We start from the raw sequence: 57671 nt of genomic DNA on the forward strand, positions 1-57671 counted from the left end.
GTGCGGGTTCCGCCGCGATCAGGGCCGCGCTCGGACCGCCGCTGGCGACTTCGTCGCGGACGCGGCGGCCGCTCGGACGCGAGCCGGGCCGCGAACGGACGATGCTAGGTCTCGCTTCGCTGGAAACCTGTGATCGGGCCGTGTGGTTGCGTCCGGCGGTTTCGCCAGCAACCACGTTTCAGCGGGTGACGCCGCCTGCTCGCGTTCCCGTAGCTGTGCGCGCGGCTTGCGTTGCCGCTGTTGCGCTGCCTACCGACATTGCCACGGTGTACCCCACCTGCTGACGTTGCCATGGTGCCGCGGCTTGCGTTGCCGCTGTTGCGCCGCCTGCCGACATTGCCACGGTGTACCCACCTGCGCGCGTTGCCATAGTGCCGCGCGGTACGCCATTACGCCTTGCGCCGCCTACTGACGGTGCCACGGTTGCGCCGTCCGCTTGGTTCGGCCGTGGTTGCGCTATCCCGATCAGGTTGTCGCCGTTGGTCCGCCTGGTTGTTTGCCGTAGTTGTGCCGTCCGATTGCGTCCCCAGGGTTGTTTACGTGTTCTGCTGCCGTGATTATGCCCTGCGTTCGGGGGCTGTCGGCGGGGTGGGCTGCTGGATGGTTTGTGGTGTAGGCCCTGTCGCGACGTCGTTTGCCCGGCCGAACCGGGACAGAAACCGGGTTGACGAAGCACTCCGCCGTGTTCACCATAAACAACATGCGTTCGATATGGCGAACACTCGGCCGGGACGAACTGGCCGGCATCGGAGCGGTGTGCCTCGCTGTCGGTGTCATCGGGATCTCTTATGGGGCGACCGCGGTCGCGGCGGGCTTCCCGGCCTGGCTGCCCGTCCTGCTCGGGTGCGTGGTGCTCGCGGGGAGCTCGGAGTTCCTCTTCCTCGGGATAGTCGCCGCGGGTGGCAGTCCGATCGCAGCGGTGCTGGCGGGACTGCTGGTGAACGCGCGGCATGTGCCGTACGGACTGTCGGTTCCGGACGCGGTCGGGACCGGGTGGCGCCGTTCGCTCGGCGTTCATCTGATGAACGACGAGTCCGTCGCGATGACCATCGCACAGCCCGACGCGCCACGCAGGCGGGCGGCCTACTGGATCACCGGCGCGGGTGTGCTGCTCGCCTGGCCCGGCGGCGCTGCCATCGGGGCGATACTCGGGTCCGTAGTCACCGACACCTCGGCGCTCGGCCTCGATGCGGTGTTCCCGGCAGTCCTGCTCGCGCTGGTGCTGCCCGCGCTGCGCGATCGGACCACGCTCGCAGCGGTCGGTGCGGGCAGCTCGATCGCGCTGTTGAGCGCTCCTTTTCTGCCCACGGGGCTGCCCGTCCTGCTCGCCTTGGCCGGAGTGCTCGTCGCGGCGCGGGAGAAGCCCGAACCCGCGACCGCGCTGGGAGCGGCGTGATGCTGGCGGCCGGAATCGTCGCACTCGCCGCGGGCACTTACGCGTATCGCTGGGCCGGGCCCGCGCTGCGCGACCGAGTGCGCCTTCCGGCGCGGGTGGTGCGTCTGCTGGAGATCGGCGCTGTCGTCTTGCTCACCGCCCTCGTGGCCGTGACCACCCTGCCGCTCGGCACCGCGGACCTCGGATACGCCATGCCCGCAGGGGTTCTCGTCGGCGGAGCGGTGGCGTGGTTCCGACGACCCATTCTGTTGGTCATTGTCGCGGCCGCCGCGACAACGGCACTCCTGCGCGTGCTCGGCGTCTCGTGAACGCCCCGAATCTGCGCCACAACCGGTTCCACCACTGAGGCGGCGCCGTCCCCTCCTGCCGACGGCGCCGCCCGACCTATCGATCGCACCCGTGCACGTTTGTGCTACTTCGGATTTCAGTCCGTGATCCGGCGACGTTCGTCGGATCCGCGCGGTCAGTGCGGCAGCAGCGGGATTGCTCCGCCCAGACGGCGAGCCACCGAACCGTAGCGAGCGTCGAGCCGCAGCCACGTCTTCGTCGCCCGGACGCGCACGATCTCGGACGGCGGGATGCGGCGGGGGTCGGCCTTCTCCCCCGAATGCGGGATGAAGTCCATCGCCGTGAGCGCGAAGACGACTCGCATCGGCACCTCCACCCGGGTGCCCGCGCCGGACACGGTCAGCACCGCCTGATCGAGCAGCGAGGCCGGTGGGCCATGGCCACTGCCGTGTTCCTTCGCCAGCTGCGCACCCTGCTCGGCGAGGTCGACGAGGGTGCGCGCGGGCACGTCATCGACGTGCGCGAACCCGTCCGTGGGCGGCAACGCGCCACGCCACGCGGAGTCCATCGAGTATCCGAGGTCGATCGGGCTGCCGCTCGCCGAACCGGCCAACACGAGATCGGCGCCGACCGTCACGTCGTCGACGCCGAGTTCGGCCACCACGGTGCGCATCGCCAACGCCTCGAAACCCGTCGCCACCCAGGCCGCGACGTACTTCTCCCCGCGGCGGCGCAGACGCACCACCGTCGCCGGGTCCAGCCGCACGGCCCTGGTCAGAAACGTCGCGAGATTCTCTCGCTCCGCCGGATCGGGCACATGCAGCACTCGTTGTTCCGTCATCACGGCCGCTCCGCCGTCGGTGTTCGACCAGCGCCGACGCTCACTCCATCCATTCGGACAGGTAATCACGCTCGGCATCGGTGAGCCTGCGCAACCGCTGCGCCCGCATGTCGAACGCCGCGATCTGCGTGGACGCGACCACGGCCGCGGGCGAATCGGGCTGCGCGCCCGCCGCCCGCACCTCGTAACCGATGGTGAAGTCGACCGCGCGCAACTGCTCGATCCACATGGCGATATCCAGCGGCGTGTCCTCGTGCCGCAGCTGACCGCGATACCGGACCCGCAGGTCGGCGAGGACGCAACCCTCGCGCAGCGGGGCGGTCGGGCGGCCGTCCTCGAACAGCCACGGAATCCGCGCCTCTTCCAGCAGCGTCACCATGCGGGCATGGTTGACGTGCTGGAACACGTCCATGTCCGACCACCTGACGTCCACCTTGGCGTGGAAACGCCTGGGCAGCACGAGACTGCCCGACGCTTTTCCGCTGCCGCTCACCGAACTCGTCAACGTGGTACCTCCGATTGAGCGCCCACCCCGCTCACCATGCTCCGCACTTGCCGCGCTGCAACCGACAACGTGGCGAGATCGTGGGTTCCGGACTCGAACAATTCCGACAGCGCCGCCCTGGCTCGGCCGAGGCGGGACTGATTCTTCGACTCCCAGTATGCAATCTTCTCGTCGGCCGTCTCCTCGGGGTCGCCGCCGGACAGCACATCGAGGGTCAGCGAGCGCAGCGATCCGTACATGTCGTCGCGCAACGCGAGCCGCGCCAGCGCATGCCAGCGATCACCGCGTTCGAGGTGGCTGACCGCCTGCAGCAACCAGTCGATCTTGAGGTGATCGTTGAGCGCGTAGTACAGCGACCCGACCTCGTCGCCGTCCCGGTCGGTGATGTCGGCGATGTCCACGATGTCCAGCAGCGGGAACAGGTGCAGCAGGCCGAAGACCTCGGTGGCCAGGTCGGTCGGCGCGCCACGGGCGATCAACTCGGCGGACCGGTCGGTGAGCGTGAACACGTGATGTCCGCGCAGCCACCCCGGGACCTTCGGGGCGAGAGCCCGCACGTCGGCGCGGTACCGGCTGATCTCCGAACCCACCGCGATCGGCTGCGGCCGGTTGCTCAGCAGCCAGCGGGACGCCCGGTCCAGGGTGCGCTTGGTCTCCAGTTCGAGCAGGTCACGCACCGCGGTGGGCGCGTCGCAGGCGCGAATACGCGCCCACCTCTCCTGCAGGTCGAAGATTCCGCTCGCCGCCGCGAAGGCGCGCACCGCGTCGGTGGTGGTGGCGCCGACCTCCTCGTTCAGCCGGTGCGCGTAGGTGATGCCGCCGTAGTCCACCATCTCGTTGGCGATCATCGTGGTGACGATCTCCCGCCGCAGCCGGTGTCGCTTGATCGCCGCGCCGAATCGGTCGCGCAGCGGCGTCGGGAAGTAATCCGGCAGCCGGGTGGCGAAGTACTGGCTGTCGGGCAGGTCGGAATCGAGCAGATCGGACTTGAGCGACAGCTTCACATGCGCCAGGAGATTGGCCAGCTCCGGCGAGGCCAGTCCGGAGCCTTCCTCCAGCCGGCGCTTCATCTCCTGATCCGAGGGCAGCGCCTCGAGTTCGCGATCGAGGCCCCGCCGCTCTTCGAGATCCTCGATCAGCCGCATCTGCACGCTCAGCATCTGCGTCGCCTCGGTGCGCGAGATTCCCATGAGGAAGTTCTGCGCCACGTTGTCCCGCAGGACCATCTGCGCGACCTCGTCGGTCATCGAGGCCAGCAGCGGATTGCGCTCGTCCGGCGACAGTTGACCGCCGGAGACGACGGCGTCGAGCAGGATCTTGATGTTGACCTCGTGGTCGGAGCAGTCCACGCCCGCCGAGTTGTCCAGCGCGTCGGTGTTCATCTTGCCGCCGTTGCGGCAGAACTCGATGCGGCCCAGCGCCGTCGCGCCCAGGTTGCCGCCCTCCCCGATCACCTTGACCCGCAGCTGGTTCCCGTTGACGCGAACCGGGTCGTTGGATTTGTCGCCCACGTCGGCGTTGGTTTCGGTGCTCGCCTTGACGTAGGTGCCGATACCGCCGTTCCACAGCAGATCGACCGGGGCCAGCAGGATCGCGCGGACCAGTTCCGGCGGCGACAGCGAGACGACGTCATCGCCCAGGCCGAGGGCCGCCCTGGCCTGTGGGCTGATCGGCACCGACTTCACCGTGCGGTCCCAGACACCGCCGCCGGGGCTGATCAGCGAGGTGTCGTAATCCGCCCACGACGACCTGGGCAACGCGAACATCCGCTGCCGCTCCCGATAGGAACGCGCCGCATCCGGATCCGGATCCAGGAAGATGTGGCGGTGGTCGAACGCGGCCACCAGGCGAATGTGCTCCGACAACAACATCCCGTTGCCGAACACGTCACCACTCATGTCACCGATACCGACGACGGTGAAATCCTGGGTCTGAGTGTCGATCTCCATCTCGCGGAAGTGCCGCTTCACACTCTCCCACGCGCCCTTGGCGGTGATCCCCATGGCCTTGTGGTCATAACCCGCCGAACCACCCGAAGCGAACGCGTCGCCCAACCAGAAGCCATAACTCTGCGCCACGTCGTTGGCGATATCCGAGAACGTCGCCGTGCCCTTGTCGGCGGCCACGACCAGGTAGGTGTCGTCACCATCGCGCCGCACGACCCGAGCAGGAGGCAGCACCTGCCCGCTGGCGCGGTCCACGTTGTCGGTGACGTCCAGCAGGCCGGAGATGAACGTGCGATAGCACGCGACGCCTTCCGCGCCCAACGCCTGCCGGTCGGCAACCGGATCGCCCGTGGCCGCGGGCGGTTGCTTGACCACGAACCCGCCTTTGGCGCCCACCGGCACGATCACGGCGTTCTTCACCGCCTGCGCTTTGACCAAGCCCAAGATCTCGGTGCGGAAGTCCTCCAACCGGTCCGACCACCGCAGTCCACCGCGGGCCACCGGTCCGAAGCGCAGATGCACGCCCTCCACCCGCGGCGAGTACACGAAGATCTCGAATTGCGGCTTCGGCTTCGGCAATTCGGCGATTTCCCGAGGTTCGACCTTCACCGAGACGTAGTCGCGCGGGTTTCCTTCCACGTCGGTCACGTAGTAGTTGGTGCGCAGCGTCGCCTTGATCAGACCGAGGATCGCGCGCAGGATGCGGTCCGCGTCCAGGCTGACCACCTCGTCGATCCGCCCGCGCACCTGGGCATCCAGTTCCTCCGCGCGCTCGGGAGAGACGGTGTCGGGATCGAAACGCGCCGCGAACAAGTCGACGAACAGGCGCGCGATATCCGGATAGGTGAGCAGCACCCGGCAGATATTGGCCTGGCTGTACGGAAAACCGGCCTGCTGCAGGTACTTCGCGTAGGTACGCAGGATCGAGACGGCCCGCCACGGCAGCCGGGCGCGCAGCACGAGTTCGTTGAGACCGTCCGCCTCCGCGCGCCCGTACCACATGGCCTCGAAGGCTTCCACGAACCGCTCGCGCAGCCCGCGCACCTCCGCCTCCAGCACATCGGCGCGCTTGGAGGACTCGAGCAGTTCCGCGTCCAGATCCCGATCGAGCGAGCTGCGCAGCAGCTCCGGGCGGGCCAGCAGGCCGAAGTCGTAGATCCACCGCTCACCGCCGGCTCCGCCGTCGGCGGCTGCCTCCAGCTCGAGCTGGTACGGCCGCTCGTCGACCACCTCGACGCCGAGGCTCTGCAACAGCGGAAGCACCTGGCTCAGGGAGATACCGCTGCCGCCGACATACAGCGTGAAGCGCCAGGAACCCGGCGCCGAGTCCGGCTTCCGATACAGATATTGATCGATCCGTCCGTCGCGCAGCCGCTCCAGCCGCACGATGTCCGCCAGCGCGCGGGCCGCGGCGAAATCCTGTTTGTAGCCCTCGGGGAAGGCTTCCGCGTACCGCTGGACCACGGCGGGATCGAGCACCGTCGACGTGCTCACCTCGTCGTTCAAGCGGTCGTCCCAGGTGCGGATGGCCTCGGCGAGCAAAGCCTGCAAACGCAGCCGGTTGGGCTCGGACGTGTCGGCGGCGGGCGTCGTGCGGCGCGGAACGCCGAGTTCGGCCTCCGGCATGCGCACCGTGAAATACACCCGCGCCAAGTCGCTTTCGCCCACCCGCGCGGAGTAGTCGATGGACACCCCGCCCAGTTCACGGACCAAGATGTCCTGCATCTCCAGTCGCGCCCTGGTGGTGTATCGGTCGCGAGGCAGATAGACCAGGCAGGCGACGTAGCGCCCGTAGGTGTCCGCGCGCAGGAACAGGCGCACCTGGCGGCGCAGGCTCACGCCGAGCACGGCGGTGGCGGTGCGGCGCAGCGTCTCGCCGTCGGCGGAGAACAGCTCGGTGCGCGGGAAGGACTGGATGACCTCGAGCATCGCCTGGCCGGAGAACGAATCCAGGTCGAATCCGCTCTCCTCGATCGCCGAGCGGACCCGGCGCTCGATCACGGGGATGTCCAGGACGTTCTCGTGCACGGCGGTGACGGTGAAGACACCGATGAACAGGTGTTCACCGACGACCGTCCCGTCGGCGTCGAAGTCGGCGACGCTGACGAAGTACGGGTACACCGCACGATGCACGGTGGCGGGGACCAGCCCCTGGGTCAGCGTCAGCAGCGGGCGGTCACCGCCGTTGACCGGCACGTGGAAGTCGGTGCCCACGTCCGGCCGCAGCACGCCGAGGCAGGTGGCGGGCAGGACGGTGGACATCTCCCGGCCCTGGTCGGTGTTCAGCCGGTAGCGCGCGTAGCCGAGGAGGGTGAAGTTCCCCCCGGCCAGCCAGCGCAGCAGCTTGGCGGTGTCGGTCAGTTCGGTCGGCGCGAACGGCGCGGACCCGGATTGCGCGGCCAGGTCCAGGTCGTCGGCCAGCTTGCTCTGCACGTCCTCGATGGCTTCGGTGTCGCCGATCACCTGGCGCACGTCGTCCACCACGTCCGGCACCGCGGCTTCGACCTTGGCCAGCAGCGCCGCACTCGTCGACGGGTGCAATTGCACGTGCATCCAGGATTCGCGCAGGCCCGCGGCGCCGGTTCCGTCCACCTCGTGCGCCGCGGCGTGCGTGAGCTGTCCCTGCTCGTCCCGCTCGACCTCGAAGATCGGATGGATGATCTCGCTGACGCTCACGCCGATCCGGCTCAGCGATGAGCTGATCGACTCCACCAGCAGCGGCATGTCGTCGGTGACGATCTGCACCGCCGCACCGATTCCGGAGCCGTCATCCGGGTGATACACCCGCACCAGCGCGCGACCGGGGCGGCGCGTCACCGCCAGCTCGAGGTGCCTGCGGAAGATCTGGGTGATGCCGGTGATCGCACAGTCCACATCGCCCGCGTCGACGTGGCGGAAGTACGCCTCCTCGAGCGCAGCGAGTTCGCCGCGCAGCGACTGCGGCAAACCCGCGGCCCACGCCGCGCTGGACAATTCGGACGAGACGGTCATTTTTCGCCAACTCCCTCGGATATCGGTTCCGTAACAAAGTGACGCCGGTCCGAGGGTATCTGTGCGCCGATGACGCGTGGGTGAAATCCCTTTCGACATCCGGGTGTTCACCACGACCGCGGAATTCGCCGCTCGTGTGCCGGGGTCGCAGGCGACGACCTCGGACCACAACACAGAATCGGACCCGCTAACGTCAGGTGAGCGCTACAGGTCGCATCCGTGGCGGCAGCGGCGCCGCACCGGTACCTCGGGTCAGCTCGACCACCGCGCCGGCGGCCGAAGCCACCGATTGCTCGAACTGCGCCTGCGCATTCACGTCTCCCACCCTAGCGAGCTACGCACGGGTAGGTGTCACTCCTGTTCCGCGTTCGCGACAAAGACTTTTCGCGCCGTCCCCCCGCGAGCGTTCGATTCCCCTTCCGGCTCTGCTCTCCGGCTTCGCCGCCTCCCACGGCACATCAGCAAACACCAGGCAGTAGCCGCCCCGACGCCGTACGCACGCCCGCAGTGGCAGCGGGTTCGCACACGGCGAAATCGACTCGCCGACATCCGGTCCGGCCGTCGCCCATATCGAACGGGGACGGGCGCGGAGAGTTGCCGGGGCGGAGTGGGTGCGGCCCGTGCACCCACTCCGCGGTGAAATCAGCCCCGGGTCAGCTTGCGGTGCGTCACCCGGTGCGGGCGGGCCGCCTCCGGGCCGAGCCGCTCGACCTTGTTGGCCTCGTAGGCTTCGAAGTTGCCCTCGAACCAGAACCATTTGGCCTCGTTGTCGGAGTCGCCCTCCCACGCGAGGATGTGGGTGCAGGTGCGGTCGAGGAACCAGCGGTCGTGCGAGATGACCACGGCGCAGCCGGGGAACTTCTCCAGCGCGTTCTCCAGCGAGCCGAGGGTCTCTACGTCGAGGTCGTTGGTCGGCTCATCGAGCAGGATCAGGTTGCCGCCCTGCTTGAGGGTCATCGCCAGGTTCAGCCGGTTGCGCTCACCACCGGACAGCACGCCCGCGGGCTTCTGCTGGTCGGGGCCCTTGAAGCCGAATGCGCTCACGTAGGCCCGCGACGGCATCTCCTGCTGGCCGACCTCGATGTAATCCAGGCCGTCGGAGACGACCTGCCAGACCGTCTTCTTCGGATCGATGCCCGCGCGGTTCTGGTCGACGTAGCTCAGCTTGACCGTCTCGCCGACCTTCACCTCGCCGCTGTCCGGCTGCTCGAGCCCGACGATGGTCTTGAACAGCGTGGTCTTACCGACGCCGTTGGGACCGATCACGCCGACGATGCCGTTACGGGGCAGGGTGAACGACAGGTCCTTGATCAGCTGGCGGTCGCCGAAGCCCTTGTCCAAGTGCTCGACCTCCACCACCACGTTGCCCAGGCGCGGGCCCGCGGGGATCTGGATCTCCTCGAAGTCCAGCTTCCGCATCTTCTCGGCCTCGGCCGCCATCTCCTCGTACCGGCCGAGACGGGCCTTGTTCTTGGCCTGCCTGGCCTTCGCACCGGAACGCACCCAGGCGAGTTCTTCCTTGAGCCGCTTCTGCAGCTTCTGGTCCTTCTTGCCCTGCACCTCGAGCCGCTCGGCCTTCTTCTCCAGGTAGGTGGAGTAGTTGCCCTCGTACGGGTAGGCGCGGCCGCGATCCAGCTCGAGGATCCACTGGGCGACGTTGTCCAGGAAGTACCGGTCGTGGGTGACCGCGAGCACGGCGCCCTGGTACTGGGCCAGGTGCTGCTCGAGCCAGTTCACGCTCTCGGCGTCCAGGTGGTTGGTCGGCTCGTCGAGCAGCAGCAGATCCGGCTTGCTCAGCAACAGCTTGCACAGTGCCACCCGGCGGCGCTCACCACCGGAGAGGTTGGTGACCGGCTCGTCCGGCGGTGGGCAACGCAGCGCGTCCATCGCCTGCTCGAGCTGGGAGTCCAGATCCCACGCGTCGGCATGATCCAGATCTTCCTGGAGCTTGCCCATCTCCTCCATGAGCTCGTCGGAGTAGTCGGTGGCCATCAGCTCGGCGATCTCGTTGAAGCGATCCAGCTTCACCTTGATCTCGCCCATGCCCTCCTCGACGTTGCCGCGGACGGTCTTCTCCTCGTTGAGCGGAGGTTCCTGCTGCAGGATGCCGACGGTGGCGCCGGCGGCGAGGAACGCGTCGCCGTTGTTCGGCTGGTCCAGTCCGGCCATGATCTTCAGCACGCTGGATTTACCCGCGCCGTTCGGGCCGACGACGCCGATCTTGGCGCCGGGAAGGAAGTTCAAGGTGACATCGTCGAGCACGACTTTGTCGCCGTGCGCCTTGCGAACCTTCTTCATCTGGTAAATGAACTCAGCCATAAGTGTGAAGCCTATCGGTGCGAGAGATGAGCGGACGAAGCAGAGCTACCCTGCCGCCAGGACGAAGACCGGTCGTGCGATCAAGCGTCGACAGGCTCGGGCGCGCTGCCGCGAGCCGGCGCCGAACCGGCGGTAGCGACATTCTCCCCCGGCGCGTCACCGACCGGCACCCGACCTTCAGCGCTGGAAGCCTCGGAAGTATTCCGTGACGGCAGGTCGGACCACCGCGTCACCTGCGCGGTGCAGCGGGACAGGTCGGGTCCCACCGCGGTCGCGCGCATCTCCAGATCCCGTCGTTCGACGCCGTCTTTGCTGCGGTACTCGTGCGAACGCAGCTGGCCGTAGGCGATGATCGGATCGCCGCGCCGCAGGGACGCGTCGACACCGGCCACGAGCCTGCGCCAGCAGCTGACGGTGAGATACAACGTTCCGTTGTCCACCCATTGCCCCGACGTGTGATCCAGCCGACGGGAATTGCTCGCCAGCCGGAAGGTGACCACCTGCTCGCCATTGGTCAGATCGCGCTTGACCGGATGGGTGGCGATCGTTCCGATCACGGTCGCGTTCGCCTCGTACATGATTACGCCCCTTCACATTCGGATCCGGGTCTGCCCGGATTTCCTCCCCCTCCAGGAGGCACTTCCAGGGTGCGCCGATTCCGCGAAAGCCGAGCGACCCGTTCCCGGAATGTGCACAACTCCCCTGAATGTGAAAAACGAGCTTTCACGCTCGCGCGGTCAGAACACCGCCACGTCGGTATTGGCTCCGCAGAGGACGATCACCGGTCGCTCGTCCGGCGCGGGAACGTACGCGCCGCTGTGCACGGCCGCCAGCGCCGCGGCGCCCGCCACCTCGACCAGGATGCGGAATTCGCGCCACAGATACTCGCGCGCCGCGGTGATCGCGTCGTCGCTCACCAGCAGCGACCGCACGTCGTGCCTGCGGGCGAGGTCGAGCGCGATGTCACCGATCCGCGTCGGCCCCAGGGTGTCGACCGTGATTCCGGACCCGACGATGTCGACGGGACGGTCCTCGGCCAGCGCTGCGCGCAGGACCGCCGCGCCCTCGGGCTCGATCCCGATCACCTGCTGACGGCGCCCGATCGCGGCCGCGATCCCGGCCACCAGTCCGCCCCCGCCCACCGCGGCCAGCACCGGCGGACGCCCGCGCACCTGCTCTTCGAGTTCCAGCCCGACGACGCCGATGCCCGCGACCACCGCGGGCAGGTCGTAGCCGTGCAACAACAGCGCGCCGCGTTCGGTGGCCAGGTCCGTCGCGTGCGCCAATGCCTCGGCGTAGGTGGTGCCGTGCCAGAGCACTTCGGCGCCGTGCGACCACATCGCGGCGACCTTCGTGTGCGGCGCCGTCTCCGGGACGACGACCGTGCAGCTCTTGTCCAGCCGTGCCGCGGCCAGCGCGGCCGCGATGCCCGCGTTGCCGCCGGAGGCGATCACCACCTCATCGACGCCCTCGCCCGACTCCAGCAACGCGTTGAGGCTGCCGCGCACCTTGAACGTGCCGCCGTGCTGGAGGTGCTCGAGTTTCATCGTCACCGGCACCGGGCCCGACGGGCTCGCCACGGACGTGTGGAAGACGGGCGTCTTGCGGATCCGGCCCGCCAGCCGCTTGCGTGCCGATCGCACGTGCGACCGTTCCACCCGCCCGGCCGGTCTGTGTGGGGAGACCATGGTGGCGCGTTCACTCACTTACGCACTTCTCCATCTCGCTTGGCCAGCTCGGCGAACATCGCGTTGTGTGCGGCGAGAGCGGCGTCGTTGTCGCGTTCGGCGGCGCGGTCGGTGCGCCGCGCGAGCCGCTGGTCGCTGCGCGACCATTGGATCAGCAACGCCAGCATCACCACCACCAGGGGCACTTCACCGCTGGCCCAGGCGAGGCTGCCGCCGGTGCGCTGGTCGCCGAGCAGATCGCCGTTCCAGCCGAGACCGAGACCGCGGTAGAACCAGCCGCCGAGCACCGTGGTCATGCTCATCAGCGCGATGCCGAAGAACGCGTGGAACGGCAGCGAGCCGAACACCATGGCCAGCTTGGTCAGCGGCTCCACCTGCCTCGGCTTGGGATCGATGCCGATCACCACCCAATAGAACAGGTAGCCGCTGAGCAGGAAGTGCAGGTTCATCAGCAGGTGCGCGGCGTGCGAGTCGGCGTAGGCGTCGAAGATGCCGCCCAGGTACAGCGCGTAGAACCCGCCGACGAAGATCGCCGAGGCCACGATGGGGTGGGTCAGGAAACGCGACACCGGGTTGTGCACCGCGGCGAGCAGCCATTCCCGCGGACCTGGCACGCCGCCGCGACCCGCCGGTGGCAGCGCGCGCAGCGCCAGCGTCACCGCACCACCCAGCGCGAACAGGATCGGCGCGAGCATCGACAACGCCATATGCGCACCCATGTGCACGCTGAACATCGCGGGCGAGTACCGGCCGACGCCGGAGGAGGTCGCGACGAGCAGCACCACACAGCCGGACAGCCAGGCGAGCGTCCGCCCGGCCGGCCACACGTCACCCCGTGCGCGCAGGCGCCGCACGCCGAGCAGGTAGAGCACCGCGAGCACGATCGACAACGTCCCGAAGATCAGATCGAACCGCCAGTCGAACAGCAGGCGGGCGACGCCGGGCGGCCCGGCCAGGTCGTAGCCCAGTTCCACCTCGACCGGAGTCGGGACGGAATCCGGCGGTGGCGGCGGCGTGCGACCGAGCCCCACCGCCAGGCCGATGGTCGCGGCGAAGATCAGCACCTCGACGCCCGCGTACCGGATCAGCGCCGTGCGGTCGCCGGGATCGGCCGCCAGGGCGGGCAACGCGGCGCGGCGCTGCAGATAGCCGAACACGCCGAGTATCGCCAACGCCACGGCTTTGGCCAGCACCAACCTGCCATAGGTACTGGTCAAAAGCTCGTCCAGCGGCACCCGGACCCAGGAGTTGATCACGCCGCTGACGGCGATCACGGCGAACGCGACCGTGGCGGTCAGCGAGAAGCGCCGCGCCGCGACGTCGGTGTACGCGCCCCCGCGCACGGCATGCGCCAGCACCGCGAACAGGCCGCCGACCCACACCGCGGAGGAGACCAGGTGCAGGATCAAGCTGTTGGTCGCCACGTCGTGCGACCCGCCCGAGGAGGAATGGCCGGTCAGCGCCAGCGGCATCATGGTGGCGATCGCGGCGCCGAGCAGAACCGGGGTCCAGCCCCAGCGCAGGGCGAGCCGGCAACCGACCGCGACGATCAGAGCGAAGACGACGGTCGTCCGCCAGGCCCCGGCCAGCTCGATCTGACCGATCGCCCGCCACAGACCATCCGGCCGCAACACCTGCCCCACCGGCTGCCCCGTGGTGTCCGAAACAGTCAGCGGTACCAAGAGCGCCGCGCAGCACGCCCACAGCACCGCGAAGTTGGACGCCCGGCGCACCGCGCGGTACCCGCCGACGTCCAGCAGCCCGTTGCGCTGCGGTGGGACGAGGAAGGCCGCGAACAGCAGCGAACCGACCGTCAGCGCCGCCGACAGATCGGCGAGCGCCCGGATCGCGGGCAGGCCGTAGGTGGTCGGCGCGCCCGGGTCGGGGATGCCGAGCAGACTCAGCGCCTGCGCCGCCGACAGCCCCACCACGAGCGCCGCGACCACCGCCGCGATGGCGCCGGCCAGCGCGGTGACCGTCGCGAACGTCGCCCCGGACCGGGCAGCCTCGGCTCGGGGAGCGGCGGACGAGGTGGGGACGGACGACATACGACTGAGCGTAGTTCGGCGAGTATTCCGTGGCCCGGTCGGGTTTGTACCGATATCCTGGCCGCGGATCACCACCGGCGCGTCACCTACTGTCTCGGGATGGCTGAAACGTTGCTAACGCTAAGAACCCAGCCACCTGGACGGTCGCTATAATCGACGCGCTGGACAGCACGGCCAATGTCGGCCATCGTGGAACCCGCTGCCTCCGTAGCTCAGTTGGATAGAGCAAGGGCCTTCTAATCCCTAGGTCGCAGGTTCGATTCCTGCCGGGGGCGCAACCACCCCTGTGACCTGCTTATACGCCGGGTCACAGGGGTATTACCCACCGAGCGCAATGCTCAAACACCATGCAACTCGGCCTGTGGACGTTCTGCAGGGGACGATCCAGCGAGCGCCGGCCGAGGACTTCGCGAGCGAGTTGCGGCAGCACAACAGGTCGCCGGGAACGATCGACACCTGCTGCCGCGAAGTCATGCCGGGCTTGCGCTCAGTTCGGCCGGACAGCGAACGCGATCGAGCAGCAGTCATCCGCTCGGTTCGATTCCGCCCCCCTCGCCGACCCGAGGATCCGGACCGCGGGGTGGCCCTCGGTGGATCTTCCGCTGGTGATGGCGAGCGCGCGGAGGCCGGGTATGCCGATCACACTTCGGGACGATGCCGCTGATACGCGTCGACGTGTAGCGGCCTTATCTCCGGCGGTTGAAGTTTTGTGACGTACTCGTGGATGACCCACTGCGGCGTGCCGACGATAATGCCGTTGATCTCCGCGTCGGCGAATCCGACGGCGATGGCCTCGCGTGGATCAATTCTGGTCTTGGTCGAATCTTCGAAGGCGTATGCGGGCAGGCGACTGCGCCATTCCCCGTAGCTCTCGGTCAAACCGTATCTCTGCAACATTCCGTGGGCGTCTTTCAGTACAGTGACAAGATCATCGCTGAGCGCAAAGTGGGTGGCGTGATCGATAGCGTGGGCGAATTCGTGGCAGACATCGTCCGCATATGTTTGCGCACTGCTCGGATGCAATCCATATAGGCGACGGCGGTCGCCCTCCGCGAGAGCCATCTTCCGATCGGATGCATACTGCAAACTGACTGTCAATATAGTTCGGGCAGGGGAAAGCTTGCCGGTCTCGACGTTCTTCGTCCATAGACCGCGGGCAGTGGCGCGCGCCCCCACCAAGAAATCGATCTTCAAGACGCGGATGTTGGTCATGAGCTTGCGGAAACCGGGAGCGTACTGATATCTGCCGAGCAGGTCATCCAATTTCCCCAGGACTTCCCGTACCGTTCTCTCCGGGATATGAGGACTGATGAGCCCGGACAGCTCGATATAGGGGTGATCGAGCTCGAAGTTCGCGACCAATCTGGTCTTGGCCTGTGCTTCATCGTCGAGCCCGGCCGTCCACAGCGGATGCTCAGGGGCGTGCTGCGCCACCTTCTGCAACGCGGACATAGCCGCCATCTGCGTATCGAGCACTGTCCTCGAGATCGACTCGGGAAATGCCAGTCGTGCCAGCGAGTCCCCAACGGACTTCACCAGCCGTCCGATCTCGACGATGTCTTGCCGATGGAGGTGGTGGTCCTGCCACACTCTGCGGCCGTTGACGTCGCGAACGAAGACGGCGGCGAAGGGGCTCGGTTTGCCGGTGATCGCCGCGAAGAGGCCCAGCATGTCGACTGCGCGGGGGTTGTCGAACGCTCCCTCGGCCACGTAATCCCGGAAGAGGACGTGGTACACCGGTGGCTGCAGTCGCACCTCGGCGATCGGCGCGCCCATCGATCTGCCGATTATCGCTTTCGTCCACTCCGCCATGGCCTGATCGACATCGTCGTAGACCTCCCGGAGGACTTGTATGTCGTCCTCGAAGGTCAGCAAGTCGATCGTGACACCCGGGCGTCCCCGCATCGCCTGGATCTGCTTCACATCGGGCGTCTCCGCGACCTTGTCGAGTCCTCTCATGATTTCGTCGGCCTGTTCGAGCGACCTCGCCTGTTCCGACGATGAGCTGTCGGTCGGCAGGGACCACGGAGTGGTACCCGACGGCTCGGGGCGATGGGTGGAATCCGCCGGGTCGGACGCGCCGGTCCGATTGGTCGAGCGTGACCACGGCGTCGACTGATCCTGGGGACGGTTCCCGAGGAGCCCGGATGGGCGATCGCCTTCCGGCGACTCGACGCCCTCTGGTTCGGCATGAACGGGATCCGGCATCGCGGGTTCGACACGCAGCGCGGGATCCTCGTGCACCGGCCGCCGACCGACTGGCTCGGGCGCGGACTCCGACGGGCGGTTACCGATCCGGCCACCGGGCCGGTCTGTGCTGGTGCGCGGGGGACCGTCGGCAGGCGTCGCCGACTTCGGCCACGGCACCTCCTTCGCACTCTTCGCAGTCGCGCCTAGCCGGTAGAGCTGGGCAAGACGGTCGGGGAGGCTCACTTTTTGTCGCTTGGCACGCTTCTGGATATTGAAGACCAGTCTGCGAGTTTGTTCGGCGGCCGACTTTCGGATGGTCCCGCGCATCGCGGGGCTGTTGACGTATTCGCGAGCCTCCTGCGCGGCAAGCTCGGGTGTAGCCGCGTGCTCGTCCTCGAGGAGACGCCGGCGGACTGCCTGTTCGGTTTCTTGTTCCCGCTGCCGGTATTCCTCGTAGCACTTCATGACGAAACGCGTCGCGTCCGGCGCGATGGCCGGGTCACAGTCGACACTTCGGACCATCTCGAGGGCTTCGGCGAGGGCCTTCGGAACGGACCCGGATGCCCCGGCGGTCTGCTTGCTTCGGTGTTGGGGATCGGCCGGGTCCGAGATGTCGGGCGGCCGACTTCCGATGAACCCGCCGGGCCGGTGCGGGCCGGGCGGCGTGATGGTTTCGTCGAACAGCGTGGGGGGCTCGTAAGCGACACCCTCGAGCGGAACGGTCGCCAGCATTCGCACTCGCAGCCGCCCATCGTGCGCCTCGACCGCCAGCGCGCCGGTGTATTTCAGGCCACCCCAGCGCCGTGATGCCCGCCCGACCGCTGCGGATACCGCAGAACTCACCTGGTCTGCACCGAAATCCGTTGCCAGCCCCGCGAACTGCGCGGAGTCTACGGCTACGATGCTTTTTCGAGTTACCCACAGGTGCACCGACCAGGACTCCGTTTCACCTGCCCGAGCCCGCCATTCGAACGTGCCGAACCCTTTGCCCAGCAACTCCGACTCGAGAGCTCGACGGGCGCGGACCACGGTCGATCCGGACAGCGTTCCGAGGACCGTGATGCCGTTGTCGTCGTCTCTGCTCGACAGCGAAACTTCGACGCTGTCGCCGGCCGCGGCGGCCAGACCGTAGTTCACCAGCGACGCGGCGACATCGACCAGTTGGGTGGGGACCGAGGTGGTGGCCGCTGTGAGAGAAGTCAACGACTCCGCCAGCGAAGTACGTACCTTTGACGCAGGTGTATCAGGTGCGAACACCGCGGATACGCGGCGAGGTGAATCGTTCGAATCGGCTGGGGAGTCCGGTGGGCGGCTGCCGATGATGCCGTCGGGGCGGTCTCGGAAGCTACCCGGAGGATCTTGTGGCTGAACGAATGTGGCGACCACATCATCGGTATCGGGGTGGAACATGACACCGTCGGACTCGGATACCCACCTCGTCATCCGCTCGTGAAAGGCCCTGAACACCGGTGAAACCTGTTCGGCTTCGGCACCTGGGTCACAGTCGCGGTACTGCACGATGATGTGTTCGCCCTCACGATAGACGACTACATCGACGTGTCCGGGCGCTCGGCGCAATGGGCCGAGTGTCAGCGGCACCCGCACCTCATCGGGGCTTTGGGTGATGTCTTCGCGATCGGTCCGCACCCAGAAACGGTCGTCGTACACGCCGAAGGTCGCCTCGATGCTGTTCAGCAGGCCCCACTTGCGCATAGTGAACAGATCCGGCAGCGATGGCAATTCGCCCTGCCACAGCCGACCGAGGGATTCGTTGTTGAAACTGGTGTCGGTGAGGTCGAATCCTGCTCGTATCAGCACATCGCGTAACTGGGTTGTGCACATCGGGTCGGACAGGCCGCCCAATGCATAGGGATACAGTTGCCCAACCGGGCGGCCGTCCTCGTCGGTGTAGACCACCCCCCAGGCGGCCGCCTCGTCCCCCATGGCAGCCAGCACGTGCATGATGTGGGCGTGTTCGTTCTCACCGACCATCCGGCCCCACCGGTCCATGACAAAGGAAATCCCTTCTGCCCCGGTCCGTAGTGGTTCGAATGACGTGCCTTGCAGCGTGAGGAATTGCCCGTCGCGTACGCCGAGCACCCGAGGATGAAAATTCGCGCCGATGGCTTCCCGATAGTCGTCGTCGGTGAACGGTTCCTCGGACGTCACCGGATGCGAGGCATAGGCGGGCCGGATAGGTCTCGGCGTTTCCGAACCGTGGCGGGCCAGGACGGTGAGATCATCGACGACCCGGGTCACCCTCTGCGGCAACAGTGGATTCTTCTCGAGCCCGCGAAGAGTGCTGGACCGCATCTCGGATGCCGCCGCGTCGGCCGCGTAGGCAAGGGCTTCGTGAATATCGATGCGCAGCTGGAGGAGCGACAAGCCCGCGTCGGCGGCGGGCCGGGACGATCCGAGACGATCCACCGCTGCCGCGACCGCGTGGTCCACCTCGCGAAGCCGATCCACCGCCTGATCGACATCTCGGGTTCGGGTGAGGAAATACAGTGCCGCGCGGTAGGCATCCGGAATGTACTGCGCGGCCGCCGCGCCGAAGGCGCGATCCGAGCCGGTGAGCGCGTGCGCGAATTCTCCTGCCTCCGCGGGCAGCGACCGCAGCGACCGGATCAGTTCCGCATCCCAGTCGCCGCCTCGGTGTTCGGTCAGGAAAGCATCGGCGCGTCGCGCCCAGTCCCCTGCGTCGGCCCCGGCTGCCTGGCCCCGCTCGGCGGCCATCAGCAGCCGCTCCGGGAATCGGGTCAGCAGGTCGAGCAGACCATCGGGATCGTCGGTGGACGCCGATAGCGGCGTCGCTGCCATCGGGAGCGCTCCGATGAGGTGGAAGACGGCGGTCGCGGCGTCGGCTGCGGCCTGGGCATCGGCGATCGACGGTCTGGCACCGCTGTCGGTGAGCCGCCGCCATCGCTCTGTCGCCAAGGCGATCTGTGCTCGCGCCGTCCCGATGGCCACGTCGACCGCGGGTGGTCGGCCGCGATGCACGGCTGCCATATGAGCCGACGATTCAGCCTGCCTTTCGGCGAGGAATCGCTGTACTGCACCATCCGACAGCTGGGCGGCCCAGTCAGTGAGTTCCTGGTGCGTGGCATACACCGGGTCCGGCATCGAGGCGTCGTCCCGGACCGCTGAATCTTCCTCGACGGGCCGCCGACCGTCCGGCTCCGGTGCGGAACCCGGTGGGCGGTTGCCGAGAGAGCCGTCGTTCGTGGTCGGCCGGCTCGGCGGCTCCGCAGCGGAGGAGTCCTCCGGCCTGCTGCCGATATAGCCGCTCGGTCCGGCATCGAGGCTTGTGGACGAGCCGACCACTCGGCCGTTCAGCTGCCGTCGGATGAGGTTCAGCAAACGGCGGCGGCTGCCCGCCTCGAGCTGCGCACACCACTGCGTGAGCACATCGCCCGGGTACTCGGGTGCGTACGGCTGCATGAGCAGACGCCACCGGCCCGATGGGTCCTTACCGACCGTGACACGCGCTGACATGCCACCGAGGTCGAGCACTTCGCTCGAGCGCTCGGTCAACGGCGCCTGTTGTTCCGTGATCGGTGTGGAGCGGACGATATCTCGGGGGGCTTCGAGGACGATTCGGCGCAGCGCCGCCAGGGCGCCGTGCGGATCGTCGGGGTCGTCGGCCCGGGTTGGCCTGCACGCTTCCTCGACCGCCCGGTCGGTCAGTAGGTGGCCGCTGGACGTCGTCGTGTAGGCGGTGTCACCGGGGCCCTTGAACACCCTCGGCGGGAGCGCCGCTATCCACTGCTCGAAACTCGGTCGCTTCGACGCTTTCCCAGGTTTGGTTCCCGGCTTGTCGAGCGCTCCCACGCTGCACAGCCGCAGGTACTCGTGCAGCAGCCGGCCCGGGACCAGTCTCCGGCTCGGATCGGCGTCGTCGGGCCGCAGATGCTCGTCGCGGACCTCGCCGTCGGACCGCAGCCGCACGGCGGTGTACGAGATCCGCAGGCGGCCACCGTCGCGCGGGATCGTGTCCAGCAGGTCCGGGCGTTCGGTGAACAACTCGCGCAGGACACGGCCGTGCCCGCCCATACTCGCGACGATCAGGCCGGTCGGCTCGCCGTCCCGGTCCATCCGTACCGCCACCTGCGGGTGCCCCTCGATCGGCAGCACGGTGGGCGACCGCAGCGTCTCCTCGATCAGCGCGCCCGACACGTCGGCGTCGACCAGCTCGGCCAGTCGCGTCGGCGCACCCGCGGCATCCTCGGCCCGCTCCCACTCGTCGAACCTGGCAATCAATCGCTGTGCGTCGGGCCGTCGTTGCACCCATTCGGCCAAGCCCTGGAACTCACGCCGCCAATTCTTCTTGTTGAACGGCAGGAAGGCCCGCGATTCCCGGCTCGGTGGCACGTGCAGCTCCCCGCCGGTCGCCGAGGGCTGCGTCCACAAGCCGGGTCCGAACTCGACCCGTACCGTATGTGACCAATTCGCCAGCATGGTTTCGCTGAGGGCCGCGATCGTCGTAAGTTCGACCCCGCTCAATTTGGTCGCGCCGCGGCGCGGCTGAGACACCAGCCAGGAGCAATCGGCGCCGAACGAAAGCACGGAGGCGGAGTCAGCCCTGCCATCGGCATTGCCGTTTGCCACCGCGACATGCATCAACCGCTCCGGTCCGCCCGGCTCACCAGCGCCGAACCACATCACCACGTCACCCCGCTGTGGGCGTGGCCCAGTGTCTGGGTCGGAGAGGGTTTGCCGTCCGGACGGAACGAGGAGGTCGGGTAGTTCGCGCACCCAGCGCTGGGCGAAGTCGTCGGGATCGTTCCAGTTGTAGATCGCCGGGACCTGCTCGCGGCCGAGTGCACCGGCGGCGACGGCGGCGGCCACCACCATGTCGATGCAGCTGCGCGGCACGTCGTCGGGAAGCCGTTCGTCACTCGACCAGCCCCAGTCGGCGAAGAGGCTGTCCGGATCGAGCTGACACCAGTAGAACGTGTCTTTCCGGGTGACGTACCCGAGCAAGAACTCCACGACACCGGCCGGCGCGGGTACCGCGGGGTCTTCCACCGCGTCGGCCCCGACCATCCCAGCCGTTTCTCCCTCGCCGCCGAGCCGCGCCCACGGCGTGGGCCTGTCTGCGGAATCACCCGGGTCGCGCGGTCTGCTCCCGATGAATCCGCCGGGCCCCGTCCCGCCCTCGCCTTGCGCGGAATTGCCGCGCGACACCGGTGGAATCGGTGGGTCATCCGGCTGTGCCCTCGCCGTAGTCCACGGCGTCGGCCGGTTCTGCTCGCTTGTCTCGATATCGGACTCCGGTTCACCGGCCCGCTCTCGCGGTCTGCTACCGATGAATCCTTGGTCGTCTGTGGCGGTCGGGCTGACGACGACAGTTACGGGTCCCGGCGCCAGCCGCAGCACAGTACCGTGCCGGTCGATCGCCAGTACTTCGCGCAGGTTCGGGATGAGGTGCCGACGCAGTGCCGAACTCAATTCGGCCGGGTCCACGGCCGAGTCGGTCAGGTTCACCACGATCCGATCGGCCTGGCGTTTCACATACACCTTGCGGCGGATCTCGAAGCAGATATTGCTGACTTTGCCGGTAGTCGGCGAGTAGCAGTCGAAGATCCGACCCTCGATACGGAAGTCGGGCAGCCGCGCGCCGGATTCGTCAGGGTGCTGCTCGACCCGGAAGCCGGCCCGAGCGAGGACAAACGCCGCCTCGTTCTGCCGCTGCAAGCCCCGCTGTGCGTGCCGGAAACCGGGCGGCACGGGACCGGGGCCGAGGACCGGGACGACCGCCTCCGATCCGGATGGCACCGCATCGGGTTGGGAATCACGAGACGGTCTGGTGAGGCCGGCGCCGCCCGCATCCTCGCGGTACCTGGCCGAGGCGGGTTCATTCTGCTGCGCCGGGAGGTCCCGTGGCGGGCCGCCGGGCCGAGGCGTGGATTCCTCGGGGCGGCTGCCGATGTGGCTGTCCGGCCGGTCCGGTCCGGTGGGCTGGTGCCCGGGAGCGCCACTGTCGGCGGTCCTGGTCCCGCCGATGCCGGGAAGGAGAGATCCGACCGCGGCCGCCACCACCGGCGCGAATCCGGGCAGGGCGGCGATCCGCTCGGACTCGCCTTGGGCGGACCGTCGGCTTCCGGTCTTGGTGTTCCAGCCGGAGAGGATCCGATCGGTGACGACACCGGTGACGGCGGAGGCGAGCAGCCGGGCGGTGCGGGCGTCGCCCTCCGCGACCACGTCGTCGAAATGCGCGGCCAGCATGGCCCGGTGCCGGTCGTGCAGCCGGTGCGCTCCGGGGCCGGGTGCGAACAGGTCCAAGTGCAGCACGCGGGCCTCGTCCGGATGCGCTGCGAGGGCGGTGAGGTAGGCGTGGACGGCGGCCCGCAGCCGTGCCGACGGGTCGTCGGGCACGGCGGCCGGCATCGCGGCCCGGACGGCGATCCGCACCCGTTCGACGGCCGCCGCGCAGGCGGCCTCGAAACCGTTTCGCTTGTCGGAGAACAAGTTCTGATACGTCTGAGGTGATACTCCGGCGCGCCGCTGAACGGTCTCCGGAGACATGTCGGCGTAACCCTGCTCGGCCGTGACCGCGATCAGCTGTGTGAGGATCCGCTCCCGCTCCTCGGGTTCCGCCCGTCCCGCCGAGCCGCTGCGCTGTTCCCGTGCCGAGCCGGCAGCATCGGCCGGGTCGCCGGCCGCCGAGCCCACTGCCGGGGCCATCGTGCCCTTTCGGAGCAGATCGAGGAGTCCTCGGCGAAGGTCAGGCACGGCGGTGGCGTCGCCGGTCGCGGCCCAGTCGGCGAGCACGCCGCGGACCGCCGCCGCCAGGGCGCGGCGTCGCGGGGTCGACGTGTTCGAGTCCTCGAACACGGTCGCGAGCGTGGCGGCGATCTCCTCGACCACGCCCACCTCGAGTTCGGCGCGTGTCCCCGGATCCGCGGCGAATCCCTCGACGAGCAGGAGGCGCGCCGTGGCCGGGCGTGCGGCCAGGGCGCTCACATACGTATCCACCGCGGTGGTGACACGGGCGGCGCGGTCGGACGCAGGCACGGCAGCCACTTCGTCGACGACCAGTTGGCTCAGGTTGCTCAGGGCCTCCCGGTGTGCCTTGGCCAGAGCGCTGGACGTGGTCAGGAAGTGGTCCAGGAAGGCGTGCGGCGAGATCCGCCCGCGCCGGCAGACCTCGTCGATGGTGGTCGCGCCGAATCCCTGCGCCGCCACCGTCGCCACGAATGCCTGCAGGATGCCAGCGCGCGAACCGTGAAGTCGCGCGGCGGTTTTCGCGGACCGACAGAAGAGCCACTCGTCCACCGGCGCCGCCGCGAGCCGGATGGGCAGCGGGTCTCGCGTCGGCGCGAACTTCACGACCGTGTAGCCCATGACGGCCCGCCGTACCGCGGGATCGGTTTCCATCGCGTCGGCCACGTCGAGTATCAGCTCGTAGTCGGTTCCTTCACCGCGTACCACCACATGCCCGTTTTCGAGCGACACCTGGGCGCGAGACGACCGGATGTCCCGGGGAGGGTGTGGATCGGCGTTCACGGCGGCATGCACGAGCATCTTCGCGCTGCGTTTGCGGGTGAACGGTTGCAGCAGTTGCTGCAGCCGGCCCGCGGCAGCCCAGGCCGCAGGCACATCGTCGAGTACCGAGCCGAGCGCAGCAACCCAGATGTCGATCTGCGGCGCCGCACCGAGATGCTGCTCGACGATGTTGAACCGTTCCGCCTCCTCGCGATACTCGCCCAGCTCGGTGAGGAACCTGCCCACTCCGCTGGACGACGGCACCACCACCGGCACCCCCTGCTCGATCGCCTCGACGGCCACCAAGCCGAAACCCTCAGCGCGTGAGGGCATCACCACGACCGTCGCGGAACGGATATCCGCCTGCAGCACCGCACGATCCGAAGTCCGCGGCGCCACCTCGACCGCGTCCGGGTGGCCGACCAGCCTGACCAATTCGGCGCGGGCCGAATCGACACCGCGTCTCGGATAACCGCGCACAACCAGCCGCACGTCTCGCCCGCCGGCCCGAAGCCGCCGCACCACGCGGGCGATCTCCGCAACCCCCTTCAACGGGTCGTCCGCACGTCCGAACAACAGGATTCGGGCCGGGTCCCCCGGCGCGGGGACCGGCGGCTGTTCGGCCGGCAACAGACCCGGCTGCAGTTCGTGCACCGAGCCGTGCCCCGCCATGACCGCCGAGGACAGCGCGTCGGCAGCGAGCACCGGTCCCAGCCCTGCCACCAGATGTGCACGCCGCGCCAGATAGACATCGGCCGCGAGCTTGGCCCGGCCACGTTCCGGATTGTTGCCGAGGGTGTGAAACAGCATCGGCGTCAGATGGTTGACGCGAACGAGCTTCGCGGCGGGGTACCGCTCCTCGGCAGCCAGCGCAGCGGCGAGACCGTCGCCCGCATCGTGCACGATCACCAGATCCATCGATTCCGGCAGTTCGTCCCAGTTGGACAGCATCCGCTCACGCGTGAGAGCGAACGGCCCGCTTTCGCGGTGGCCGATCACCTGCACACCCTGGATCCGGGGAGCGCGTCCCACCTCTCCTGTCCGAACCGTCACCGCGTGCCCGGCCTCCGCCAGTGCCTGGCACAGCCCCACGGTCAGCGTGGCCATGCCGGTTCCGCCCAATCCCCACTGGGGGCAGCACACCAGAATCCGCTGTCTGGTGAAGTCGAAGCGCAGTCGATGCCAGACCTGGCCCGCAGGCACGGGATCGGCGGTCTCGATGTCGATGCGGCAGTCCGCCTCGGACAGCTCGCTGCGCAGTTCCGTCAGGGTCACACCAGGATCGGGGTCGGTGGCGTCCGGCCGGGTGTAGTCGAACTGAGCGACCAATCGCGGCCGGCCGTCGGTGTCCTGTGCGGAGGTCACGACGATCACAGGAGCATCCCCGGTCCGGGAGCGGGCGATCTCCGCGATCCGCGGTATCGCGTCGATCACGCCGTCCGACATCCCCGACGAATCCGATTCGGGCAATCGAGCCGCGACGGTGGCGGCCAGCATCGCGGGGTCGGACATGTGAGCGCCCGGCCCGACAACCACCTGCCAATGGAAACCGCTGTACTTGTCCCGCATCTCGGCCGCGTGCGCGCGGGCGTCGCGGTAGGCGTCCATCAGTGTGTAGATCGAGTCGATCGCCAACCGATCGGCGATCTCCCGCAACTTCGCGGCGTGGTCGCGGCGCATGTCCCGGTTGGCCAGCAACCACCCGTCCGGCGGCCGGTATCCGCTGTCGGGATGAATGAAGCCGGCACCGCCGCGCAGGCGGTTCACGAAGGCCTGACGCACGGTGACATGGCCGCCTTCCGGCGGCATGCGCCCGAACCGGTCCGCGAGCCGGAGCGCTTCGTCGACGTTGTGGATTCGAGTGCCCCATTCGGAAAGCACTCGCCCGAAGACACGCGCCGGGTCGAATCGGCGCGACATGAGGTCCTCGAAGGCCAATTCGATGCTCTGCACAACCGCGTCGGGTTCCGACAACGTCTGCAGGTCCGCGGCGGCGACCCACCGGGCAACTCGCAGCGCGGCGTCGAATTCGCCGTCGGTCATCGCCCCCCAGCGCTGCCGCATCTCCTCGACGGCCACGGGTGAGGCGATCATCTGGGTACCGGCCCGCTCGTCGAAACTGGTGCCGTGCACGGCGAATCCGAGCATCCGGGCTGTGCTCGCGTCACAGCCGTGCGACAAGGCACGCTCATGGAGCAACTGCGCCGAGCGCAACTCGTCGTAGCCCTCGGGGTTGTCGCTGCGCCGACCGCCGCCGTAGACGAGATCGCTCCACGCGTCGGCGGCCAGCGCCGCGACGATCTCGCGCAGGTCGGCCCCCTGGAGGACACCGTTGTCCACGATGTGGCGCAGGTCCTCGGCCACGCCCATGCCGTTGTGGTACAGGGCTGTCACCCCGAATTCCCGCAGTTCGAAGGCGTCGTCGTGGAGGTGGTTGGCGCGGCCGACGTCCGGATGACCGTACAGCGTCCGGTTGGCGAAAAGTCCTTCGGCGGCCAGCCGTATCCCGCGCCGGATCTCCGGATCGGTGAGCTGTTCCCGCGGCACCCGCGCCCGCAGCATCTCGGTGACCTCGTCGATCTCGCGCGCGATCACCGCGACGGGCAACGGCGGAGCGGCCGGACTCAGCAGGTGATTCTTGATCCAATCGGTAGCCGCCCGGTCCTGCGTCTCCTGCATCCAGGCATAGACATCGGCGAGCAGGGCGACCTTCGATTCTCCCTCGGCGGGCTGCCACGACCGGTTTGCCAGATCTTCGTGCGACACCAGATCGGTCCCGACGCCGGGCCAACCCACTGATATCCGGAACCGCCCGCGCGCCAGCACCGAGCGCTGTTCGTCGGCTTGGGCCCAGTCTTCCGCCGCGCACCGCCGGTACAGCCATTCCGGAACCGACAGTTCGACGACATCCGGGTCACCCGACACGTCCGAACCCAATACCCGCGCCGCCGCCGCACGTCCCACCACGACACCGTGCTCGGCCAGCAGCCGACCGAGCTCACCGGCATCGATCGGACCGTCCGATCCCGGTGTACCGGCCTCCGCCGTTCTCCGTTCGGCGCCACCTTCCGGATCGAGCGATGGCCGGCGGCCGATGAGACCGTCCGGGCCGCGCGGCCGGGCACGCTGTTCGGAGTCGCCATCACTCGACTGCCCCGCCACCGCCGCACGGAGTTGCTCTCCGGGCGCTGTAGCTCGGTCGGCAGGTGGCGCGGTCTCCGGACGCGAATCACGCGGCCGGCCGCTTTGATTCCACTGGGTGCTTTTGCCCTCCGGCTTCTCCGCACCACTGACCGGCGGGTGCCGGTCGGCGACGATCAGCCGTTCGATGGCGCGATCGAATGTCGAGTAGTAGCCCGCCCGCGTTGTGCCGTGCAGATCGAGGGTCTCCCATTGCCGCCCGTGCTCGGTGGTCAATGGGACGACCAGTCGATCCGTGTACGTCCCATCCTCGGCCATCCGCCGCTTGATCTCGTCCTGGGCATGCCGGATCAACCTTTGGGTACGGTCGTACTCCCCGTGCAGGGCGCGAGTGTCGGGGTCCGCTGCGATGCGTTCTGGTAGCTCGATGACATGCCGGTCGATCCAAGCCTCGTCGTATCCGGCGCGGCGAAAGGCGTCGCGGATGGGCTCGGCAACCGGTCGCACGATTCGTTCCCCGGTATCGGGATCGATGATCAGACGCTGCTCCCGAGAGACCTGCAGGTCGCTGTAACAAGGAATGACGTAGGCGTCGTCGAGGGGGTAGGCGTATCTGGGACTCCCGTTCAATGGACGGAACGTGGCGTCGCTGGCCAGATGAGCCTCGTCCGATGCGGTCGTCTTGGCTTCGTTGCGTAACGGCGTCGTCTCCGTGATCGCGCCGAGCGGCAGGACGACGATCGCGCCGAGCGGGTCGGGCAAGACAGTGCCACTGAGTGTGCGGCGGAGTCCGGCGTATCCGACGTACATGTTGAAGTCTTCCGTGCCCTGCCAGTCCCCAGGCTTGATGAAATGCACCCCGACGGAATGGGCGGCCGTGGTGTTGACGACCTCGTCGTGTGCGCCGGACCGAATCATGCCCGCTGTGGCGATGGCGCGAATGTTCGGGGTGAAGTGCAGATACAGTGTGTCGGCCGGATCCACGAAGGTGCCGAAATCGGATCGGCGCTCCGCCGACTCGTCTGCTACTCGGGTGTACAGATCGGGGGCGGTCTCGGGAATACGCACCATGGTGCGCACGCGGGCAATGGCGTCCGCCAGAGCCCTGACGTTCCTCGCATCGTGATCCCGGAACACGAATCCTCGTATCGACGATTCGGCGAATATGCTTACCGCGGACTTTTCGACAGTCCTCAGTGCGTCATCAACGATCATGGTGATGGGCCGGGGCGCGGCAATGGCGGCTACCGCTTCGACTGCATCTTTTCTGCTACGCAGACCTCGGGTGATCTCCGACAGCAACGGTGCAAGTTCATTTTCCGGGATATCCTGCCAGCCGACGCTGATCTGCCGACGCGCCGCCGATATTTCGGACCGCATCGCGTCGATGCCGTCGAGCAAACCCCGGATCGTCCTGCGCGAACCGCGGTCATAAAGCACTTCCGCCGCGCGGTCGAGCCGGCCCTGGATTCCGCGCTGCAAACGCCGTATCGCGTCATCGGCTCGGAAGAACTCCGCTCGACGCGAATCCAGTTCCGCAAGCCGAACCAGAGCCGCCGTGCGTAACTCCTGGGCATAGCGATCTCGCACCCCGGGAAGCGACGCGATGAGTTTATTGCGCTTGACCGGGACCATCTCGGCAAGCACCCGAATATCCTGCTCGTCGAGACTCGGGTGCGCAGTGATCTCACGCAGGGTCGCGATCATCTGATCACGCTGTCCCTCTGCGGTTTCGGCGTATTCGACCAACCGCCGGCCCAAGAATGCACTCAGCTGATCGCGGACACCCATCAGCGACACCATGTCCACCGTTCCCGGTTCACCGACCAGTGGCGCGAGCGCGTGCTCCAATTCGCGCAGCTGTTCGGTGATCCGGTGGACTGCCTGATCGCGTTCGGTCAGAGCGTCCGACAGTGCGACGGCATGCTCCTCGGTGAGCAGAAGCTGCCCGGGAACGACAACAGGCCCTGTCATCTGCTCAGCGGCGAGATCCCCCGCAGGAAGAAACGAAATCGCCTCGGGTGATCGACCGCCGATCGAGCCCTCATCTGCGAGGTGTGGTTCGCCATCACTGTCCTCGCCGGAGTGGCCGATGGAGTCCGCTCCCGTGCCGCGACTTTCCGGCTCGTCGGAGTTCCCCGGTAACGAGCCGTCGCCGACCGGGCGATGACCGGCGAGTGCGAACTGGTTCCGTCGCAGCGGTGGGGCACGGCTCGACCAGAGCGATGGTGGAGGGAGTCCTGGGTCCTGGGAGGCGACAGCAGAACGCCGTGTGGCGGAAAGGCGGACGAGGGGTTCGCCCTTGTGGTCGAACTCGATGGCGAAAACGCGGCGATCGGCCTCCGTCAGTCGGTCGATGAACGCTTGCTGCTCACGCCGCCACTGCTGGAACGGGACCGCCTTTTTCAGCAGCGCGGGCCGGGCCGCCAGATCCGCCGCGGTTATCGGAGCCTGTCCGGGGGCGGCCGCGATGTCCAGGACGACCAGGTTCGGGGCCTCCGCCCGGTCACTGGCGTTGACCAGCAGCACCAAGTGACTTTCTACTTCCCCCTTGTTCATCCACTTGTAGACAAGGGCCTGGCTACCCCAGGGCCGATCTTCCAGCGATTCGGCGGCCTCGTCCAGCGACCGGAATGCCCGGAAGGCGCCGCCGAAGGCCCGCTCCGTGGCTTCGGCGTCGTGGCCCCGCAGTGGCATGTCGTCCGGGAGGTGGTAGGCGTGCTCGTTGTCCGGGTACAGCACCCGCATCATCGTCACGCCGTTGTTGACGCAGCTCTTCGGGCTGCGCTGGTGAATGGCGACGGCGAGGTCGAGCAGGGCGGCGACGGCCAGATAGGTGGAAGCGGCGAGAACGAGAAGTTCGGTGGCCGGGTCGTCGGCGATCTCGGTGCGGGCGAGCAGGCGTGCGACCGCGTCGGCGAGCACATCGCGGGCGGTGGCGGCGTTCACCTCGGTGACGGGAACGTCCAGCAGGACCGCCAGCTCTGCGCGGGCCGTGTCGACTGCGGCGCCGACCTGGCGCACCCCCTCCGCGCCTGCGACCTGGGCGGGTTCCCAGCCCAGTTCGGCGGCCAGCCGGTTGCGCTGCGGCGTCAGTCGATTCAGTGCTTGCTCGTCGGTAAGGGTGTCCGCCCGCAGCACCGCCGCGGGCGGGGCGTGGTCGAGGTGCTGGTTCAGCGCTTCCACGGCGGCGGAGGAGACGCCTGCTCGTTCCAGCAGTCGGCTCAACGGGTCGTCGGCATCGTCGTTGTCGAACACAGCCGCGGCCGCCTGGACCGATGCCGGGATCCCGAGCCACCCGGCCAGCCGTGCGAACCGGTCCCCCCGCAGGTGCGGTTGGACGGCATCAGGACCGGCGTGCAAAGCCCGCATCGCGGCACGGTTGATATCCGCTCCGGCGTGGCCGGTGTCCGACCTGCTCGGGCCGGTGTCTGCCCCGGTCTGTCCGGCATCAGCCGAAATATGGGCAGTGCCCGGCTCGGTGTGGAGGGTGCCCGGAGCGACAGTGGTCTGGGACGAGGGGGCGGCGGGAACAACTGCGCTCGGGGGCGCGTGGGCCTGATTGGCGCGGCGCATCGCACGCTCCAGATACATGCGGTCGGCCGCGTCGTTCTGCAGGGTGGATGTCAGGCTGCGCATCTCCCGCTCGGCCGCGGCGACGTCGGCCGCGGTGGCCGCGACCTTCGTCCGCGCCGCCTGCACGGCCTCACCTGGTCGGGCCGCATCCGTACCGCCCACCCGGCGGACGGCTTCGGTGTATTCCGCGGTGGCTTCGGCGTGCTCGGCCAGTGCGGTCCGATAGTGGGTGACCGCGACGCGCGCACCATGCTCCTGCGCGTCGCTGTAGAGGCGGTCGGACGCGGCGACGTTGAAACAGAAGCTGCCGTTGCGGCCGTTGCGCCCGGCCCGCGCCGACCACTGATGATCCTCGTCCGGGTTCGTCGGCGAACGCCCCAGCATGTGCGCGTGCACCCCGCCCAACCGGTCGACCTCGTCGCTGATCGATACGTCGAAGCCCCGGCCGAGCATGCCCGTGCCGACGGTTACCGCGCCCCGGACACCCGCGGTGTCCTTGACCGACAGCAAGTGCTCCTCCGCGGCATTGTTGTCGCGGTGCTCGGCGAACCACCGGGCATCGATCGCAGTGTGTTCCACGTCCGCCTTGGTCAGCATCAGCGAGAATTTCCGCGCCAGATCATTGAACGGGCAGATCACCAGCACCGGCCGTCCCTCGGCCTGCAACTGCTGTACCCGAGTCACCGCGTCCCGCAATTTGTCCGGCTCGGTGAGGAATATCCGATCCTCCTCCCCCGCCAGTTTCGAACGCCCGAAGTCCTCCACCTTCGCCAGACCACCCTCGACCGGGAAGTTCTCCTTGATCTCGGCCGCGGTCCGTTCCAGCGTGCCCGACATCAGATGCAGATGTTCGTATCCGCCGAGGACGTCCTCCACGGTGACCTGTTTCGATCCCGTCCCATCGGAATACACCGGGGCGCCGAACATCGCTTCGACCATTTTGTGACGGCCTCCGAACCACCGGCTCTCGGTGCCGATCTTCGGATCGCTTCGCGGCTTTCCGTACTCGTCGAGAATCTGGATCTTCTTCTCGGCATCCTGTCCGAAGATCTGAAAGTCCCGATTCAATTTCAACCGGCCCGCTCTGACGTCCAAGAAGGCACGGGCCATCTCGGTTTCCTCGGCGGTGAATGCCCGCCCGGCGTGGCTTTCCCACAACCTGCTCACCGTATCGAGGCACCGCTCGGGTTGCTCGCGCAGCAACCGCGCTGTCAGCGTCCGTGCCGCCCCGACTTCCTCCGCCGACAGCGGCCGCGCCGCCCCGCCCTCCGCCACCGACAGCGGCCCGTCGTGGAGTGCTTCCTCGAGATGCACCGACAGGTCCTCCGCCGTCGTGATTCTGCTGCGCAACATGGCTTTCAAGAAGTCACGCACCCGGTACACCGCGGCGGCCTCCACCTCCGAGGCGAGCTCCCGCTGTCCGTCGGACTGGTAGTGCACCGTCTGGTTGTGCACCAGCACCGCATCCGCCTCATCGATGGTCGCGGTCTTCCCCGGCGGCGGCCGGTCGAACAGCTCGGCGGTCGCGCGCTCGTCGTAGGTCATGTAGTACACGGTCGGGCGTTCCGTCTCGCCCGGCGGGTTGTGCGGATCCCAGCGCGCGACCTCGTACCCGAGACTGCGCAGCATCGGCGCGAATTCCCGGACCCCCTCGTTGGCCAGCACCTCGGTCGTGGTGATCACATGGTGCACCCGCACCGGCTTTCCGCTCGCCTGCTCCACCGGCTCCCCGCGCGACAACTGCCGCAACGTATCCAGGGCACCGACCATGGATTTGCCCTGGCCCGTGCCCATCTGGCGCATGAACCCGTGCTCGCCGAGCAGGAACGCCTTGATTTGATTCCACCGCGGCGTCTTCCCGGTACCCTCGCGCATCGCGTCGATGTACCGCAGCAGCGACTCGGCCCGATCACCATGCTCCATCGCGTGCCTGCGCTGCTCCCACGACTCAGCGGCCAGCTCCTCGTGCCGCAGCCGATACAACGCCAGCGCCTTCTTCGCCGCAACTTTGAATCGCGTCTGCTGGTCGGCGGTAAGGTCTTGCTTCGTCGCCGGATCCGCCGACGGCAACCCCGCTAGCTCCGCTACCAGCTCCGCCGCCGGGCGGTCGGGTCCGTCGTGCACGGACGGGCGAACGTCAGCGGGCACGGCGTCCTCGGACTGCGCCACAGCCGGTGGCTCGTGCACCGGCGGTGCGTCGACGTACTTCGGCGCCGTCACCCGGGTGAGGCCGTCAGGACCCGCACCGTGGCGGCCCGACGCTTCGCCCACCTGCACCGGCGGATCGAGCTTCCCCGGCCCCCGTCCCGGCCGCGCGACCGCCGGCTCGTGCCCAGCCACACCGTCGCTGGCCGGAACCCGGGCGCGCGGGCCGCCACCGGCCGCACGCGCGTGGTCCCCGCCCGGGGCCGGCGAGTGCGGCGGTTCCGAACCGGAGTGTTCACCACCCGCGCTCGACACCAGCGCAGCGGAAGCCATACCCCCCGCAGCCTGCGCACCCCCAGCACCGGGGCCAGGACCACCGGCGTGCGCATTGCCTCCACCGTCGGCGCTGTGCGCACCACCGGCCTGTGCACGGTCGGCTTGCACACCGCCACTACCCGTCTGCCCACTGTCCCCGGTTCGCGCATTGCCGACGTCACCGGCTCGCCCACCGCTGCCCTCGTGCCCATCACCGCCCTGCGCACCGTCACGGCCCTGCGCGCCATCACGGCCCTGCGCGTGAGCGCCATTCTGCACCTCGTCATCGGCCTGCGCGAGATCACCGGTCTGCGCAGCGCCACTACCACCCGGCACGTCCGCACCGGCCCGCGCGCCGCCGCCAGAGGTCTCATCGCGACCGGCGGGAAGGTCTACTCCGGGTTCTCGATCGCCGGCATGGTCTGCCGCTGCCCGGTCGCTTTGCCGCGCAGGCTCACCCGGTGACCCATCCGCTCCCGTCCCACCGTCCGTGTGGTCCGCTGGGGCCGGAGCCTGCTCACCCGATTCCGAATCGGCGAGGCGCTGTGCCAGGTCCCCGGCCTCATCCGGCTGGTGCCACCCATCACCCGTCGCTTCCGGTGGTCCGGACGAAACCAGGTTCCGTCCAGGCTCCGATCCTCCGGCATCCGTAGCGTGGCCGGGCACGGCCGAGGTCGCGAGCTGCAGGGTGGTGCTGTCCACCGGCCCGGCAGGCGGAGCGGGCGTCAGCGATTTCACACCCTGGGGAGCCCCCGCCAGTCCCAGCACGGCATCCTTGCTGAGACTCACCGTGGATGGATCCGGAGGAACGTAGGCGCCGCCGCCGTCGACCACCTCTGCGAGGGAGGAACCGAGATCCGGGTGGACGCCACGGTGGACATCCACGACTCCGCCGAATCCGCCGCTGAGCAGCGACGCCAGGACGTCTTCGAAGTGTTCCGGCCAGCCCGTGACCAATGCCGCCGCACCCAGACCGGACACCGCGCCCGTGACCCCTTGCACCAGTCCGAGTGCCGAGCGGCTGGTCTGCAGCCGGGGAAGAAGCTTGGGCGCGACCTTGCCCGCGGCTATGCCGCCCACCGCGCCTCCGGCGCCCGACACTGCTGCGGCTTCGACCGACGTCAGATCGATACCCCTCGGGTTCTCCCCGTTCGGGCCCTTGACGGTCGCGGTCCGGTCGCCTGACTCGACCTGCGCGATCTGTACCCCGAGATCCACACCCGCGGGCAGCGCGGCGGCTGTGCCCACCGCGAGAACGAACCGGTGCGGCCCCAATGCCGCGAGTCGGGTCGCCGTCTTCGCCGCGCCCGCCTTGTATGCCTGTTCCAGGCCCGCGCGCATCAGCGCGACCCTGCCTCGGCCCTCGATCAACATCGACTCCACCACGGGAGCCGCCGCAACCTGCCCGGCCGGACCGGCCGCGGCGGCTGCCGCCAATGTGCTGATGATGCGCCAGGCCAGTTCGACGCCGAACGCGAACATCACGCACAGCGTCTTCTCCGCATCGTTGGCGGCCCCGTGAGCTTGATCGGCCAAGGCCAGCGCTTCCTCCCGCAGCCTGGCCGCGCCCTCCTGGTGCAGATGCAATGTCTCGCGCACTCGGTCACCCAGGCTGCCGAGCGAATCCTCCTGCGCGAGTATGTTTCCGGCATCCTCCGCGTGCTCGTTCATGGCGTCGGCCTTGGCCCGCAACTCCGCGGCCATCCAGCGCATCCTGGACACATCGGCGCGCGGCAGGTCTCCCCCGAAGACCACCAACTCGATCGGGCGACGCACCGCGCTGGGCAAACCCTCGAACAAGCGGCGCAGCTCCACGACCGGGTTCAGCGACAACGAACCGTCCACCGGCACCGCCTACCCCCGCCGCGACGTCGCGTCGACCAGTACCGCGTGCAGTGCTCGCGCCTGGCGGCTCGCCTCGTCGCCGCGCAGCACGACATCGGCGAACGCGGCGCCGAGCGCCCGGCTCACGTCGAACTCGCCCGCGTCCGCAGCGTCCCCGGCCAACACGGCGCGCCAGCGCCGGTAACCGCGAACCACCTCGGCGAGTGTGCTGTCGCGTCCCGCCTCCAGACGCAGGTACTCCGCGATCAGGACGCGCTGCGCCTGCCTGCGAGCGAGACCGCCACCGGCGCAGTCGAGTGCCCGGCCGAATTCGCGCAGCGTCGCCAGGTAGATTGCCGGCTCCGCCGACTCGGCCTCGGACTCCGCGGTGCCGGTCGCTCGCCTCGTATCCAGCGCGGTCCGCTGGTCGAGGGTGATCGACCGGCCTGCGCTGGTACCCCGCGTATCGCGTGGGTCGGGACTCCACCGCACCGGCCCCGATCCGGCATCGAGTTCTGCCACCGCGACGACGTCGAGAGCGATCACCGGGTAGTCGGTGAGCACCTGGTCCACAGCGGCCACGAATTCGCGCACGACCGGCACTTGCAACCCAGGGGTATCGAATCCGGCCACCCGCACGTCGTGGTGCTCGGCCAGCATCCGCGCCAGCCAGCCGACCACGGGATCGGCGGCCGGCCGTGCGCCGGAGCGACGCCGATCGCGCTCCCCCGACGATTCGTCGGTGGGGTTCGGCCTCCGCGGCGGCGAACCGAACCGAGGGCCAGGGGGTCTCGGCTCGGCACCGGCGGGTGGTCCGGCCGTTCTGGGTGGCTGCCCGGACCACGGGGTGTCTCGTCGTCCCCCACCGCCCGGTGAGCGTGCCCCGGCCTGCCGCCCGCCCGGGGCAGGAGGTGCATCCCGGGTGGCGGCCGGAGGGAACACCGCGGAGGCCGGAGGACGGCGACCGGAGTCAGCGGCTGAAGCGCGTGCGGCGGCCGGAGGGGCCGTCGTGGAGGCCGGAGAACGACCGGGGTCTGCGGCGGGCTTGCCGGAGTTGCCGCTGCCCGGTCCGTCTGCTCCCCGATTCCCCTCTCGGCCCGCTGCCCGATCCGAGGGACCTCGCTGCCGACCGCCCTCCGGCGTGGAGCGTCCCACGGACGCATCCGGTGTCCGTGACCCGCCGGGGATGGGTGATTCGGCGGGGTCGGCCCGATCCGTGGGATACGCCGGGTTCGCCGCCGCCGGAAAGGTCGTCGGGGGATCCGCCGTCACGGGTCCCTGGGGGCCTGCGGGCGAGGACGAGCTGCCCTCCGGCCAGGGCAGCGTCGGCTCGCCGATCGGGGCCAGGGAGGCGGCTGTAGTGCCGACCCGGCTGGCGCCGAACCTGTCGTGCGCTTCGAATTGGCTAGCGGCGTCCACTATTCCGGCGGCCGTGCCGCGCAGACTCTCCTCCATGGCCCGTACGCCGGCCAGCAGATTGTCGGCCTGCGGCTTGAACTCACGGGCGAACGCGACACCCAGATCGTCGTCGCCCCAACTGCCTTCAGCCTGCGCCAAGGAATCGCGCAGTCTGGCATAGGTTTGCCCCACGCGGTCCCCGAGCTCGGCCAGCCGCGCTCCCCGATTTCGCAGGCTGTCCGGATCCAACCGGACTTGGTTCACGTCGTGACCCCCTCCGGCGTGTTGCGGCCGTTCCCGCGCAGCCTGAACCGTCGCTCGAAACCGGTGACGAACGCAGACAACGGCACCGACGTGGTCGAGCGCTCCACAACACCATCGTCGGCGACATAGAAGACCGCCCGGTCCAGGGCAATTTCGCCGTCCGGCACCGGCGAACGCACCACCCATCCCACGCTGATGCGATCAGCTCGCAACCTCGACAGCGGGTATCCCGTCGTCTCATAACCCCGTCGTCGGATGTGATCCCGGACGAGGTCGAGCGCATCCGCTTCGCCGATCCCCTCCGCGTGGTTCGCTGCCAGATCCGCGAGCACGAACTGGAACATCGCGCCATCGATGTCGGTGGCGTCACCGAAAGCCTGCGCGATGGCCTCGCGGGTCACCGCACCGGCCTGCGCAGCCGACACCAACAACTCGGCCGCGGCCGACGTACCGCTCGACCGGTCGTCCAGCAGGTTGCCGACGACACCCGCCACGGTGCCGACCGTCCACACCGCGGGCAGCGCCGGCGCGCACTCCGGTATCGGCGCGGACTCACCCCGATACCACCGACCGGCCTCCCACCAGTAACAAAACGACAGCAGACCGGTTGTCGCCCGCGGGTTGAGCACCGGATCGGCCACCCACGCCGGCGCTCCCGCGAACAAATCCGGCATCGCAGCGCCCGCGTTGTACGCGGCGTCCAGGACTGGCGCGTCCCACACACCACCCGACAGCACAGCCCGGTCACCGGGCAGTAGGGTCAACGTCGAACCACTGCGTCCCCCGCCTTCGAAGATTCCCACCGACGGACCGATTCGCGGCCCCTGCTTCGACCCCACCGCCACGAAGGCTGCCGCCAGCACAGCCCACCGTGCCCACAACACGGCCAGCTCCGGCAGTTCGTTGTCCACGGCCACCGCCCGCAAACCCGCACGCCGGTCCGCACGCATCGCGTCCGCGGCAGCGCGCGGCGACCGTGTTCGACGTTCGCCGCGACCGAGGTAGGCCGCCAGCCAAACCGGCAGCCGATCCCGCGGATAGCGTTCCAAGTCGGCGAGATAGGCTTCCGGTGCGAACAATTGCTCGCCCGGGAACGGCACCGCACCGTGATCGGCGACGGCCGCTACACCGTCCGCATCGATGCGCACCAGCAACCGCCACCACGGCCCGCCGGCGGCCCCTGCCGCCACCTGCCGGTGTCGGCGCACCGCATTCCACACCGCATCCGGTACCTGGCACCGGAACGACCGGAAACCATCGTCGACCACCAGCAGCGCCGATTCGGCGACCACGGTCATCGCGAACCACGCCTCCAGCCGCTGCCATCCGGACGGGGCCACCGCACGCAGCCCATCCGCGATCCGCTCGGTGAACCCGGCGAGATCCTCATCCCCGGCCCGCGTCACGGCGCTCTCCGCGTTCCGGGAACGGCGAACGCGCTGAAGCCGCCGGAGGCGCCGACGCACGACATCGACCGCGAGCAGTTCACGAGCAGTTCCCACATTCGCCTGGATTGGTTCTCGTCAGGATCCGAATGTCCTAACCTTCGAAGATTTCGCACTTCGGGTCCGGGCGCAATGCGCGTATTCACCAGCTATGGCAAGACCACACGTTGCCGCCACCTCGACCACCGCAGGCCTGCGACAAAAGACCCGAGCAGCAGCCGACCGACACCCCGATCGACTGACAGGCTAGCGCCGGCGCCGGCTGCTGCTCCACCGACGCATACCCCCGACCCGGCACCGCCGCTGCGGACGGCGCGCCGAAGGTTGTCCCAAATCGAACCGAGTTTCGATCACCGCCGACGGCCCGATAACCCCGAATCCCCCGGGCTCCCCTGTCGACATTCCCGCCGCTGGGCCCTCACGGGCGAGGAGCCGATGTCGTCGGTCAGCGGACGATGGCGGCCAGGATGGTTCGGCAACACGTTCGACCAGCGTTCACGTGCAGATCGTCTCCATGGCTCCGGCCAGCAGCCGGATGCCGTGGTCGATCTCGTCCTCGGCGATCGTCAGGGGCGGCATCAGTTTGACCACCTCATCGGCCGATCCGGAGGTCTCCACCAGCAGACCGCGGTCGAAGGCGGCCTGCGCGACCTTCTCCCCCAGCGATGCGTCCTCGAAGACGACGCCGTGGACCAGGCCACGTCCACGAGCAGAGACACCGGGGAAGGCCGCGGTCAGCTCGCTCAGGGCCCGCGCGATCCGCTCACCCTTGGCAGCGGTCGCGGCCTCCAGCGCGGAATCCGACCAATAATGTTCCAGCGCTACTCGTCCGGTGACGAAAGCCGCGTTGTTGCCTCGGAAGGTGCCGTTGTGCTCGCCCGGCGCCCACTGATCGAGCTCCGGCCCGAACAGCACCAGCGCCATCGGCAGGCCGTAGCCGCCGATCGATTTCGACAACGTCACGATGTCGGGCACAACGCCGGCGACCTCGAAGGAGAAGAACGGCCCGGTGCGGCCGCAGCCCATCTGGACATCGTCGACGATCAGCAGGATCCCCCGGGACGAACACAACTCGGCCAGCCCACGCAGCCATTCCGCGCGGGCGACATTGATGCCCCCTTCGCCCTGCACCGTCTCCACGATCACCGCGGCCGGTAGATCCAAACCCGACGACGGGTCGTCGAGCGCCTTGCGCATCCACAGCAGGTCGTCGGCGATCCCGAGGTAGCCGTCGTAGGGCATCGGCATGGCATGCCCGAGCGGCACCCCGGCGCCCGACCGCTTGGCGGCGTTCCCGGTGACGGCCAGCGCGCCGAGCGACATCCCGTGGAAGGCGTTGGTGAAGCTCAGCACGGTCTGCCGCCCGGTGACCTTGCGGGCGAGCTTCAACGCTGCCTCCACCGCGTTCGCTCCGGTCGGTCCCGGGAACTGGACCTTGTAGTCCAGGCTGCGGGGGACGAAGACATTGTCGCGCAACGCTTCGAGCAGCCGCCGCTTGGCGACGGTGGACATGTCGAGCCCGTGGGTGATGCCGTCCTCGGCGATGTAGTCCAGGAGTGCGCGTTTGAGCACCGGATTGTTGTGGCCGTAGTTGAGCGAGCCCGCGCCCGCGAAGAAGTCCAGGTATTCCTTGCCGTTCTCGTCGCGTAACCACGCGCCGCTGGCGGTGTCGAAGACGGCGGGCCAACAGCGACAGTACCCGCGCACGTTCGATTCGAGTGTTTCGAAAACAGTCATCTCGGCGACGGTCATGGCGATCCTTACTCGTCGTGCGCGAGCGCTCCAAAATCTGAAGTGACAGTGTTTCTAACACCGATGCCTGCCGGGTGTGGCCTTTTCCGGAAACAGCGCCGAACCCTTTCCGGCCCCGAGCGCGCGAATCCGCCCGCTGACAGGGCGGGCGGATCCGGCAAATATCGAGTTCAGTCGGACTCGCGAGCGCCCTGGTCGAGCCGGAAAGGCGGGTACTCGTCCCGCATCAAACCGGCGTAGGCCTGCACGCGGATGATCCAGCGATTGACGCCCATCACGAAGTCGTAGAGGCCCTGCGGGTAACGCGCCGTGACCAGCAACGCGACCAGCGCGACGAGCAGGAGGACGCCGAGCAGCGAAATGGAGGCGCCGCCCCAGTCGTCACCGTCGCCGCCCGCGAACGCGACGCCGCCGCTCACCACCGCGCCGACGATGAGGTAGTGCGGAATGGCCAGCAGCCACCACTTCACCAGTACCAGGCCGCGATGCAACGTCTCCGGGTAGTCGATCTCCAAGTCGGCCGGGTAGTCGGCGTTCGCCCGCAGACTGAACGGCGGGTACTTGTCGGTGCCGAGTACCGACAAGGCGTAGAAGGTCACCCGCCATCCCCAGCGCATGACGCCGACATTGAAGTCGAACAGCCCCCGCGGGTACTTGCCGGTGATCAGGATCGCGAAGAAGGCGACGACCGTGAGCACCGCGTAGGCGATGTGCAGGAAGAGCAGCACGATGTAGTGCGGTATCGCCAATAGCCACTTCACCAGCCACAACCACCGCGACAGCGCGGGATCCAGATCGCCGCGCACGCGAATGGGGTCGGACGGGACGACGGGCTTCTCGAGTTCCATGAGCGATGCTCCTTACGGTTGCTGTGATCCAAGCCACAACCAGTAGGTGTCCTGATTGTCCCGTATTCGGCCGTTCGAGAACGGCACCATCTGATACCGACACGCCAACGAACAGGGTTCGAGGAGGGTGGCTGTGGCGCACGGCCGGGCTTGAGCCGCAATCGAATCGACCGCGCTGCCGCGCACACCGGCCGATCGTGCCGGTGCCGGACTTGTACCATCGGGAACCGTGACGTTCGGCGCGCTGCGACTACCGGTTGCCCGGGTGCTCGTGGCTCTCGCGTACACCGTCTGGGTGGTCGCCATGGCGGTGCCGCAGTGCCACGTCTTCACCCATGCCGTCGCGCCGCACGCGCACATCGAAGCGTCCGGTCCCGTCATGGCCTCCCCCGCCGCTCCGGCGATCCTCCTCGACCGCCATCAGCACGCCGCCGAGCCGGACCGGCACGTACCCGCCGACATGGTGCTCGCCGCCCTGCCGCGCGCTGCCGCGCTGCTGGTGCTGCTTCTGGTCGCCGCGGTGCCGCTGTTCCTGGCGGCGCCCGCGGCCTGGCTCGGCGGCGGCGTGCGGGCGCCTCCGGTCGCGGCCCTCCCGGTGTGGCCGGGCAGAGACAAACTCACGCGATTCGGCATCGATCGGAACTGATCGGTCAGCGTCAGGCCGGAGCCTGCCGGGGCCCGGCCGGTGTTCGTGCGACGTCCGCACTCACACCGTCGCTGTACCCAGCGACCGCACAGAATCGACGATTCCTCATGACTTCTGCGCTGCAGAACCCGGCTGTGCCCGAACCCGCTCCGCGCGAACCGGCTACCCCGGCTCCGCTCGTGAGCCCGGCGAGTCTCCTGACCGCCGCTCAGCGCTGCCCGCGTCCGGACACCATGGTGGGCAACACGCCGGTGCTCTGGATCACCGAACCACTCGACAGCACAACGCGACCGGACGGCCGCGGCTTCTGGGCCAAGCTCGAAGGCGCCAACCCCGGCGGGATGAAGGACCGGCCCGCGTTGCACATGGTCGAGCGCGCCAGGGCCCGCGGCGACCTCGCACCGGGCGCTCCGATCATCGAATCGACCAGCGGCACCCTCGGTTTGGGCTTGGCGCTGGCGGGCATGGTGTATCACCACCCGGTCACGCTGGTCACCGACCCCGGCCTGGAGCCGCTCATGCGCCGCATGCTCGCCGCCTACGGCGCGCGGCTGGAGCTGGTCACCGAGCCGCACTCCACCGGCGGCTGGCAGCAGGCGCGGCGCGACCGCGTCGCCGAACTGCTGGCCCGGGACCCGCGAGCGTGGTGCCCCGACCAGTACCGCAACCCCGACAACCGCGACGCCTACGAGACCCTGGCGCTCGAGCTGGTCGCCCAGCTGGGACGGATCGACGTCCTGGTCTGCTCGGTCGGCACGGGTGGGCATTCCGCGGGGATCAGCCGCACGCTGCGCCGGTATTTCCCGCACCTGCGCTTGGTGGGCGTCGACACCGTGGCGTCCACGATCTTCGGGCAGCCTGCGGGCCCGCGACTGATGCGCGGGCTGGGGTCGAGTATCCACCCGGACAACGTCGACTATCCGGCGTTCGACGAGGTCCACTGGGTCGCGCCGGCGGAGGCGGTGTGGGCCTGCCGCAGGCTCGCCGCGACCCACCACGCCGCAGGCGGCTGGAGCGTCGGCGCGGTCGCCCTGGTCGCGGGCTGGCTGGCCCGCACCAGCGACCCGGTCACGCGAATCGCCGCGGTCTTCCCCGACGGTCCGCTGCGCTACTTCGACACCGTGTACAACGACGAGTACTGCCGTGCGCACGGCTTGCTCGGCGCCGCCCCGCCCGCCGCGCCGCGCCACATCGCGCATCCGGGCGACGCCGTCGCGGAGTCCTGGACCCGGTGCGCCACGGTCATCGATCCCCGTGGCGGCGCACGCGAGGAGGGGACGCGATGACCGACCTGATCGCCGCCTTCCGCGGCTTCGATCGTCCCAGCCGCATGCTGATGGTCAATCAGTTCGCCATCAACACCGGGTTCTACATGCTGATGCCCTACCTGGCCGGGTACCTGGCCGGCCCGCTCGGGCTGGCCGCGTGGGCGGTGGGGCTGGTGCTCGGCATCCGCAACTTCGCCCAGCAAGGCATGTTCCTGCTCGGCGGCACGCTGGCCGATCGGCTCGGCTACAAACCGCTCATCGTGGCCGGATGCCTGCTGCGCACGGGCGGTTTCGCGCTGCTCGCGGTCGCGGAGACGCTGCCGGCGCTGCTGGTCGCGTCGGCGGCGACCGGTTTCGCGGGTGCGCTGTTCAACCCCGCGGTGCGCGCGTATCTCGCGGCGGACTCCGGCGACCGGCGGGTGGAGGCGTTCGCCGTGTTCAACGTCTTCTACCAGGCTGGCATCCTGGTCGGCCCGATCGTCGGGCTCGCGCTGATGGCCGTCGACTTTCGCGCGACCGCCACCGGCGCCGCGGTGGTGTTCGGCGTGCTGACGCTGGCCCAGTTACGCGCGCTCCCGCAGCACGCGGGCGAGCCGAAAACCGGCTCGGTGCTGGACGATTGGCGGGTCGTGCTGGCCAACCGCCCGTTCCTGCTGTTCGCCGCGGCGATGATCGGCTCCTCGGTGCTGGCCTTCCAGGTCTACCTGGCGTTGCCCGTGCACGCCGCGCGGATCGCGGGCGACTCGGCGACCGTGCTGATGACGACGGTCTTCGTCCTGTCCGGACTGATCGCGATCGCCGGGCAGCTGCGCATCACCCGGTGGTTCGGCCGGCGATGGGGACGCGCGCACAGCCTGGTGGCCGGGCTGGCGATCCTCGCGTCGGCGTTCGCGCCACTGGTAGCGATTCCGGGCACCCGCTTCGGCGTCTGGCCTGCGATCGGCGCACTACTGCTGACCGCCGCGGCGCTGGGAATCGGTGCCGCAGCGGTGTTTCCGTTCGAGATGGACACGGTGGTCGCGCTGTCGGGCAACCGCCTGGTGGCGACGCACTACGGCCTCTACAACACCATTGTCGGCATCGGCATTCTGCTCGGGAACCTCGGCATCGGAGCGCTGCTGGACGCCACGCGCGAAGCCGGGATGAGCGCGCTGGCGTGGGCGGTACTCGTCGCCGTCGGCGCGGCCGCGGCGGCGGGGCTGTTCGCGCTCGCCCGGTCCGGACGACTCGACGCGCCGGTCCCGGTCGGCTGAGCAGTGCGGCCGTCCCGGATGCGTGCCATCCGGGGCGGCCCGGTCAGGCAGGCCCGCTCGACTGCGCCGAATACAGGCTGACCTCGCCGTCTTCGCTCAGGAAGGCGTTGACCAGCATGGTGCGGGTGGCCCGCAACTCCTCGTGATCCGGCGCGGCGGTGGTGATCGAGATCTGCGGGATGACCGCCCAGTTGACCACGTAGCGCTCCGGCGGGCCGTCGTCGTCCGACAGCCTGGCGAGACGAAAGACCGAGACGGTTTTGCGGACGATCAGATTGCGCACGACCTCTGCGATTCGCTCGGGGTCTTCCAGCGCGAACATGAAGCCGAATGTCAACTCGGGCGATGACACATAGGCGGGCACGAACACCGAGGCTAGCGGATCGGGCGGCAGCGCGCAGCGCTCGCGGCGAATCAGTTGCTGCTCATGCGCTCGAGGAATGGGAGAACGCCGGGCGACGAACCGCGCCGGTTGACCGATCCGTAACGGAACATAACGATTTCCCGGCAGCTCCCGGATTCGCAGAGCAGAGTGTTGCGCGGATTCGGCTACCGCGCTTTCCTGAAAGTGTCCCGATTTTCTCGGACGTCTTCTCTCGCATCGTCGCGGATTTCCCGGTTTCTCTGCCGTGCTGGTGGACCGTGGGACGACATCCGGTTGCGGGACTGCGCCGGAGCCGAGGGGCGCCCCTCCCCGAAATCCCCCTCGGCCCTGGCGTATCCACGGAGTCGTCAGGTCGCAGAGGTACGCCCATGCCCACCGAATACGCTCAGCGCAGTTTCGGAACCGAAGAGCTACCACCGCCCGCCGCACTGCTGCGCGCGATCCGCGAGCCCGGTGAGAACCAGCACCGCCACAGCGTGCTGCACGCCGCGCGGCAGCTCGTCGACTGCCACGAGCGGCGGCAGCGCACGCTGACGCGAGCGCACGCGCCGGGGGCGTCCAGCACCAGCGTCGCGGCGTGCAGCCAGCAAGTGGAGGACATCGACGGCTGCCGTGCCGAATGGATCGGACGGATCGACGCCTGGGTCGCGGCCAACGTGCAGCACCGGGAGGGCGCATCCCTGCATACCGAGACCCTCGGCGCGGTCATCGATCGAATCGCCGCGAAATGGGTTGCGGCTCGTCACACTTTGGGCGACGAGGTCACGGCGGGGCCGCAGCCCGCGCAGGCGGGCGACGCGGCCCACCTGCAGTGGACCAGGCTGGCCGAGCTGATCGACGGCTACCAGGATCTGATCACCGACGTCATCGCGCATCGGCGCAGGCTGCCGGTGTGGTGATCAGCGCGGCTCGTCGACCTCGGGTTCGACGACCTCGGCGTCCAGGAAACTCTCCGTCCCCGCTGCCTGCGGTTTCGTATCCGCCTGCGGCTTCGTGACCGGGACCTCGGCCTCGTCGCCGAGGTCACGATCGAGATCGCGCTGCGCCGCCGCGTCCCGGCGCGCCGCGGCCGCCGCCTCGTTCATCTCGATCGCGTCGGTGATCCACTCACCGATCTCCCGGGTGACTTCGGCGACGGTGCCCGTGATGATGTTGGCGATATTGCCGACATGCCGGGCGCCGGAGGACGTCAATTCCTGAATGAGGTCTTTGTTGCTTTCGAATTTCCCGATCATTCACACGCCCGCTTCGCTAGCCTTCCGCTGTCGCATCACGATAACACCGGGAGACGGCTCGCTCTCGACCCAGCGCGGCGGCAGTGCCAGCTTGAAAATCTTCTTCCACACCGAGCCGATCTGCTTACCGAGCGGGCCGGTGTTGTACGGCAAGCCGTACTTTTCGCACAATGCGCGCACGGTCGGCGCCATCTCCGGATAACGGCTCGCGGGCAGGTCCGGAAACAGGTGGTGTTCGATCTGGTGCGACAAATTCCCGGACATGATGTGGAACAGCTTGCTCCCGGTGATGTTGGCCGAGCCGAGCATCTGCCGGATGTACCACTCGCCGCGGGTCTCGTTCTCGGTCTCTTCCTCGGTGAACGTCTGTACGCCGGCCGGGAAGTGACCGCAGAAGATGATGGCGAAGGCCCACACATTGCGCACCAGGTTGGCGGTGGCGTTACCCGCCAGGGTGTGGAAGAACAGCGGTCCGGTGAGCGCGGGGAACACCAGGTAGTCCTTGAGCACCTGCTTGCCCGCCTTGCGCCACTGGCCGAGCAGCAGCTTCTTGACCTCCGGCCACTTCTTCTTGCCCGCCAGGATGTTCTCGACTTCCAGGTCGTGGCCCATCACGCCCCACTCGAACAGCAGCATGAGCACGAAGGCGTACAGCGGCTGCCCGAGCCGCAGCACGTTCCACTCCTGGGCCTCGTCCATGCGCAGGATGGAGTAGCCGATGTCGCGGTCCTTGTTGTGGATGTTGGTGTAGGTGTGGTGGAGGTAGTTGTGCGAGTGCTTCCACTGATCGGCCGGGCAGACCGTGTCCCACTCGAATACCCGGGAGTTCAGGCCGGGCTCGCGCATCCAGTCGTACTGGCCGTGCATCACGTTGTGGCCGATCTCCATGTTGTCCAGGATCTTCGACACACTCAGCGCGGCCACCGCGGCCAGCCAGAACGGCGGAAGGAAGCCGAGATACATCAGGCCGCGGCCGGCGATCTCGAAGCCGCGCTGCGCCTTGATGATCGAGTACAGGTATTCCCGGTCGCGCTCGCCGAGGTCGGCGACGATCGCGGCGCGCAGCTCGTCGAGTTCGCGGCCGAGTTCGTCGATCTGGTCCGGGCTCAGGACCAGCGGTCCGTGCTCGGTTTCGGTCAGGATGGTCATGATTGGCTCCCCTTCGTTCTTCAGATGTCGATCTCGACGTCGCCGACCGGCGCGCTGATGCACAGCTGGATCGGCTGGTCGGGGTCGCTGTCGGTCTCGCCGGTGCGCAGATTGCGCGTGCACCCGGAGCGGCGCACTGCGGTGCAGGAGAAACAGATCCCCATGCGGCAGCCGTACTCGGGACTGAGCCCGGCGGATTCGGCCTGTTCGAGCAGCGTCGCGCCGTTGTTCGGCGCGCTCACGCCACTGGCCGAGAAGTCGACGGTGCCCTGCGCGTCCGCGGCGTCGGCCGGGGCGAGCGAGAGTGTGAACTCCTCGGTGTGCAGCCGGTCCTCCAGCTGCTCGGCCTGATAGATCGTGCGCACCGCGTCCATCAGCGACTGCGGACCGCAGACGTAGGTCTGCGCGTCGGCGAACCACGGCGCGACGCGCTCCAGTTCGTCGTAGTCGAAGTATCCGCTGCCCTTCGGCTGGTGCAGGTCGACCCACGGCGCGGCGGGATCCACGCCCGTCACGTCGCGGGTGCGGTGCGGATAACGCAGCTCGATGCGAAAGTTCGGGTGCCGCTGGGCGATCGCGTCCAGTTCCGCTCGGTGCGGGAGCACCGCGGGCGACTTCGCGTAGTGCAGGAACACGACCTCCCCCGGATGGTCCTCCGCGGCGAGCGTGCGCAGCATGGACAGCACCGGCGTGATGCCGCTGCCCCCGCTGATCAGCAGCAAACGCTGCGGCCGCGGCGCGGGCAACCGGAACACGCCGTCGGCGGGCGTCAGGTCGACCACCATGCCCGCGGTGGCGTGGTGGTACAGGTACTGCGAGACCAGGCCGCCCGGATGCGCTTTCACGGTCAGCTGGATGTGGCGATCCCGCCTGCCTTCCGGATTGACCGGCGAATAGCACCGCGTGTGCCGCACACCGTCGATCACCACGCCGATCTGGACGTATTGCCCGGCGGCGTGGCCCTTCCACTGCCGGGTCGGGCGCAGCGTGAGCGTGACCGAACCCGGCGCCGAGCGGCGGACGTGCGTGATTTCGGCCCGCATGTCCCGCACCGTGAGGGTGGGGCGGACCAGCTCCAGATACCGGTCCAGCGGGTGTGGCGAGGTCAGGGTCTGCACCAGGTTGATGAGATCCACCATTAGTTCTCCGTGCCTCTTGTCGGGCTGACGACGTGCGACCTGTTTTCAGTGCACGTCTGTACACTCAACTAGTGTGACCGATGACCCGGGCCAGGTGTCAACCGGCGAAACATGTGACTCGAACTACATCTACGGATAGGTCAAATGGTGAACGGATGTATGCTCACCGGGATGAATGAGCAGGCAGCTACCCGAGGCGAGCGCAAGGAGCGGACCAGGCAGGCACTCCTGGACGGCACCCTCGCGCTGGCCGCCGAGCGCGGATTCGCCGCGCTCAGCCTGCGTGAGATCGCGCGCTCGGCCGGCATCGTGCCGACGGCGTTCTACCGGCACTTCGCGTCGCTGGAGGACCTCGGCGCCACCTTGGTCGACGACGGCGTCACCGCGCTGCGACTGGCGCTGCGCGAGGTCCGCCGCAACGCGGACGCGAGCCTGTCGGACACGGTGCGCTTCGTATTCGCACAGGTGGGCCCCAAGCGTGAGCTGTTCGGCTTCCTCACCAGGGAGCGCCACGGCGGGTCCGCGGCGCTGCGCACGGCCATCGCCAGGGAGATCCAGCTGATCGTGCGCGAGCTCGTCGCCGATCTGTCCCGGATCCGGGCCCTGGACTCCTGGACGCCGCGCGACCTCGAGATCGCCGCCGATCTCATGGTCACCACGGTGACCGACGGAATCGCCGCCTATGTGTCGGCCGCGCCGCGCGACGCACAGGCGATCATCGACCGCACCGTCCAGCAGATGCGATTGATCGCCCTCGGCATGGGCGGCTGGCGGCCACCCGGGCGGCGCTGATCCGGGCCGCGTGCGCGCCTCACTCGGCCGGGCGGGGCCCCTCGGCGTCGCCACGGACGACGGCGACCGGTTCCGGCGACCGCAGCGGCAGCAGCATCGCCAATCCCGCCGCGAGCACGATCAGCAGGCCCGCGATGCCCGCGCGGTCGGCGTCGAACAGCCAGACGAACGCGCCGAACAGGCTCGGCGCGAGGAAAGACACCGCGCGCCCGGTGGTCGTGTACAAGCCGAACAGCTGACCCTCACGGCCCGGCGGCGCGAGGCGGGCCAGGAACGACCGCGCCGCCGCCTGCGCGGGACCGACGAAAACGGTGAGCAACAACCCGAAGATCCAGAACATCAGCGGTCCGGACACCACGAGCAGCGCCAGCCCGCACACCAGCATCGCCGACAGCGACACCACGATGACGACCTTCGGGCCGTTCCGGTCGTCGAAACGCCCCGCGACGATCGCGCCCAGCGCCGCGACGACATTGGCCGCTATGCCGAACAGCAGCACATCGGAGTCGGCGATGCCGTAGACGCGCACGGCGAGCACCGCGCCGAAGGTGAACACTCCGGCGAGACCGTCCCGGAACACTGCGCTGGCCACCAGGAACCCGACCGTGCGCGGGTCGATGCGCCCCAGCTCGCGCAGGTCCCGCCACAGCACCCGGTACGAGCCGAGGAATCCGGCGCTCGCCGCGCCGGGATCGGCGCCGGTGCGCGGCAGTTCCGGGACCGCGAACAGCACCGGCAACGCGAACGCGGCGAACCAGACGGCGGCCAGCACGGCGACCAAGCGGATGTTCAGTCCCTGGTCGGTGGGCACGCCGAGCAATCCGCGATTGTCGCCCTCTCCCGCGATGAAGCCGAAGTAGCAGATGAGCAGCAGGAAGATGCCGCCGAAATAGCCCATGGCCCAGCCGAATCCGGAGACCCGGCCGACCGTCGCGGGCGTGGAGACCTGCCGCAGCATCGCGTTGTAGGGCACATTGGCCAGCTCGAAGCAGGCCGACGCGAACGCCAGCAGCACCAGACCGAGCCACAGGTCGCGATAGTCGTCGTGCACGAAGAACATCAGCGTCATCGCCGCGATGGTGAGCGCGGTCAGCGCGCCGAGGGAGCGTTTGCGCTTCGCGGACGCGTCGAACCGCTGTCCGCTGATCGGCGCGGTCAACGCGACGATCAGGCCCGCGAGGCCCAAGGCCCACCCCAGCCACGCGCTGGCGGAGACGTCGCCGGGTAGGTCGTCGCCGACTTTGTCGGTGAGGTACACCGAGAACACGAACGTGAGAATCACGGCGTTGAATGCCGAAGACCCCCAGTCCCACAGCCCCCACGCCACCACCTGCCCGCGCCCGGCGGCCTGTCCTACTGTCGCCCGGGCGTTCACCTCGGTCATGCCGCGCAGCTTAATGCGCGCGACCGTCGCGAGTGCGGCGGAAATCGCAACGGACCCTGGTTCACGCAGGGCCTGCTATGCACCTAGTTGCATAGTACCGGATGTCACGGCTATCCTCACCGCATGGCACTCGAGCATGCGTTGCTGGTATCGCTTACCGAGCGCGCCGGCTCGGGGTACGAGCTGGCGCGCCGCTTCGACAAGTCCATCGGCTACTTCTGGAGCGCGACCCACCAGCAGATCTATCGCGTCCTCAAACGCATGGAGGAATCCGGCTGGGTCGACGGTGAATCAGTGGCGCAGGAAGGCAGGCCGGACAAGAAGGTGTACTCGGTGAGCGAGGCCGGCCGCGCCGAACTCGCGCGCTGGATCGCCGCACCGAGCGATTCGGGCACCCCGCGCAACGAGCTCGCGGTGAAGATCCGCGCGGCCGCGTACGGAGACATCACCGCTTTGCGCGCCGAAGTGGCCCGCCATCGCGACCAGCACGCCCAGCGCCTCGAGCTGTACCGGCACATCGAGAAACGCGACTTCCCCGCCCCCGACCGGCTCGGCGGGACAGCCCTGCACCAGTACCTCGTCCTGCGCGCGGGCATTCGCGTGGAGTCGGGGTTCGTCGAATGGTGCGACGAAGTTCTGCAAGCACTGCACCCGCGCGCATCAGCCCCGCACGCGGTTGACGGAGAAAGGCGACCTCACCCATGAGCTCCTTCCCCCATCTGTTCGAGCCGCTCGATCTCGGCTTCACGACCTTGCGCAATCGAGTGGTCATGGGGTCGATGCACACCGGGCTGGAGGACCGCGCCTGGGACACCAACAAACTGGCCGCCTATTTCGCCGAACGCGCACGCGGCGGCGCGGGCCTGATCATCACCGGCGGCTACGCGCCCAATCGCGCGGGCTGGCTGCTGCCGTTCGGCGCCAAGCTGACCAACAAAACCGAGGCGTACCGGCATCGCACGATCACGAAAGCGGTGCACGCCCATGGCGGCAAGATCGCCATCCAGATCCTGCACGCGGGCCGCTACTCCTACATGCCGGGCAGCGTGTCGGCGTCATCGATCAAGGCGCCCATCAACCCGTTCCGGCCGCGCGCTCTGTCGGCCAAGGGCATCGAGCGCACCATCGACGATTACGCCCGCTGCGCGAAACTCGCTCAGTTCGCCGGATACGACGGCTGCGAGATCATGGGCGGCGAAGGCTATTTCATCAACCAGTTCCTCGCGCCGCGCACCAACAAGCGCACCGACGCGTGGGGCGGATCGCCGGAGAACCGGCGCCGGATCGCGGTCGAGATCGTGCGCCGCACCCGCGCCGCCGTCGGCCCGGACTTCATCATCGTGTTCCGGCTGTCCATGGCCGAGCTGGTGGAGAAGGGGCAGACCTTCGACGAGATCGTCGCGCTGGCACAAGAACTCGAAGCCGCCGGGGTGAACATCCTGAACACCGACATCGGCTGGCACGAGGCGCGCGTGCCCACCATCGTGACCTCGGTGCCCCGCGCCGCCTTCGTCGAGTTCACCGCGAAGATCACCGCGCGGGTGGGCATACCGGTCTGCGCGTCCAATCGGATCAACATGCCGGAGGTGGCCGAGGAGATCCTGACTCGCGGTGACGCCCACCTCGTTTCGCTGGCGCGTCCGTTCCTGTCCGATCCGGAGTGGGTGAACAAGGCCGCGCAGGACCGCGTCGACGAGATCAACACCTGCATCGCCTGCAACCAGGCGTGCCTCGACCACGCCTTCCAGCACAAGACCGTGTCGTGCCTGCTCAACCCGCGCGCGGGTCACGAGACCGAACTGAAGCTGCTGCCGACCCGCCGGAGCAAGCGCATCGCGGTGGTCGGCGCGGGCCCGGCCGGTCTCTCGGCGGCGGTGAACCTCGCCGAACGCGGCCACCGCGTCGACCTGTTCGAGGCCGACGACAAGATCGGCGGCCAGTTCGACATCGCCCGCCGCATCCCGGGCAAGGAGGAGTTCAGCGAGTCGATCCGCTACTACAACCGGATGCTCGAGCGCACCGGCGTCACAGTGCATCTGAACAAGCGGGTCGGCGCGGACGAACTCATCGCCGGAGGCTACGACGAGGTGGTGCTGGCCACCGGCGTGCAGCCGCGCATCCCCGACATCCCCGGTATCGATCACCCCATGGTGCTGTCCTACGCGCAGCTGGTCCGGGAGGAGAGGCCGGTCGGCAAGCGCGTCGCGGTGATCGGCGCGGGCGGCATCGGCTACGACGTCACCGAATTCCTGACCGTGGAAGGCCATCCCACGCTCAAGCTGGACGAGTGGAAGGAAGAGTGGGGCGTCACCTCCGACGACGAGCAGGTCCCCGGGCAGCTCACCGCGCCCAGACCCGCTCCCGCGGCGCGGGAAGTCGTTCTGCTGCAACGCAAGACGACTCCGTTCGGCAAGGACCTGGGCAAGACCTCCGGCTGGGTGCACCGCGCCGCGCTGAAGGCCAAGGGCGTCGAGCAGCTCGGCGGCGTCAACTACGAACGCATCGACGACAACGGCCTGCACATCAGCTTCGGCGAGAAACGGCAACGGCCCCAGCTGATTCCCGTCGACAACATCGTCGTCTGCGCCGGCCAGGAATCCGTGCGCGACCTGGAGGCCCCGCTGCGCGCGGCGGGGGTCAGCCTGCATCTCATCGGCGGCGCCGAACTCGCCGCCGAACTCGACGCCAAACGGGCCATCGACCAGGGCACCCGGCTCGCCGCCCGGCTGTGATCGGGCGGCGCGGAGACTTCGCCGGGGATCGTGCGGCGGGCCACCGCGCCGGATCGCCTAGGCTGCACCGGGTGAGCCTGCCCTCCCCCACCTCCGAGAACCGCGCGGTCGTCACCGGCGCCTCCTCCGGCATCGGTACCGCGCTCGCCGCCGAACTCGCCGCCCGCGGCTACTCGCTGATCCTGGTCGCCCGCCGCGAGGAGCTGCTCACCGAGCTCGCGCAGCGGCTGACCCTGGCCCACGGCATCACCGCCGAGGTGCGCCCGGTCGACCTGGCCGACCGCGAGCAGCGCGGTGTGCTGGTGGACGAACTGGCGAGCCGCGACATCGCCGTGCTGTGCAACAACGCGGGCATCGCGACCTTCGGCGCGGTCGCGGAACTCGACCCGGCCTACGAGCGCGCGCAGATGGAGCTCAACGCCGTCGCCGTGCACGATCTGACCCTGGCCGTGCTGCCCGGCATGCTCGCCCGGCGCGGCGGCGGCATCTTGATCAGCGGGTCGGCCGCGGGCAACATGCCGATCCCGAACAACGCCACCTACGCCGCGAGCAAGGCGTTCGCCAACACCTTCTCCGAATCGCTGCGCGGCGAGCTGAAAGGCTCGGGCGTGCACGTCACGCTGTTGGCGCCCGGACCGGTCCGCACCGATACTCCCGATCCTGCCGAAGCGTCCATCGTCGACCGGATGGTGCCCGACTTCATGTGGGTCTCCTCGGAATACACCGCCAAGGTCTCCATCGACGCGCTCGCCCGCAACAAGATGCGCGTGGTCCCCGGCCTGATCAGCAAGGGAATGAGCGTGGCGGGGCAATACGGCCCACGCGCGGTCACCGCTCCGATCGCCGGCGCTTTCTACAAGAAGCTCGGCAACTGAGCGTCAGCGACCACCACCGCCGCACTCAGCGGCGCCTGGTGCCGAACAGGCTGCGGGTGATCTGACGGCCGGCCGCCTCGGCGGCCGAACGCAGGAAGCCGCGCACCGCGGGGTTGTTCATGATCCGCTCGGCCGCGGAATCCTCTTCCGCACGGGTCGCGGCGCGGCCGGGCACGGATGCGGCCTCCGGCTCCGGCGATGCCCCGGCCACCTTGGCGGCGAGCAGTTCGTAGGCCGACTCCCGATCGATGGTCCGGGCGTACTTCGAGGCCAGCGAGCTGGACAGGGCCCGCGATCGGATCGCGTCCGCGCCGATGGCGTCCATCAGCGACCGGGGCGGCCGCAGCCTGGTCCAGGCCACCGGCGTCGGTGCGCCCTGCTCGGAGAGCACGGTCACGATGGCCTCGCCGGTGCCGAGCGAGGTCAGCGCCTGCTCCAAGTCGTAGACGCCGGTCCGGGGATAGGTGCGGACGGTCTTGGACAACGCCTTCTGATCGTCCGGGGTGAACGCGCGCAGCGCGTGCTGGATACGCGCGCCGAGCTGGGAGAGCACCGGATTCGGGATGTCGGTGGGCAGTTGGGTGCAGAAGAACACACCCACCCCTTTGGACCGGATCAGTTTGACGGTTTGCTCCACCTGATCCAGGAACGCCTTCGAAGCGTCGGCGAACAACAAGTGGGCTTCGTCGAAAAGGAAGACCAACACGGGCTTGTCCTCGTCGCCGACCTCGGGCAGCGTCTGGAACAAGTCGGCGAGCACCCACATCAGGAAGGTCGAGAACAGCACCGGCCGCGCCGCCCGAGCGCCCAGCTCGAAGAGCGTGATCACCCCCTTCCCGTCCACGACGCGCACCAAGTCGGCCGGGTCGAGTTCGGGCTCGCCGAAGAACGTGTCGCCGCCACCCGCCTCCAGATTCACCAGCGCGCGCAGAATCACCCCGGCGGTGGCCGCGGAGACGCCGCCGATGCCCTTCAGGTCCTCCTTGCCTTCGGGGCTGGTCAGATGAGTGATCACGGCGCGCAGGTCCTTCAGGTCCAGCAGCGCGAGCCCGTTGCGGTCGGCCCAGTGGAAGATCAAGCCGAGGGTCGACTCCTGCGTCTCGTTCAGCTCGAGCACCTTGCTCAGCAGCACCGGGCCGAAGGAGCTGATCGTCGCGCGGACCGGAAGTCCCGTCCCGGTGGTACCCAGCGAGACGAACTCGGTCGGGAAACCGGTCGGCGCCCAGTCCGCGGCGCCGGTCTCCGCGCATCGCGCCGCGAGTCTCTCGTCCGACCGCCCCGGTTCGGCCAGCCCCGACAGGTCGCCTTTGATGTCGGCCAGCACCACCGGAACCCCGGCGCTCGACAGCTGCTCCGCGATGCCCTGGAGGGTTTTCGTCTTCCCCGTGCCGGTTGCTCCGGCCACCAGACCGTGCCGGTTCATCATCCGCAGGGGAATGCGCACGCGCGCATCCGGATCCACCGTCCCATCGACCACGACGGCGCCCAGTTCCAGCGCAGCGCCCTCGAAGGCGTACCCCGCGGCGATCGCCTGCGCGGCGGACGCCTCTTCTCCGTCGATGGACGGTTCGTCTCGTGCTGCCGAACCGGCTCCGGTAGCGGTCCGCTCGGCCAGCTCGCGTTCCGCGGCCTCCGCGGCCGCGGCCGCCTCCGCCGCGATGCGCGCCGCTTCGTCGGCCGCCTTGCGCGCCGCGGCCGCCTTCTCCTGAGGAGTGGTCATCGCGCGTCCTCCGTCCTGGCTCCGCCGGAACTGCGTTACCCGATGTTTGCTGCTGCACCTAAAACACCGGGTGCCGATCTGGGAGAACTGTATCCCCGCCGGTCGGCTTCGGGGCGAGATCAGCTGCCACACGGTTGCCGCGCCGTACCGCAGGCGCCGGTCCCACGCCCGGCTAATGTTGCACGGGTGTCCGACAAATACATGGTGTGGATGGATTGCGAGATGACCGGCTTGCGCTTGGACAGCGACAAGCTGATCGAGGTGGCCGCACTCGTGACCGACAGCGATCTCAACATCCTCGGCGAGGGCGTGGACATCGTCATCCACGCCGACGACGACGCGCTGGCCGCGATGCCCGCGGTGGTCGCCGAGATGCACGCGCGCTCCGGGCTGACCGACGAGGTCCGCCGCTCCACCGTCACCCTCGAAGAGGCCGAGCAGCGCGTGCTCGACTACATCCGCGAGTACATCCCCACCCCGCGCACCGTGCCGCTGGCCGGTAACTCGATCGCCACCGACCGCGGTTTCATCGCCAGGGACATGCCCCTGCTCGATGCCCACCTGCACTACCGGATGGTCGACGTGAGCTCGATCAAGGAACTGTGCCGCCGCTGGTACCCGCGCATCTACTTCGGCCAGCCGGAGAAGGGCCTGAGCCATCGCGCGCTGGCCGACATCCAGGAGTCCATCCGGGAACTGGAGTACTACCGGCGAACCGTGTTCGTCGCGCCGCCCGGTCCGTCCACCACCGAAATCGCCGCAGTCGCCGCCGAGGTCTCCGAGAGCGCCACACAACGGACCGAATCGGCGCAGGTCAACGGCTCGCCAGACGCCGATTAGGGAGTGGGCGGGTTGACACGCTAATATCTAGCCCGCCGGTTCTTACCGGCGATGGTGAGCGTAGTTCAGTTGGTAGAGCACCAGGTTGTGATCCTGGCTGTCGCGGGTTCGAGTCCCGTCGCTCACCCCACCAGCCCGGGTGGCTCCGAGAGATCGGAGTCACCCGGGCTTTTTCGTTGCGCCACAATCCCTTCGCCGCTCCCGCGTCGGCACAATGTGAAACGAATACCCTCCAGAATCTGCCCCGCCTCCGTAGACTGCGGTGCACAGGGGACGGCGTCGCTGGGGCGCTCTCCCGGTTCGACCAGAAAGACACACCTCGTGATGCGTTCTGCGGTGATCGCGGCCTTCGTCGGCGCCACCCTCCTCACCGGATCCAGCGGAACCGCCGTCGCGGGCATCGGGCTACCCCCGCTGCCCGAGTCCGGTTCGGCGTCGAGCGGCTCGGCCGGCGGCCTGGCCACCACGGGCTCCGCCGGCAGCGGTTCGGCGGGCAGCAAGCTGCTGTGCGCCGCCACGGGCAGCGCGATCGCGATCCTGGGCGACGCTCAGTTGGGCTGCGACATGCTGCCCTGACGCCCCCGAAACGCCGAACGGGCCACCGGATTCGCTCCGGTGGCCCGTTGGTTGTTCCGCTGTGGCTCAGCGATTGTCGTCCGCGTTGCCCGCCTTCCAGACCGGCCACGGGATGTTCCAGTCACCCAAGCCGTCCACGCCGGACAGGGTGCCACCCACGGTGTTCTTCACGATCGTGATGTCACCGCGTTTGGCGTTCTGGAAGACCCACTGCGCATTCGCCGGGCTCAGGTTCAGGCAGCCGTGACTGGTGTTGCTGTAGCCCTGCGCACCGACCGACCACGGCGCCGAGTGGAAGAAGATACCGCTGTAGGACAGTCGCGTCGCGAAGTCCACCGGCGTCTTGTACCCGTCCGGCGAGTTGACCGCCACGCCGTAGGTCGAGGAATCCATGATGATCTTCTCGTGCCGGTCGGCGACGATGTAGATGCCGTTGTCGGTGGGCGTGCTGTCCTTGCCCATCGAGGTCGGCATGGTGCGGATCACCTGACCGTTCTGCTCGACCGTCACCTGCTTGGTGTTGTCGTCGGCGGTGAAGATCACGGCGTCGCCGATGGTGAAGAACGAGTGGATGTTGTCCTGCCCGAACAGACCGTTGCCGAGATCACGCCCATAGACGTTCACGTCGATGGTGACCTTCGTCCCCGGCGCCCAGAAATGCTCCGGCCGCCATCGCACCTCGCGATTGTTCACCCAGTAGAACGCGCCCTCCACCGGCGGCTCCGTGGTGATCTTGATCGCCGACTGCGCGGCCTTCCGATCGGGGATGTTCTCGTCGAACTGGACGGCCACCGGCTGGCCGATACCGACCACCTCGCCTTCGCCCGGGACCAGGTAGGGCTTGGTCTGATTACCGGGAGAACTGGTGGTGAAGCTCAGCGTCGCCGAGTTCGCGCCGCCGAGCCCGATCGCGTCGGCCTTCAATCGGTAGGTCTTGCCGTAGCCGAGCACCTCGGTGGTCTCCCACGACCGCCCGTCGGCGGCGAGCTTGCCCTCCACCGCCTTGCCCTGCGGGCTGACCAAGGTCACGTTGGTGAATTTGCCATCCTCCACCTTGAACGCCAGCGGGACGCCCGGCGAGACGCCGACCTCCCCGTCCTTCACCGGCGACAGCAGCTTGGGCTTGATCAGTTCCGTGATGGGGTTGCGGTCGATGGCCACCTGCGCCGCATCCTTGGCGTCGGACGCCGAACATCCCGTCGATGCCAGTGCGGCGACCGCGACGACGATCACCGGTCCCGCGATAGTGCGCAACCAACGTGCGGCCGG

General features: G+C 68.5%; 32 protein-coding genes and 2 tRNA genes (1 of these 34 running past the window's edge). 14 read left to right on the forward strand and 20 right to left on the reverse strand.

Going from position 1 to position 57671, the window contains the following annotated elements:
• The first annotated feature begins 700 nt into the window (after positions 1 to 700).
• Positions 701 to 1396, forward strand: a complete 696-nt coding sequence (locus tag ABZ552_RS27515) for an AzlC family ABC transporter permease (RefSeq protein ID WP_281916859.1) — start codon at positions 701 to 703, stop codon at positions 1394 to 1396.
• Positions 1396 to 1704, forward strand: a complete 309-nt coding sequence (locus ABZ552_RS27520; RefSeq protein WP_357440726.1) for an AzlD domain-containing protein — start codon at positions 1396 to 1398, stop codon at positions 1702 to 1704. The genes ABZ552_RS27515 and ABZ552_RS27520 overlap by 1 nt, the downstream gene beginning before the upstream one ends.
• 155 nt (positions 1705 to 1859) lie before the next feature.
• On the opposite strand, the gene ABZ552_RS27525 is transcribed toward ABZ552_RS27520, so the two are convergent.
• From ABZ552_RS27525 to ABZ552_RS27560, 8 genes are all read right to left on the reverse strand, one after another.
• A complete protein-coding gene (locus ABZ552_RS27525) occupies positions 1860 to 2525 on the reverse strand; it encodes a hypothetical protein (RefSeq protein ID WP_281875039.1) in 666 nt (221 codons plus the stop codon).
• Between the two features lie 40 nt (positions 2526 to 2565).
• The gene (locus ABZ552_RS27530; RefSeq protein ID WP_063025023.1) at positions 2566 to 3018 is read right to left on the reverse strand and encodes a thioesterase family protein; all 453 of its coding nucleotides are present in this window, start codon (positions 3016 to 3018) and stop codon (positions 2566 to 2568) included.
• 8 nt (positions 3019 to 3026) lie between these two features.
• On the reverse strand, positions 3027 to 7967 hold the full coding sequence (locus ABZ552_RS27535; RefSeq protein WP_281916857.1) for an NAD-glutamate dehydrogenase: 4941 nt from the start codon (positions 7965 to 7967) through the stop codon (positions 3027 to 3029).
• 193 nt (positions 7968 to 8160) lie between these two features.
• A complete protein-coding gene (locus ABZ552_RS27540) occupies positions 8161 to 8283 on the reverse strand; it encodes a hypothetical protein (RefSeq protein ID WP_281875041.1) in 123 nt (40 codons plus the stop codon).
• A 326-nt stretch (positions 8284 to 8609) separates the two neighbouring features.
• Positions 8610 to 10286, reverse strand: coding sequence for an energy-dependent translational throttle protein EttA (gene ettA, locus ABZ552_RS27545; protein WP_159842372.1), 1677 nt, complete (start codon positions 10284 to 10286; stop codon positions 8610 to 8612).
• An 80-nt stretch (positions 10287 to 10366) separates the two neighbouring features.
• The gene (locus ABZ552_RS27550; RefSeq protein ID WP_281875042.1) at positions 10367 to 10864 is read right to left on the reverse strand and encodes a single-stranded DNA-binding protein; all 498 of its coding nucleotides are present in this window, start codon (positions 10862 to 10864) and stop codon (positions 10367 to 10369) included.
• A gap of 159 nt (positions 10865 to 11023) precedes the next feature.
• The gene (locus ABZ552_RS27555; RefSeq protein ID WP_281881113.1) at positions 11024 to 11974 is read right to left on the reverse strand and encodes a serine/threonine dehydratase; all 951 of its coding nucleotides are present in this window, start codon (positions 11972 to 11974) and stop codon (positions 11024 to 11026) included.
• Between the two features lie 14 nt (positions 11975 to 11988).
• Positions 11989 to 14022 (reverse strand): cytochrome c oxidase assembly protein, encoded by a 2034-nt coding sequence (locus ABZ552_RS27560; protein ID WP_281916854.1) that lies wholly within the window; start codon positions 14020 to 14022, stop codon positions 11989 to 11991.
• A 201-nt stretch (positions 14023 to 14223) separates the two neighbouring features.
• Here ABZ552_RS27560 and ABZ552_RS27565 point away from each other — a divergent pair.
• Positions 14224 to 14297: transfer RNA gene (locus tag ABZ552_RS27565), tRNA-Arg, on the forward strand.
• Between the two features lie 364 nt (positions 14298 to 14661).
• Here ABZ552_RS27565 and ABZ552_RS27570 read toward each other — a convergent pair.
• The 5 genes from ABZ552_RS27570 to ABZ552_RS27590 all read right to left on the reverse strand — a co-directional run bounded on the left by ABZ552_RS27570 (position 14662) and on the right by ABZ552_RS27590 (position 40408).
• On the reverse strand, positions 14662 to 34722 hold the full coding sequence (locus ABZ552_RS27570) for a glycosyltransferase (RefSeq protein ID WP_357440730.1): 20061 nt from the start codon (positions 34720 to 34722) through the stop codon (positions 14662 to 14664).
• A 9-nt stretch (positions 34723 to 34731) separates the two neighbouring features.
• Entirely contained in the window at positions 34732 to 35361 is a 630-nt protein-coding gene (locus ABZ552_RS27575; RefSeq protein ID WP_357440732.1) for a hypothetical protein, read from the reverse strand.
• A 998-nt stretch (positions 35362 to 36359) separates the two neighbouring features.
• Positions 36360 to 37769, reverse strand: a complete 1410-nt coding sequence (locus ABZ552_RS27580; protein WP_357440735.1) for a hypothetical protein — start codon at positions 37767 to 37769, stop codon at positions 36360 to 36362.
• 534 nt (positions 37770 to 38303) lie between these two features.
• Positions 38304 to 39560, reverse strand: a complete 1257-nt coding sequence (ectB, locus tag ABZ552_RS27585) for a diaminobutyrate--2-oxoglutarate transaminase (protein ID WP_357440738.1) — start codon at positions 39558 to 39560, stop codon at positions 38304 to 38306.
• 170 nt (positions 39561 to 39730) lie between these two features.
• A complete protein-coding gene (locus ABZ552_RS27590) occupies positions 39731 to 40408 on the reverse strand; it encodes a DUF4389 domain-containing protein (protein ID WP_281875048.1) in 678 nt (225 codons plus the stop codon).
• 229 nt (positions 40409 to 40637) lie between these two features.
• Between ABZ552_RS27590 and ABZ552_RS27595 the strand changes: the two genes are divergently transcribed.
• From ABZ552_RS27595 to ABZ552_RS27605, 3 genes are all read left to right on the forward strand, one after another.
• Positions 40638 to 41054, forward strand: coding sequence for a hypothetical protein (locus ABZ552_RS27595; RefSeq protein WP_281875049.1), 417 nt, complete (start codon positions 40638 to 40640; stop codon positions 41052 to 41054).
• 233 nt (positions 41055 to 41287) lie between these two features.
• On the forward strand, positions 41288 to 42340 hold the full coding sequence (locus tag ABZ552_RS27600) for a PLP-dependent cysteine synthase family protein (protein ID WP_357440930.1): 1053 nt from the start codon (positions 41288 to 41290) through the stop codon (positions 42338 to 42340).
• The gene (locus ABZ552_RS27605) at positions 42337 to 43575 is read left to right on the forward strand and encodes an MFS transporter (RefSeq protein WP_281875050.1); all 1239 of its coding nucleotides are present in this window, start codon (positions 42337 to 42339) and stop codon (positions 43573 to 43575) included. The genes ABZ552_RS27600 and ABZ552_RS27605 overlap by 4 nt, the downstream gene beginning before the upstream one ends.
• Before the next feature lie 43 nt (positions 43576 to 43618).
• Here the strand turns inward: ABZ552_RS27605 and ABZ552_RS27610 are convergent, their stop codons facing one another.
• Positions 43619 to 43939 carry a hypothetical protein gene (locus tag ABZ552_RS27610; protein ID WP_281875051.1) on the reverse strand — a complete coding sequence of 107 codons (321 nt, stop codon included), beginning with the start codon at positions 43937 to 43939 and terminating at the stop codon, positions 43619 to 43621.
• A 389-nt stretch (positions 43940 to 44328) separates the two neighbouring features.
• On the opposite strand from ABZ552_RS27610, the gene ABZ552_RS27615 reads away from it, so the two are divergent.
• Positions 44329 to 44859 (forward strand): DUF4254 domain-containing protein, encoded by a 531-nt coding sequence (locus ABZ552_RS27615; RefSeq protein ID WP_281875052.1) that lies wholly within the window; start codon positions 44329 to 44331, stop codon positions 44857 to 44859.
• On the opposite strand, the gene ABZ552_RS27620 is transcribed toward ABZ552_RS27615, so the two are convergent.
• From ABZ552_RS27620 to ABZ552_RS27630, 3 genes are read right to left on the reverse strand one after another with little or no spacing between them, the layout of a single operon-like run.
• Entirely contained in the window at positions 44860 to 45195 is a 336-nt protein-coding gene (locus ABZ552_RS27620; RefSeq protein WP_281875053.1) for a hypothetical protein, read from the reverse strand.
• Positions 45196 to 46344, reverse strand: coding sequence for an acyl-CoA desaturase (locus tag ABZ552_RS27625; protein WP_281875054.1), 1149 nt, complete (start codon positions 46342 to 46344; stop codon positions 45196 to 45198).
• A gap of 20 nt (positions 46345 to 46364) precedes the next feature.
• Entirely contained in the window at positions 46365 to 47483 is a 1119-nt protein-coding gene (locus tag ABZ552_RS27630) for an FAD-binding oxidoreductase (RefSeq protein ID WP_281916850.1), read from the reverse strand.
• Between the two features lie 171 nt (positions 47484 to 47654).
• Here ABZ552_RS27630 and ABZ552_RS27635 point away from each other — a divergent pair, with 171 nt between their 5' ends.
• A complete protein-coding gene (locus ABZ552_RS27635) occupies positions 47655 to 48275 on the forward strand; it encodes a TetR family transcriptional regulator (protein WP_281875056.1) in 621 nt (206 codons plus the stop codon).
• Between the two features lie 19 nt (positions 48276 to 48294).
• On the opposite strand, the gene ABZ552_RS27640 is transcribed toward ABZ552_RS27635, so the two are convergent.
• Positions 48295 to 49659, reverse strand: a complete 1365-nt coding sequence (locus ABZ552_RS27640) for an MFS transporter (RefSeq protein WP_281875057.1) — start codon at positions 49657 to 49659, stop codon at positions 48295 to 48297.
• Between the two features lie 123 nt (positions 49660 to 49782).
• On the opposite strand from ABZ552_RS27640, the gene ABZ552_RS27645 reads away from it, so the two are divergent.
• From ABZ552_RS27645 to cmrA, 3 genes are all read left to right on the forward strand, one after another.
• A complete protein-coding gene (locus ABZ552_RS27645; RefSeq protein WP_281875058.1) occupies positions 49783 to 50364 on the forward strand; it encodes a PadR family transcriptional regulator in 582 nt (193 codons plus the stop codon).
• Complete coding sequence (locus tag ABZ552_RS27650; RefSeq protein WP_357440746.1) at positions 50361 to 52391, forward strand: NADPH-dependent 2,4-dienoyl-CoA reductase; 2031 nt, start codon at positions 50361 to 50363, stop codon at positions 52389 to 52391. Before ABZ552_RS27645 ends, ABZ552_RS27650 begins: the two co-directional genes overlap by 4 nt.
• Positions 52392 to 52462: 71 nt before the next feature.
• A complete protein-coding gene (gene cmrA / locus ABZ552_RS27655) occupies positions 52463 to 53266 on the forward strand; it encodes a mycolate reductase (protein ID WP_281875060.1) in 804 nt (267 codons plus the stop codon).
• A gap of 25 nt (positions 53267 to 53291) precedes the next feature.
• On the opposite strand, the gene ABZ552_RS27660 is transcribed toward cmrA, so the two are convergent.
• Positions 53292 to 54986 (reverse strand): helicase HerA-like domain-containing protein, encoded by a 1695-nt coding sequence (locus ABZ552_RS27660; RefSeq protein WP_281875061.1) that lies wholly within the window; start codon positions 54984 to 54986, stop codon positions 53292 to 53294.
• Positions 54987 to 55172: 186 nt separating this feature from the next.
• Here ABZ552_RS27660 and orn point away from each other — a divergent pair, with 186 nt between their 5' ends.
• The 3 genes from orn to ABZ552_RS27675 all read left to right on the forward strand — a co-directional run bounded on the left by orn (position 55173) and on the right by ABZ552_RS27675 (position 56402).
• The gene (gene orn, locus ABZ552_RS27665) at positions 55173 to 55826 is read left to right on the forward strand and encodes an oligoribonuclease (RefSeq protein ID WP_357440749.1); all 654 of its coding nucleotides are present in this window, start codon (positions 55173 to 55175) and stop codon (positions 55824 to 55826) included.
• Positions 55827 to 55880: 54 nt separating this feature from the next.
• Positions 55881 to 55956 (forward strand) — tRNA-His (locus tag ABZ552_RS27670).
• Between the two features lie 194 nt (positions 55957 to 56150).
• Positions 56151 to 56402: a hypothetical protein gene (locus ABZ552_RS27675; protein WP_281875063.1), complete on the forward strand. Its 252-nt coding sequence runs from the start codon at positions 56151 to 56153 to the stop codon at positions 56400 to 56402.
• A gap of 66 nt (positions 56403 to 56468) precedes the next feature.
• On the opposite strand, the gene ABZ552_RS27680 is transcribed toward ABZ552_RS27675, so the two are convergent.
• On the reverse strand, positions 56469 to 57671 hold the 3' portion of the coding sequence (locus tag ABZ552_RS27680; protein ID WP_281875064.1) for an Ig-like domain-containing protein. It continues 33 nt past the right edge of the window; only the last 1203 of its 1236 coding nucleotides appear in the window; its start codon lies beyond the right edge, outside the window; it ends in the stop codon at positions 56469 to 56471.

The organism is Nocardia sp. NPDC019219 (assembly GCF_040632645.1).
GTDB lineage: Bacteria > Actinomycetota > Actinomycetes > Mycobacteriales > Mycobacteriaceae > Nocardia > Nocardia sputorum.

Coding starts and splice junctions, on each gene's coding strand:
- ABZ552_RS27515 (WP_281916859.1), top strand. CDS start 701: ATGCGTTCGATATGGCGAACACTCGGCCGGGACGAACTGGCCGGCATC.
- ABZ552_RS27520 (WP_357440726.1), top strand. CDS start 1,396: ATGCTGGCGGCCGGAATCGTCGCACTCGCCGCGGGCACTTACGCGTAT.
- ABZ552_RS27525 (WP_281875039.1), bottom strand. CDS start 2,525: ATGACGGAACAACGAGTGCTGCATGTGCCCGATCCGGCGGAGCGAGAG.
- ABZ552_RS27535 (WP_281916857.1), bottom strand. CDS start 7,967: ATGACCGTCTCGTCCGAATTGTCCAGCGCGGCGTGGGCCGCGGGTTTG.
- ettA (WP_159842372.1), bottom strand. CDS start 10,286: ATGGCTGAGTTCATTTACCAGATGAAGAAGGTTCGCAAGGCGCACGGC.
- ABZ552_RS27550 (WP_281875042.1), bottom strand. CDS start 10,864: ATGTACGAGGCGAACGCGACCGTGATCGGAACGATCGCCACCCATCCG.
- ABZ552_RS27555 (WP_281881113.1), bottom strand. CDS start 11,974: ATGGTCTCCCCACACAGACCGGCCGGGCGGGTGGAACGGTCGCACGTG.
- ABZ552_RS27560 (WP_281916854.1), bottom strand. CDS start 14,022: ATGTCGTCCGTCCCCACCTCGTCCGCCGCTCCCCGAGCCGAGGCTGCC.
- ABZ552_RS27575 (WP_357440732.1), bottom strand. CDS start 35,361: ATGCTGGCCGAGCACCACGACGTGCGGGTGGCCGGATTCGATACCCCT.
- ectB (WP_357440738.1), bottom strand. CDS start 39,560: ATGACCGTCGCCGAGATGACTGTTTTCGAAACACTCGAATCGAACGTG.
- ABZ552_RS27590 (WP_281875048.1), bottom strand. CDS start 40,408: ATGGAACTCGAGAAGCCCGTCGTCCCGTCCGACCCCATTCGCGTGCGC.
- ABZ552_RS27600 (WP_357440930.1), top strand. CDS start 41,288: ATGGTGGGCAACACGCCGGTGCTCTGGATCACCGAACCACTCGACAGC.
- ABZ552_RS27605 (WP_281875050.1), top strand. CDS start 42,337: ATGACCGACCTGATCGCCGCCTTCCGCGGCTTCGATCGTCCCAGCCGC.
- ABZ552_RS27615 (WP_281875052.1), top strand. CDS start 44,329: ATGCCCACCGAATACGCTCAGCGCAGTTTCGGAACCGAAGAGCTACCA.
- ABZ552_RS27620 (WP_281875053.1), bottom strand. CDS start 45,195: ATGATCGGGAAATTCGAAAGCAACAAAGACCTCATTCAGGAATTGACG.
- ABZ552_RS27625 (WP_281875054.1), bottom strand. CDS start 46,344: ATGACCATCCTGACCGAAACCGAGCACGGACCGCTGGTCCTGAGCCCG.
- ABZ552_RS27630 (WP_281916850.1), bottom strand. CDS start 47,483: ATGGTGGATCTCATCAACCTGGTGCAGACCCTGACCTCGCCACACCCG.
- ABZ552_RS27635 (WP_281875056.1), top strand. CDS start 47,655: ATGAATGAGCAGGCAGCTACCCGAGGCGAGCGCAAGGAGCGGACCAGG.
- ABZ552_RS27640 (WP_281875057.1), bottom strand. CDS start 49,659: ATGACCGAGGTGAACGCCCGGGCGACAGTAGGACAGGCCGCCGGGCGC.
- ABZ552_RS27645 (WP_281875058.1), top strand. CDS start 49,783: ATGGCACTCGAGCATGCGTTGCTGGTATCGCTTACCGAGCGCGCCGGC.
- ABZ552_RS27650 (WP_357440746.1), top strand. CDS start 50,361: ATGAGCTCCTTCCCCCATCTGTTCGAGCCGCTCGATCTCGGCTTCACG.
- ABZ552_RS27660 (WP_281875061.1), bottom strand. CDS start 54,986: ATGACCACTCCTCAGGAGAAGGCGGCCGCGGCGCGCAAGGCGGCCGAC.
- ABZ552_RS27675 (WP_281875063.1), top strand. CDS start 56,151: ATGCGTTCTGCGGTGATCGCGGCCTTCGTCGGCGCCACCCTCCTCACC.